The sequence below is a fragment of the Oryzomonas japonica genome (assembly GCF_008802365.1).
GTDB classification, from domain to species: domain Bacteria; phylum Desulfobacterota; class Desulfuromonadia; order Geobacterales; family Pseudopelobacteraceae; genus Oryzomonas; species Oryzomonas japonica.
The window spans coordinates 113040-170710 of record NZ_VZQZ01000010.1 but is presented as its reverse complement, the minus strand read 5'-3'; the positions used below and the strand labels follow the sequence as shown (position 1 = coordinate 170710).

The 57671-nt window shown below is 61.8% G+C and carries 50 protein-coding genes and 1 tRNA gene (1 of these 51 only partly in view); 18 read left to right on the top strand and 33 right to left on the bottom strand.

What is annotated here, in order from left to right; genetic code table 11:
* From F6V25_RS14965 to F6V25_RS14950, 4 genes are all read right to left on the bottom strand, one after another.
* On the bottom strand, positions 1 to 1124 hold the 5' end (the start) of the coding sequence (locus F6V25_RS14965) for a transporter substrate-binding domain-containing protein (protein WP_246167064.1). Its footprint begins 1303 nt before the window's first position; 1124 of the gene's 2427 nt are visible here — the first part of the coding sequence; it begins with the start codon at positions 1122 to 1124; its stop codon lies beyond the left edge, outside the window.
* 83 nt (positions 1125 to 1207) lie between these two features.
* Positions 1208 to 2014, bottom strand: a complete 807-nt coding sequence (locus tag F6V25_RS14960) for a hypothetical protein (RefSeq protein ID WP_151129418.1) — start codon at positions 2012 to 2014, stop codon at positions 1208 to 1210.
* Positions 2015 to 2236: 222 nt separating this feature from the next.
* Positions 2237 to 3478: a DUF1015 domain-containing protein gene (locus F6V25_RS14955; protein ID WP_151129417.1), complete on the bottom strand. Its 1242-nt coding sequence runs from the start codon at positions 3476 to 3478 to the stop codon at positions 2237 to 2239.
* A 261-nt stretch (positions 3479 to 3739) separates the two neighbouring features.
* Entirely contained in the window at positions 3740 to 4609 is an 870-nt protein-coding gene (locus F6V25_RS14950) for an NlpC/P60 family protein (RefSeq protein WP_151129416.1), read from the bottom strand.
* Positions 4610 to 4873: 264 nt separating this feature from the next.
* On the opposite strand from F6V25_RS14950, the gene F6V25_RS14945 reads away from it, so the two are divergent.
* On the top strand, positions 4874 to 5272 hold the full coding sequence (locus F6V25_RS14945; protein ID WP_151129415.1) for a hypothetical protein: 399 nt from the start codon (positions 4874 to 4876) through the stop codon (positions 5270 to 5272).
* A gap of 85 nt (positions 5273 to 5357) precedes the next feature.
* On the opposite strand, the gene prfB is transcribed toward F6V25_RS14945, so the two are convergent.
* The 9 genes from prfB to F6V25_RS14900 form a co-directional block, all read right to left on the bottom strand.
* Positions 5358 to 6477, bottom strand: a protein-coding gene (gene prfB / locus F6V25_RS14940) for a peptide chain release factor 2 (RefSeq protein WP_151129414.1) whose coding sequence is annotated in 2 segments (ribosomal slippage) — positions 5358 to 6407 and positions 6409 to 6477 — 1119 coding nt in all. Because the reading frame shifts where the segments join, the coding sequence is not laid out codon by codon here.
* Positions 6478 to 6654: 177 nt separating this feature from the next.
* Complete coding sequence (gene lnt, locus F6V25_RS14935; RefSeq protein WP_151129413.1) at positions 6655 to 8226, bottom strand: apolipoprotein N-acyltransferase; 1572 nt, start codon at positions 8224 to 8226, stop codon at positions 6655 to 6657.
* Positions 8223 to 9080: a hemolysin family protein gene (locus F6V25_RS14930; protein ID WP_151129412.1), complete on the bottom strand. Its 858-nt coding sequence runs from the start codon at positions 9078 to 9080 to the stop codon at positions 8223 to 8225. Before F6V25_RS14930 ends, lnt begins: the two co-directional genes overlap by 4 nt.
* 14 nt (positions 9081 to 9094) lie before the next feature.
* Positions 9095 to 9766: a diacylglycerol kinase gene (locus tag F6V25_RS14925; protein WP_338045604.1), complete on the bottom strand. Its 672-nt coding sequence runs from the start codon at positions 9764 to 9766 to the stop codon at positions 9095 to 9097.
* Between the two features lie 35 nt (positions 9767 to 9801).
* Positions 9802 to 10176: an rRNA maturation RNase YbeY gene (gene ybeY, locus F6V25_RS14920; RefSeq protein ID WP_246167062.1), complete on the bottom strand. Its 375-nt coding sequence runs from the start codon at positions 10174 to 10176 to the stop codon at positions 9802 to 9804.
* Positions 10163 to 12619: an HD family phosphohydrolase gene (locus F6V25_RS14915; protein ID WP_246167061.1), complete on the bottom strand. Its 2457-nt coding sequence runs from the start codon at positions 12617 to 12619 to the stop codon at positions 10163 to 10165. The genes ybeY and F6V25_RS14915 overlap by 14 nt, the downstream gene beginning before the upstream one ends.
* A 131-nt stretch (positions 12620 to 12750) precedes the next feature.
* Positions 12751 to 13032, bottom strand: a complete 282-nt coding sequence (locus F6V25_RS14910; protein ID WP_151129409.1) for a DUF503 domain-containing protein — start codon at positions 13030 to 13032, stop codon at positions 12751 to 12753.
* 10 nt (positions 13033 to 13042) lie between these two features.
* Positions 13043 to 13330, bottom strand: a complete 288-nt coding sequence (locus F6V25_RS14905; protein ID WP_151129408.1) for a hypothetical protein — start codon at positions 13328 to 13330, stop codon at positions 13043 to 13045.
* 178 nt (positions 13331 to 13508) lie between these two features.
* Entirely contained in the window at positions 13509 to 13913 is a 405-nt protein-coding gene (locus tag F6V25_RS14900) for a hypothetical protein (protein WP_151129407.1), read from the bottom strand.
* Between the two features lie 681 nt (positions 13914 to 14594).
* Between F6V25_RS14900 and F6V25_RS14895 the strand changes: the two genes are divergently transcribed.
* The 4 genes from F6V25_RS14895 (at position 14595) to metH (ending at position 24722) form a co-directional block, all read left to right on the top strand.
* Entirely contained in the window at positions 14595 to 16241 is a 1647-nt protein-coding gene (locus F6V25_RS14895; protein ID WP_151129406.1) for a methyl-accepting chemotaxis protein, read from the top strand.
* 634 nt (positions 16242 to 16875) lie between these two features.
* A complete protein-coding gene (locus tag F6V25_RS14890; RefSeq protein ID WP_151129405.1) occupies positions 16876 to 18438 on the top strand; it encodes a site-specific DNA-methyltransferase in 1563 nt (520 codons plus the stop codon).
* A 2-nt stretch (positions 18439 to 18440) separates the two neighbouring features.
* Positions 18441 to 21131, top strand: a complete 2691-nt coding sequence (locus tag F6V25_RS14885; protein ID WP_151129404.1) for a DEAD/DEAH box helicase — start codon at positions 18441 to 18443, stop codon at positions 21129 to 21131.
* A 129-nt stretch (positions 21132 to 21260) separates the two neighbouring features.
* On the top strand, positions 21261 to 24722 hold the full coding sequence (gene metH / locus F6V25_RS14880; RefSeq protein ID WP_151129403.1) for a methionine synthase: 3462 nt from the start codon (positions 21261 to 21263) through the stop codon (positions 24720 to 24722).
* Between the two features lie 88 nt (positions 24723 to 24810).
* Here the strand turns inward: metH and F6V25_RS14875 are convergent, their stop codons facing one another.
* Entirely contained in the window at positions 24811 to 25461 is a 651-nt protein-coding gene (locus tag F6V25_RS14875; protein ID WP_151129402.1) for an outer membrane protein, read from the bottom strand.
* A gap of 34 nt (positions 25462 to 25495) precedes the next feature.
* Positions 25496 to 27220, bottom strand: coding sequence for an Ig-like domain-containing protein (locus tag F6V25_RS14870; RefSeq protein ID WP_191966220.1), 1725 nt, complete (start codon positions 27218 to 27220; stop codon positions 25496 to 25498).
* A gap of 365 nt (positions 27221 to 27585) precedes the next feature.
* Between F6V25_RS14870 and F6V25_RS14865 the strand changes: the two genes are divergently transcribed.
* Entirely contained in the window at positions 27586 to 28377 is a 792-nt protein-coding gene (locus F6V25_RS14865; protein ID WP_191966219.1) for a formylglycine-generating enzyme family protein, read from the top strand.
* 178 nt (positions 28378 to 28555) lie between these two features.
* On the opposite strand, the gene F6V25_RS14860 is transcribed toward F6V25_RS14865, so the two are convergent.
* The 6 genes from F6V25_RS14860 to F6V25_RS14835 all read right to left on the bottom strand — a co-directional run bounded on the left by F6V25_RS14860 (position 28556) and on the right by F6V25_RS14835 (position 33500).
* Positions 28556 to 30043, bottom strand: coding sequence for a sensor domain-containing diguanylate cyclase (locus F6V25_RS14860; RefSeq protein WP_191966218.1), 1488 nt, complete (start codon positions 30041 to 30043; stop codon positions 28556 to 28558).
* Positions 30044 to 30399: 356 nt separating this feature from the next.
* Positions 30400 to 30759, bottom strand: a complete 360-nt coding sequence (locus F6V25_RS14855; protein ID WP_151129398.1) for a nitroreductase — start codon at positions 30757 to 30759, stop codon at positions 30400 to 30402.
* Between the two features lie 73 nt (positions 30760 to 30832).
* Positions 30833 to 31792: an arsenosugar biosynthesis radical SAM (seleno)protein ArsS gene (gene arsS, locus F6V25_RS14850; RefSeq protein WP_246167060.1), complete on the bottom strand. Its 960-nt coding sequence runs from the start codon at positions 31790 to 31792 to the stop codon at positions 30833 to 30835.
* A 316-nt stretch (positions 31793 to 32108) separates the two neighbouring features.
* A complete protein-coding gene (locus tag F6V25_RS14845) occupies positions 32109 to 32585 on the bottom strand; it encodes a DUF4124 domain-containing protein (protein ID WP_151129397.1) in 477 nt (158 codons plus the stop codon).
* Positions 32586 to 32726: 141 nt separating this feature from the next.
* Complete coding sequence (locus tag F6V25_RS14840) at positions 32727 to 33164, bottom strand: bacteriohemerythrin (protein WP_151129396.1); 438 nt, start codon at positions 33162 to 33164, stop codon at positions 32727 to 32729.
* A 135-nt stretch (positions 33165 to 33299) separates the two neighbouring features.
* A complete protein-coding gene (locus tag F6V25_RS14835; RefSeq protein ID WP_151129395.1) occupies positions 33300 to 33500 on the bottom strand; it encodes a hypothetical protein in 201 nt (66 codons plus the stop codon).
* 390 nt (positions 33501 to 33890) lie between these two features.
* Between F6V25_RS14835 and F6V25_RS14830 the strand changes: the two genes are divergently transcribed.
* Complete coding sequence (locus F6V25_RS14830) at positions 33891 to 35318, top strand: putative bifunctional diguanylate cyclase/phosphodiesterase (protein ID WP_151129394.1); 1428 nt, start codon at positions 33891 to 33893, stop codon at positions 35316 to 35318.
* Positions 35319 to 35494: 176 nt separating this feature from the next.
* Positions 35495 to 36448 (top strand): GSU2403 family nucleotidyltransferase fold protein, encoded by a 954-nt coding sequence (locus tag F6V25_RS14825; RefSeq protein WP_151129393.1) that lies wholly within the window; start codon positions 35495 to 35497, stop codon positions 36446 to 36448.
* Between the two features lie 141 nt (positions 36449 to 36589).
* On the opposite strand, the gene F6V25_RS14820 is transcribed toward F6V25_RS14825, so the two are convergent.
* Positions 36590 to 36781, bottom strand: coding sequence for a hypothetical protein (locus F6V25_RS14820; RefSeq protein WP_151129392.1), 192 nt, complete (start codon positions 36779 to 36781; stop codon positions 36590 to 36592).
* A gap of 21 nt (positions 36782 to 36802) precedes the next feature.
* On the opposite strand from F6V25_RS14820, the gene F6V25_RS17085 reads away from it, so the two are divergent.
* Positions 36803 to 36958 carry a hypothetical protein gene (locus F6V25_RS17085; RefSeq protein WP_191966216.1) on the top strand — a complete coding sequence of 52 codons (156 nt, stop codon included), beginning with the start codon at positions 36803 to 36805 and terminating at the stop codon, positions 36956 to 36958.
* 101 nt (positions 36959 to 37059) lie between these two features.
* On the opposite strand, the gene F6V25_RS14815 is transcribed toward F6V25_RS17085, so the two are convergent.
* The 4 genes from F6V25_RS14815 to F6V25_RS14800 all read right to left on the bottom strand — a co-directional run bounded on the left by F6V25_RS14815 (position 37060) and on the right by F6V25_RS14800 (position 42473).
* Positions 37060 to 38688: a methyl-accepting chemotaxis protein gene (locus F6V25_RS14815; protein ID WP_151129391.1), complete on the bottom strand. Its 1629-nt coding sequence runs from the start codon at positions 38686 to 38688 to the stop codon at positions 37060 to 37062.
* A 692-nt stretch (positions 38689 to 39380) separates the two neighbouring features.
* Positions 39381 to 41075 (bottom strand): DUF6178 family protein, encoded by a 1695-nt coding sequence (locus tag F6V25_RS14810; protein ID WP_151129390.1) that lies wholly within the window; start codon positions 41073 to 41075, stop codon positions 39381 to 39383.
* Between the two features lie 173 nt (positions 41076 to 41248).
* On the bottom strand, positions 41249 to 42211 hold the full coding sequence (locus F6V25_RS14805; protein ID WP_151129389.1) for a Tim44 domain-containing protein: 963 nt from the start codon (positions 42209 to 42211) through the stop codon (positions 41249 to 41251).
* Between the two features lie 28 nt (positions 42212 to 42239).
* Positions 42240 to 42473 (bottom strand): DUF6290 family protein, encoded by a 234-nt coding sequence (locus tag F6V25_RS14800; RefSeq protein ID WP_151129388.1) that lies wholly within the window; start codon positions 42471 to 42473, stop codon positions 42240 to 42242.
* A 61-nt stretch (positions 42474 to 42534) separates the two neighbouring features.
* Between F6V25_RS14800 and F6V25_RS17080 the strand changes: the two genes are divergently transcribed.
* The gene (locus F6V25_RS17080; protein ID WP_191966215.1) at positions 42535 to 42741 is read left to right on the top strand and encodes a hypothetical protein; all 207 of its coding nucleotides are present in this window, start codon (positions 42535 to 42537) and stop codon (positions 42739 to 42741) included.
* Between the two features lie 320 nt (positions 42742 to 43061).
* On the opposite strand, the gene F6V25_RS14795 is transcribed toward F6V25_RS17080, so the two are convergent.
* Positions 43062 to 43544, bottom strand: a complete 483-nt coding sequence (locus tag F6V25_RS14795) for a cohesin domain-containing protein (protein ID WP_191966214.1) — start codon at positions 43542 to 43544, stop codon at positions 43062 to 43064.
* A gap of 319 nt (positions 43545 to 43863) precedes the next feature.
* Between F6V25_RS14795 and F6V25_RS14790 the strand changes: the two genes are divergently transcribed.
* From F6V25_RS14790 to F6V25_RS14775, 4 genes are all read left to right on the top strand, one after another.
* Positions 43864 to 45270 carry a ParA family protein gene (locus tag F6V25_RS14790; RefSeq protein ID WP_151129386.1) on the top strand — a complete coding sequence of 469 codons (1407 nt, stop codon included), beginning with the start codon at positions 43864 to 43866 and terminating at the stop codon, positions 45268 to 45270.
* Positions 45271 to 45356: 86 nt separating this feature from the next.
* Complete coding sequence (locus F6V25_RS14785; RefSeq protein WP_151129385.1) at positions 45357 to 45647, top strand: ArsR/SmtB family transcription factor; 291 nt, start codon at positions 45357 to 45359, stop codon at positions 45645 to 45647.
* Between the two features lie 137 nt (positions 45648 to 45784).
* Positions 45785 to 46645 carry an SDR family oxidoreductase gene (locus F6V25_RS14780; protein WP_151129384.1) on the top strand — a complete coding sequence of 287 codons (861 nt, stop codon included), beginning with the start codon at positions 45785 to 45787 and terminating at the stop codon, positions 46643 to 46645.
* 180 nt (positions 46646 to 46825) lie between these two features.
* A complete protein-coding gene (locus F6V25_RS14775) occupies positions 46826 to 47500 on the top strand; it encodes a Rossmann-fold NAD(P)-binding domain-containing protein (protein ID WP_218043556.1) in 675 nt (224 codons plus the stop codon).
* Between the two features lie 46 nt (positions 47501 to 47546).
* Here F6V25_RS14775 and F6V25_RS14770 read toward each other — a convergent pair whose 3' ends face one another.
* Together F6V25_RS14770 and F6V25_RS14765 are read right to left on the bottom strand one after the other, a co-directional pair.
* The gene (locus F6V25_RS14770; protein ID WP_151129383.1) at positions 47547 to 48053 is read right to left on the bottom strand and encodes a hypothetical protein; all 507 of its coding nucleotides are present in this window, start codon (positions 48051 to 48053) and stop codon (positions 47547 to 47549) included.
* 145 nt (positions 48054 to 48198) lie between these two features.
* Positions 48199 to 48390: a putative signal transducing protein gene (locus tag F6V25_RS14765; protein ID WP_149308554.1), complete on the bottom strand. Its 192-nt coding sequence runs from the start codon at positions 48388 to 48390 to the stop codon at positions 48199 to 48201.
* A gap of 512 nt (positions 48391 to 48902) precedes the next feature.
* Here F6V25_RS14765 and F6V25_RS14760 point away from each other — a divergent pair.
* From F6V25_RS14760 to F6V25_RS14745, 4 genes are all read left to right on the top strand, one after another.
* Positions 48903 to 48977, top strand: a tRNA-Glu gene (locus tag F6V25_RS14760).
* Positions 48978 to 49232: 255 nt separating this feature from the next.
* Positions 49233 to 50741: a carboxypeptidase-like regulatory domain-containing protein gene (locus F6V25_RS14755; protein WP_151129382.1), complete on the top strand. Its 1509-nt coding sequence runs from the start codon at positions 49233 to 49235 to the stop codon at positions 50739 to 50741.
* A 222-nt stretch (positions 50742 to 50963) separates the two neighbouring features.
* Positions 50964 to 52832 (top strand): sensor histidine kinase, encoded by a 1869-nt coding sequence (locus tag F6V25_RS14750; protein WP_151129381.1) that lies wholly within the window; start codon positions 50964 to 50966, stop codon positions 52830 to 52832.
* 83 nt (positions 52833 to 52915) lie between these two features.
* Complete coding sequence (locus F6V25_RS14745) at positions 52916 to 53347, top strand: FKBP-type peptidyl-prolyl cis-trans isomerase (RefSeq protein ID WP_151129380.1); 432 nt, start codon at positions 52916 to 52918, stop codon at positions 53345 to 53347.
* 90 nt (positions 53348 to 53437) lie between these two features.
* Here the strand turns inward: F6V25_RS14745 and F6V25_RS14740 are convergent, their stop codons facing one another.
* The 4 genes from F6V25_RS14740 to F6V25_RS14725 form a co-directional block, all read right to left on the bottom strand.
* Positions 53438 to 54190 carry an SDR family NAD(P)-dependent oxidoreductase gene (locus tag F6V25_RS14740; protein ID WP_151129379.1) on the bottom strand — a complete coding sequence of 251 codons (753 nt, stop codon included), beginning with the start codon at positions 54188 to 54190 and terminating at the stop codon, positions 53438 to 53440.
* Between the two features lie 221 nt (positions 54191 to 54411).
* On the bottom strand, positions 54412 to 54690 hold the full coding sequence (locus tag F6V25_RS14735) for a hypothetical protein (RefSeq protein WP_151129378.1): 279 nt from the start codon (positions 54688 to 54690) through the stop codon (positions 54412 to 54414).
* 379 nt (positions 54691 to 55069) lie between these two features.
* Positions 55070 to 56716, bottom strand: a complete 1647-nt coding sequence (locus F6V25_RS14730; protein ID WP_151129377.1) for a hybrid sensor histidine kinase/response regulator — start codon at positions 56714 to 56716, stop codon at positions 55070 to 55072.
* The gene (locus tag F6V25_RS14725) at positions 56709 to 57551 is read right to left on the bottom strand and encodes a substrate-binding domain-containing protein (protein WP_151129376.1); all 843 of its coding nucleotides are present in this window, start codon (positions 57549 to 57551) and stop codon (positions 56709 to 56711) included. The genes F6V25_RS14730 and F6V25_RS14725 overlap by 8 nt, the downstream gene beginning before the upstream one ends.
* Positions 57552 to 57671 lie beyond the last annotated feature (120 nt).

Below are 57671 nucleotides of genomic sequence, written 5' to 3'. Positions count from 1 at the left end.
GCGATCTTTTCCGGGTTTTTCAGGAGTTCCTTGAAGACGCGATCGACGCGCTCCCGGTCTTCCGGGTGGGCGAGGTCAAGGGGCGTGAGCCCCAACATCTCGTCTTGAGCATACCCGTGAATTCGCTCGGCCGACGGCGAGTTGTATTCAAAGGCTCCATCTTTACCGATAATGCTGATGATGTCGGGTGACAGGGACATAATACTGCGGAAGCGCTCCTCGCTCCCCGAGAGTTCCCGGGTTTTCCTGGAAACGGCTCTCTTCAGCAACCGTAACCACACCAGCAGCCCGGCCACGAGGGCGGCAATCACCAGGGCCGAATAGCCCACATATCGGACATACGGCGAAGCGCTTATGGGTATCCCCAGCCATTTTTTATCGATGGCGCGGTATTCGGCAGGCGTGATGTCGGCAAAACCTTTCTCGACCATGGCCAGCAGATCGTTCCGGCCCTTGGGCACCGCACGGCGAAATTCGCCGTTGTAAAGCGGTGCCGTCTCCCGAAACTGATCCTGAATCCCCATTTTGTTCAAATGATATAAAGCCGGCGGGCGGTCGACGGTAAATACCTTCACCTTGCCGTCATGGGCCGCCTCAATGATCTTCTCGTAACTGGGGTATTCCACGATGTTGGTGACGCCATGTTTCCTGAGAACGTCAAGGACATTGCCGCCGGCCTTGGCGGCAACCATGAATCCCCTGGCGTCATCGGGCCCGCTGATGCCGGAGATATCTTTGTGGAAAAACAGCGGTACGGGGATAACCGCGTAGGGTTTGGTAAAGTCATATCTTTTCTCGCGCTTCTCGTTGCGGAAGATCGTATCGATCACATCGAACTCGCCCGCGTCCATTCTGCGTTGGGCATCGCTCCAGTCGGTTCCGGTCAGTTCGACACGGATTCCGGTTCTCTTCTCCCAAAGGTTCCACTGGTCAACGGTAATGCCTTTCAATTGCCCCTGGTCGCCTTTAAAGACATACGGCGGGTAATTGTTGTCCATGACAACGCGGATTGTTGTGGGGGCGGCGGAGTTCCCCGGGGAGGAGGCAATGCTGGTGGAAGCGGCGAGCAAAAAGGTCGATAATGCAAAGAACCGCAGAACGCAAGACGCAATGGGGATGATCATGGGGTTCACACGCCTCCTGGAGAATGTCGTTGCATGGCATGACGCAGGGCTTTTGTGCTCAACACGCGCCATATCTCCCGCTATCAGCGCTGGACGAATGCGAAGCTGCCCCCCAGGGCGGTATAGGCGTCCATCATCCTGCCCAGTCCCTTCTTCTCCGCATCCGTAATCGCCCGCACCCGCTCGCCCGACTTCCCGATACAGGTGAGCGTCGCCTTGCGTGCCTTGATCAGGGCGCGCATGGCGTCGTAGGAGAGTTGGTCCACCGGGGCGTCGAAATACTCGGCCACCTTGCCGGGGGACTTCTCCTGCTTGACGGCCGTGGCCGGTATGGTGAAGGTCTTGGCGTCCGCCTTGATCCTGAAGGCGGTTATGTCCAGGGCCCGTTTGCCCACGGACTGGATGCAGAACTTGGGCCAGACGCTCCCGGACACCTCCACCAGGTAGAGGAAAAGCCCTTCGCTGAACCTGTCCCGGGGGGTCGATTCATCCAAATAGCGCAAGGGGCTTTGTGTCGTGTCCGCCTCTTTCCTGATGCCGGGCAGTTTGCGGGCGCGGGGGTTGGAGGCCAGCAGCTTTCGCAACTCCTCGTATTCCGCCGAGTTCTTGGGCGCCTTGCTCAGTTGCAGGTGCGCCGTGGAGTAGTCCCCCTGGCTCACCGCATCGCGGACGGTATCCGCGACCGATTTTGAGGTGGCCTTGGATATGATGTCCGCCTTTTCCGACTCGGAGACGATGACCGCAGGTTCTTTCTTCTTGTCGGACTGGAGCGTCGAAGAGTCGCCTTTGAAAAAATGGTTGAGGGCGAAGAACAGGAGGGGGGACAGGAGTACGATGCCGACAAAGATGATCGTGTAGCGGGTTTCCTCGGGCAGCGGTTTCTTGAACATTACCGGTTCCTTCTTTGCGGAAGATGTCACACGCTCAATCGGTTATACGCTTAATGGAAAAAATATCCAGAGGAATGGGGGAGGGGCGGGGCGGCCCCGGCAGGCTCAAGGATCTTCTCCGATTTGCGGAGGGCCTCGGTGGCCGACCCCCCCAGCCTTCGGCCGGGGGGTGTTCGAATGCTCGGGATGGGGGCAGCCTTCTCGAAAGGGATGCCCCGTCCGTCAGGAGAGCAGGTGCACGAAGAGGCCGCTCCGCAGTTTGGGCTCGAACCAGGTGGATTTTGGGGGCATGATCCGGTCCTGGTCGGCCAGTTCGATCAGTTCGCGGATCGAGGTCGGGTAGAGGGAGAAGGCCACGGCGTACTCGCCCGAATCCACCAGCTTCACCAGCTCGTCGTTCCCCCTGATGCCGCCGACAAAATGGATGCGCTTGTCGGTGCGGGGATTGCCGATGCCCAGGATGGGGTCGAGCAGGCGGTCCTGGAGAATCGACACGTCCAGGCGGCCGACCGTGTCCGACTCGTCCACGATGGTGTCGCGGGCATGGAGTTGGTACCAGCGGCCATCCAGGTACATGCCGAACTGATGGCGCTCGCACGGCATGACCGGCACCGGGGACGGGAGGAGCGTGAAGGCCTCCTCCACCTGGGCCAGGAATTCGGCCGCGGTCCGGCCGTTCAGGTCCTTGACGGCACGGTTGTAGGGCATGATGTTGAGCTGGGTTTCGGGGAAGATGACGGTGAGGAAGACGTTGTACTCCTCCCGGCCGGTGTGGCCCGGATTCTTCTCCCGGCGCAGTTCGCGCACCCGGCCGGCAGCGGCGCTGCGGTGATGGCCGTCGGCCACGTACAGGCGGGGGATGGCGGCGAACAGGCCGGTCAGCCGGCCGATGAGCGTCTGGTCGGCGACGATCCAGAGGGTGTGGCTCACGCCGTCGTCGGTGGTGAAATCGTATTCGGGGGGCGCGGCCGTGATCCCCGAGATAATGGTCTCGATCTCTGCGCTGGAGCGGGAGAGGTAGAAGACCGGCTCGTCGTTGGCGTCCAGATAATCGATGTGCTTGACCCGGTCATCCTCCTTGTCGGCCCTGGTGAGCTCGTGCTTCTTGATCACGCCGGACTGATAGTCGTCCACGCTGGTGCAGACCACCAGGCCGGTCTGGGTGATCTCCCCCATGCGCTGGCGGTAGACGTAGAAGCATTCCCGGTCGTCCTGAACCAGGATGCCGCGCCGGATGAATTCCGCCAGGTTTTTCCTTCCCTGCACATAGACCGGCTCGTCATGGGGGGCGGTCCCGGCGGCGAGGTCGATCTCGGGCCGGGAGACGTGCAGGAAGCTGGCGGGGTTGCCGGCCGCCATCTGGCGGGCCTCTGCCACGTTCATCACGTCATAGGGGAGGGCCGCTACCTTGTCGGCCAGATCTTTGGGTGGGCGCAACGCCCGGAACGGTTTGATAAATGCCATGGTAAAACCTCGTGGTTGTAGTCTGAATCCGATGATCCCGTCACGGATTCCATCGGAAGCTGAATCCGTGACGCCCGAACGGTTCCTCTCGCTTGGCATGCCTCAGTCCCGGCGCTGTGGGCCGGGGCTCCGTCGTGGCGGAGTACCCGCGACACGTGCGGCATGATACTTCCGGGCGGCGTTGGACTCCGGCATGACGCTCGCTCCGCCGTTCAGACGTCACGAATTCAAGGGCGTGGGACTTGTTCGTAATTGTTATTGTTATTGAAAATACCTGCGTGCGCCGATAAAGTGCCGCTCGAAATAACTTTCGTCAACAGCGGATACCTTGATGTCCTCGCCGCGGCGGGGGGCGTGCACGAACCTGCCGCTCCCCACGTAGATGCCCACGTGGCTGATGCTGTCGGCCGATGAACCGAAAAAGAGCAAATCCCCATCCCGCAGGTCATCCTTCGCTACCTGGTCGCCGGCCTTGAACTGGTCCCGGGAGGTCCGGGGAATGCTGAGGCCGCACAGGTTGTAGACCGCCCGCACAAAGCCGCTGCAATCCATGCCGTCCACCACGTTCTCCCCGCCCCAGCGGTAGGGGATGCCCACGAAACGCTCGGCGGTGCGGGCGGCGATGGCCCCCATGTCCCGGTCGCCCCGCGCCGGTCTCGGCTGGACGCTCTCCGCGATCTTGCCGGTCCGGGGCGTGCCCTTGTCCCGCGCCGTTTTGGAGCCGGCGCTTAAACGGGGTGAGGTGATCTCTTCCCCGGCCGATTTCTGCCACCCCGCTTCCCGGGGGCGGGCAAAGACGATCTCGTTGGGAGGGGCGATATAGTAGCCGCCGATCAGCCGGTCCGCCACCAGCCGTTTGGCCGCGGCGCGGGCCTTGTCCTTGGTGGCGAAGTCGCCGAAACGCACGGCATAGATGCCGTTGTCCTTGCGGAAGTAAAAGGCCTCGATCCCCTTTTTCTGGAGGGTGTCGGTAAAGCGCTCCGCATTCTTGACCTCGGCGAAGGCGCCCATCTGGATGGCGTAGCCCAAGCGGTTGAGCCCCGATGGGGAGGCCGCGTGCCCGCAACCCGGGCTGGAAAGGAGTGAGATGGCGAATAAGGCGATGATGGCTGGTTTGCAGGTAGAGAACATGGCTCGAAGATGATCTTTGTTGTGACGTGATGAAAAGGGTCGAATGGAACTAGTATCCATAATTGACCACGGGGAGTAAAGAACTTTTTGTCCCGGTCGCCCGGCTGGCTCGTCCCGATGCGGGAGACTCCACCGCATGGTCCTGCAATTGGTCGCTTTGGGGAAAAAATAATTGCAGTTGCAAATCACCTGAAATATCATATAATAATAAACATTGGACAAAAGCTTGTTTATGTGCCCTTGCCCTGAAGAGGGGGAAACACCATGACGACATATCCGATAACAACAGGGGGGACGGCGGCGACAACGGACACGGCGATGGTTGTGAACCCGGTGCCCGGCGGCACCGAAGCGGCCAATTCGATGCCGGATAGCCTGGCGGTCACCTCGGAGGCGAAAGCCGCCGCGGCTGATACGGTAACCCTGCTGGGCAAGGACCGGTCCCAAGCCCAAGCCGCCAGGAAAGACACCTCGTGGGGCAAGAGCGACAAGATCGGCAGCCGGATCGGAGCGGTACTCTTTACCTACAACTCGAAAGGCGACCTGCGCATCAGGTTCATGGACAGCACCAACACCCTGGTGTACCAGACGCCGCCGGTGATGATGGCGCGCATGATGGACCTCATGATGCACACCGATTCATCGGTAAGCGCCCTGGTCTAGACCCTGCCTGTCAGATAGAGTACCAAAAAAGCCGTTCTCCGGTCACCCCGGTGGAACGGCTTTTTTGTGTCGGCGGGCCGGCGTGCTAGTCCACATCGGCCGTCTGGCGGCGCACCCCCATGAGGTAGGCCACCACGAAATCGTCCAGGGCCCCGTCCAGCACCGCGTCCGGGTTGCCCGATTCCACGCCGGTCCGCAGGTCCTTGACCATCTTGTAGGGGTGCAGCACGTAGGAGCGGATCTGGCTCCCCCAGCCGATCTCCTTCTTCTCCGCGGCGATCTCCGAGGCTTTGGCGTTCCGCTCCTCCACCTCACGCTCGTACAGTTTGGCCCGCAGCACCTTCATGGCCGTGGCCCGGTTGAGGATCTGGCTCCGCTCGCTCTGGCAGGCGACCACGATGCCGGTGGCCAGGTGGGTGATACGCACGGCCGAGTCGGTGGTGTTGACGTGCTGGCCGCCGGAACCGCTGGAGCGGTAGGTGTCCACCCGCAGGTCCGAGTCGGAGATCTTGATGCTGATATCCTCCTCCTCGATCTCGGGAAAGGCGTAGACCGAGGCAAAGGAGGTGTGGCGGCGGGCGTTGCTGTCGAAGGGGGAGATGCGCACCAGGCGGTGGATGCCCGCCTCGGCCTTGAGATGGCCGTAGGCGTACTCGCCGCTGACGCTGAAAGTGACGGATTTGATGCCCGCCTCGTCCCCGGCCTGGTAGTCGGTGATGGCGGTCTTCCATCCCCTCTTCTCGCAGTAGCGCAGGTACATGCGCAGCAGCATCTCGGCCCAGTCCTGGGATTCCGTCCCCCCGGCCCCGGGGTTGATGGAGATGAAACAGGAGTTGCGGTCGTGGGGGCCGGAGAGCATGCGCTGAAACTCGGCCGCCTCGACACCCTGCTGGAGGAGGTTGTTCATCTCCCTGACCTCGGCAAGGGTCGCCTCGTCCTGGGCCTCTTCGCCCAACTCGATCATTACCCGCACGTCTTCCAACTGCCGGGCGAGGGTATCCCAGCTCTGAAGGAGCTTTTCCAGGGCGGTGCGCTTGCGGAGAACCGCTTGGGATTTATCCACCGCATCCCAGAAATCGGGTGCCGCAATCTGCGCCTCGATCTCCTGAAGCGCTTCCCGCTTGTCATCTATGTCAAAGAGACCCCCGAAGTTTGGCGATCCGTTCCTCAAAGTCCTGCATTTTTGCTATTTCTTCACGAAACATGTTTTCGTACTCCTTGATGGTTATTATAAGCACACCTGCCACGGAGACACAGAGACACAGAGAAAAACAGGAGTAAGACAAGCAAAAAAACAACGATCCCCGACGATGGTTTTACCCTGAAAACGCCTTTTGCTTTTCTCTGTGAACCTCTGTGTCTCCGTGTCTCTGTGGCAGATGTCAGTCTTTCCGCTCTAACCGCTTCTCTCGCCTGAACCGGGCCAACAGGACCACGCCCAGGGTCAGCATAGCACAGAACCAGGCCGGCGCGTCGCCTATTTTCAGATAGAGAGAGTCGCCGCTCCCCGGCTGTATCTCGCCGGTGCACACCTCCTCCTGGAAGATGGTGCTCATGGCGCGGATGTGGCCGTTCTGGTCGATAATGGCGCTGATGCCGGTGTTGGCGGCCCGGATCAGCGGCGTGCGGGTCTCCACGGCGCGGAACACCGCGATGGAAAAGTGCTGGTAGGGAGCCGATGACCGGCCGTACCAGGCATCGTTGGTGATGTTCACCAGGATGCGGGCGCCGTTATTCACGTATTCCCGGGCCAACTCGGGAAAGATCCCCTCGTAACAGACCAGGAGGCCCGCCCGGGTCCGGCCCACATCCAACGGAGCGGCGTGTTCGCCGGGGGAGAAGTCGCCGATCCCCACCACCAGCTTGCTGACGAAGGGGAGCAGACGTTTGAGCGGCACGTATTCCCCAAAGGGGACCAGGTGCATCTTGTCACCCCTGGCGCCGGTTTCGCCGTTGGGGGCAACGACGAAGGCGCTGTTGAGAAAGGTGCGGGTGCCGTTACGCAACTCGTGGGCCGGGCTGCCGAAGAGCACGTAGGCGTTGATCTCACGCGCCAGGGAGCGGATTCGCTCCGCCTGCCGGAATTCGTCCTGGAAGAAAAACGGTGCGGCGCTTTCCGGCCAGACCACCAGATCGACCCCCCCATGGGCCGCCTCGCGGGTGAGCCGCTCGTAGATGTCCATGGTCTGCCCCTGAAAGGCCGGGCTCCATTTCACATCCTGATCGATGTTCCCCTGGATCAGGGCCACCCTGAGGGGCGGGGCAGTGCTCTTTTCCTCACCGTTCAGACGGTTGAAGCCATAGAAGAGGGTGGCGGTGAACAGGAGCAGGAGCAACAGGGCGCTCTTGGCGGGGTAGGGGACGTTCGCCCCGGAAACCGCCCGCAGCACCCGGTACAGGACCACATTGGTCAGCACGATCAACAGGGTGATGCCGTAGACGCCGCTTAGGTCCGCAATCTGTATCAGCGGCAGGATGCGGTACTGGGAGTGCCCCAGCATGGCCCAGGGAAAACCGGTGAGCAGAAAGGAGCGGAGAAAATCCAGAGCTACCCAGGCCACCGGCAGGGTGAATACCAGTTTGATCCTCCCCTGTTCCCCATAGCGGGCGATCAGGGTGGCCAGACCGTAGAACAGGGCCAGCCAGGCCGCCAGGGCGAGGTAGAGCGGGATGCTGACCGCCCAGGGGAGATGGCCGAAGTGGGTGACGACGATATTGATCCAGTAGAGGATGAGGATGTAGGCGGCCAGGCCGCAGGTAAAGCCCAGGCGAAAGGCCTGGCGCAGGGTCGTCCCCTCCAGGGAGATCAACAGCGGTATCAGGGCGATCCAGGCCAGGAAGGAAAATCCGGCCGTGGGAAAGGAGAGGGCGATCAGGACCCCGGAGGCGATGGCAAAGAGCCCCGGCCGGTCGAGGACCGCTGCCAGTTGGGTTCGCAGGGATGAAGGTTTCACTCGTCACCCTGCGCTTTACCGGCGATCGTCGCCAGGCGTGCGATGCGGACCTGTTTTACCTTGCGCTCGTCGGCGTCCAGAATGGTCAGGTGCAGGCCGGACCCCTCCATGGTATCGCCGACGGCGGGGATCTTGCCGGTCAGGTGGAAGATCAGGCCGCCCACGGTGTCGAACTTGTCCCGTTCGATCTCCACGTCGAAGTGGTCTTCCAGATCCTCCACCGGCATGCGGGCGTCGGCGGTGATGGAGCCGTCGCTGTTGGCGGTGAAGAGCGCCTCTTCCCGGTCGTACTCGTCCTGGATGTCGCCCACGATCTGTTCCAGCAGGTCTTCGATGGTGATCAGCCCCGAGGTGCCGCCGTATTCGTCGATGACGATGGCCAGGTGGACCCGTTTACGCTTGAATTCCTGGAGCAGTTGTTCCAGGTCCTTGGTCTCGGGGATAAAGTAGGGGGGGCGGATGATGGTGCGCACCTGGAGCTGCTCCTGGCCGTTACCCCAGAATTTCAGCAGGTCCTTGGCGTAGAGCAGGCCGATGATATTGTCGGTGGTGTTCTCGTAGACCGGGATGCGGGAGTGGCCGCAGGCGATGATGGTTTCCAGCATCTCGGGGATGCCGTCTTCAATGTTGACGCAGGCCATGTCGGTACGGGGGACCATGATCTCGCGCACCACCGTCGTGCGCAGTGAGAAGATGGAGCGGATCATCTCGCTCTCCTCCTCGTTGACCAGCCCCTCTTCCTCGGTGGCCTCGATAAAATCGTGGATCTCCTCTTCGGTGATCTTTTTGCGTCCGGTCACGAACCGGCTCACCAATTCGATAAAACCGGACCTTTTACTGCCGCCCTCTTCCAATGCTCTTTCCTCCTTTATGATCCAAGAAACTTAAATACGTAGAGAACGATAAACGTGAGCCCCGCCCCGAGGCATGAACCCGCCACCACCTCGCCCATGGTGTGGATGCGCATGAACAGCCGCGAGTGGCTGACCATCAGCGCCAACGCGACGGACAAGAGGGACGTCAGCGGGTCCCGGGAGTTGAGCGATGCCGCCGTGGCGATGGAGAAGGCGATGGCCGCATGGCCGCTGGGGGCCCCGCCGTGCAGGGGACTCCCCTTGCCGAGCATGCCCTTGAGCATGATCACGACGATCGTGACGATCAGGATCGAGACCATGGTACCGATATCCGAGGGTGCGCCGAACATTGCAAGGACCTCCCCGTAGAGCGGCAGGATGTATTTGGCCAGGATCAGGTAGCCCATGATGGCGGCCCCGCAGGCGGCGACCAGGACCGCTCCGGCCGCGGTATCCTTTGCTATTTTTGCCAGATGGTTGTAGCCGGGCGAAACCAGGTCCACCACCGCCTCCACCGCCGTGTTGATCAGTTCCGCGAAGAGCACGAACAGGATCGACAGCGCCAGCAGGGCGAATTCCAGGGGATTCACCTTGAGGAACAGCGCCACAAGGAGCACCACCCCGGCGGAGATGAAGTGGTTGCGCATGTGCTTTTCAGTGCGGGCCGCGTGGATGATGCCCGCGATGGCGCAGTTGACCGAATCGATGAACCGGTCGGGTTTTACGGGTTCAGGAACCCTTCCTTCTTCAGAAGATTGAATAATTCACTCTCCTTTTTTTCCATCCTTGCCGCTTCGGCCTCGCCGCTCCGTTCGTGGTCATAGCCGCGCAGGTGCAGGATGCCGTGCAACAGCAGAAAGCAGATCCGATCGAAGGTTTCCATCTCCGCTTCCTCTGCCTCCCGGGCAGCGGTATCCGCCGAGATGACCACATCCCCCAGGGCGTGGGGTGAGATGCCGGCGTATTCCCCCTCCTGGAGGGAGAAGGAGATGACGTTGGTCGGGCGGTCCTTAGCCAGGTATTCCCGGTTGATGATGCGGATGGCGCGGTCGCCGACGATGGATATGGACAGTTCGGTCCCGTCAGGACATGCCAAGGCGCTTAAGATCCTCTCCGCCACCTTTCTTAGGCGGGTTGCCATGATCCGGTGTCGTCTCTGGCGGTTGTTCAGCTGTATCAGCACTCGCGTGGTCTCCGTTTCCCGGCTTGCCATGCTCGCCGGAGATGGTTTTATGCTCGGCCTTCTTCTGGCCGCTGTTTCCGCCCTTGTAGACCGGTTCGGGATAATCGATCCGGTGGTGGAAGATGCCGTTCAGGATGCGGTTGAAGCTTTTGGCGATCTCGTGGAGGTTCTTGAGGGTCAGTTCGCACTCCTCAAGCTGGCCGTCCATGAAGATATTGTTGATAATCTTCTGCACCATTCCCTGGATGCGGTCCGGGGTGGGATTGACGAGGGTGCGGGAGGCCGCCTCCACGCAATCGGCCAGCATGACGATGCCGGCTTCCCGTGTCTGGGGTTTGGGGCCGGGGTAGCGGAAATCCTTGTCCTCCACCGTCTGGCCGTTTGCCTCTGCCTGGGTCTTGGCCCGGTCGTAGAAAAATTTGATCAACCCGGTGCCGTGGTGCTGGCGGATGATGTCGGTGATCGGCTGCCCCAGGTGCCGTTCCCGGGCCAGCTCGGCCCCCTCCTTGATATGGGAGATCAGGATCAGGGCGCTCATGCTGGGGGTCAGTTTGTCGTGGCGATTCTCTTCGCTCCCCAGGTTCTCGATGAAATAGAGCGGCTTGGAGATCTTGCCGATGTCGTGGTAATAGGCGGCCACCCGTGCCAGCAGGGGATTGGCGCCGATGGATTCGGCGGCGGACTCCACCAGATTGCCCACCACCACGCTGTGGTGATAGGTGCCCGGGGCCCGCACCATCAGATCCCGCAGGAGTGGGGAATTGAGGTTGGCCAGTTCCAGGAGCTTGATGTCGGTGGTGTAATGGAACAGCGTCTCGATGAGCGGGATGAAGCCGGAAACGAGGCCGGCGCTCAATACGCCGCTCACCAGGGCGAAAAAAACCACATAGATCGTCTGCATGCTGAACAGGGTGGCGCTGGAGGTCTGAAAGGACAGGGCCATGGCCAGGTTGACCACCGACACCTTCAGGCCGGCGGTGTAGATGGTGCTCCGGTCCGAGCACTGGCGCACCCCGTGGGCCCCCACGATGCTCCCCAGCATGGTATAGATCACCACCGTCATGTTGCTGTCGAACATGATCCCCAGGAGGGGGGCCAGGATGGCGCAATAGACCAGGGCCACCTCGGAGTTGATGAAGATGCGCACGATCATGGGGCCGGCGGCAAAGGGGAACAGGTAGAAGAAGGAGGCGGTGTCGATGTCCGGGAAGACCGGGCCGATATTGTGGGTTATCAGGATCGCGATCTTAAAGAGCAGGAAGCTGCCGATAATCAAGAGCGATATGGTCAGGACGTCCTTATTGGTCGGATTGAACTTGCGGATATTTTTCAAGGCAAAACGGTAGGGGAAATAGAACAGCACCACGATCAGGGCGAAGATGCCGATGGCCGAATAGATACGGCTGCCGCCCCGGTTTTCCTGGAAGATCGTTTGCAGCTTATGGGCCTGTTCGGGGCTGATCCGCTCCCCGACCCGCACGATCATCTCCCCCTTCTGGACCTTGAAGAGCACCGGCCTGACCGATTCCGTGGCCGTCTTGGCCCGGGCCTCCGACGCCTCGCGGTTGTAGAACAGGTTCGGCAGGAGGATGCGGGCGATCACGCGGGCAATGGCGCTCCCGTCGGTACGGTCGTTCTGGCCGGAGAACTGCCAGGAAGTCACCAGCCTGCGGGCCTCCCGGATCTCGGTGTACTCCAGGGCCACGTCGCTGTCCTCGACGAGTTGGCCGTTGTCGTTGATCAGCTCCAAGCCCCTTCTGGTGTCGGTCTGAAAGGCCTTGCCGTCGAGGACGATCCGGCGGCGGTACAGTTCGTTCACCATGCGGGCGGCGTCCGCCAGAAAAACCTTGTCCGAGGCGATATGGGTGAAGGCGTGGATATCCGCTGCGCTCAGTTCCGTGTCCAAAAGCGGCGTCAGCAGGGTCCGCCATTCGTGCGTACTCTTCTGGCTCTTGGCCGCACGCTCCTTGCGGACCGCGCCCACCACCTGCTCGAGTTTGCCGATGATGTAGGAGGGAACGCGGTCGCTTACGTTGTAGACCACCGGCGCGCTGTTGCCCGCCTCTTTGCGGCGCTGCTCGGTCAGGGCGCGGTCTTCCACCAGGTAGTCCTGGGGGGCGCGGATATCGGAGGTGGCGATATCGCCCGGCTTGAATTCGGCCGAGTGGAACCGCTGGCCGGGGAGCAGGATGAGGGTCAGCAGGATGGCGGTCGTAACAAGGAGGATAAACCTGTTCCGACGGGCTGTCAGGGGGTTGGAGAACCTTTTTACGACCACGTCCAGGAGGTTCGATCCCAGTTTGCTCAGGTAGGTCAGCGTATGTTGGCCCTGATTATCGGCAGGTTGGTCAGGCATAGGGGGTCATTGGTCCGGCTGGCCCCACTCTGGGGTCCATGCAATATAAGTATTTGAAATAAGATTTAAATATACCCTGCATGGGCCACAGTGTCAATATAGCTCTTATTATAGGGGCATCGGACCGATTTTTACACCTCGCTGATGTCGGATGCCACGATCTCCACATCCGGCCATCCCTGGTAGACCCACTCCTCGATCCGCTCCAGCACCTGCCGGGCAATGACCTTGTTCGGGCTGACCGTTACGAAGGCCAGCACCGCCGCTCCGGGCGCGTCCTGGCGGTCAACCTCGGCGCAGGCCGCATTGAAACGGTTGCGGCAACGCCCCAGGATGCTCTTGACGATGCCCCGCTTCTCCTTGAGGGAGCGGGCGGGCAGGTCCAGGTGGAGTTCGAGACAAAAGATGAACATTGGGCTGGGTTCAGTCCTCCTTCAGCATCGCCCGGCACTTGGGGCAGCGGCGCAGGGTGAACCATGAAGAATAGAACGACTGGGCCAAGGTCGCCTCGCATTGGGGACAGCGGAAAACATTCCGGGCAACGAGGATGATCACGGCCAGGGAGGCGAACTTCAGCAGGTTGGATCGATTGGCGTTATGGTCGCCCGGCACGGCGGTCAGGCGAAAGACGATGGCGAGGACGACCATGGCCGCCATCAGCACGAGGTAGAGGGTCTTTCTTTTTTTGTACTTGCTTTGTATCTCATCCATTGGGGCGTATCTCCATCTCCGTTACCTGTCAAACCACTGTGCATCTATCTAGCAGACTTCGATGCGCCTGCAAATGTTTTTGTCACAACGTGGTTGAAACGGATAGAAAGACGGAGGCCGCCGGTTGGATACAATCGTGGCGCCGGCCGGAGTCTCACGCCAAGCGGCATGAGGGACATTACCGTTTATAGACAATGATCTCGTGCCAGTTGTCCCGGTTGAGCTCGACCAGAATGGTCTTGCCGCCGGCGTATTCGGGGGAATCGATCTCTATGGTGTAGTCGTCGCGGGAAAACGGCCCCGCCAGGCTGAAATTGCCGATATGGTCCGTGTCGGCAGTTGATACCACCGACGCTTGCGTTTTTTTCTTGAGTACGACACGCACGCCGCTTATGGGGGTAACGCGGTCCTCCCGCAAGACCGTGCCGCTTACGAGGGTCGGCTTGCTTTCCGCTGCCGTCGCATTGCTTGCGGGGCTGTGGGGGCCGTTCCGCCTGAGGGCGTCGTCGCCCTTGCCGATGCAGCCGCTCAACGATATGCAGAAAATGCCGAAAAGTATGGTGATAATGAATCTTCCGAACATAATGCTTCCCCTTGTTTTCCGGCCGGATTCGTCTCTTTCCGGATGCACACGCACGTATGCAGCATGGCCCTCTCCTGCGTCACTTTCCTTGATGCTTAAAGCCCATCCGGCGATGTGTCCGGGAATTCCGCAATTCGATGACGCGGCTGCGTGCAGAAGGATGGGGGGGCCTGCTGGGATCTCTATCTTTATTAGAAGATATACCCCTGCCGTTCCGAGGTAAAGCATATTTTAATAGCAATTTCAGTATGTTAAAAATATTAACACTTTTAGCGATGTGTTAAAAAAAATAACACTCCCGGGCAAATTTTAAAACTTGCCGTTATCACAGGATAAAATTATATTATGGCCCCTCCGGGTCTCCCTGTTTGTGTCATTTTGACGCACTGCCGCAGGAGGGGGGCTCTGTGTGGGCCGGATAACGATGGCCAACCCCTGCGACATTTTTTGCAGGTGAGTACATTAGTTGACTCCAATAATATGTGCAATTTCCATGTGTTGGCTATCTGGCGGGCAAAATGGGGCAACATCAGTCGCAGGCGTATACAAAGCGCTTATTGCATAACATGCCATAATTACTTGTTAAAATAATTATGGCATGTTGGCGCGCGGATTGCTCATCGCAGTGGGCACCAAAGGACTAATAGCGTCGTAATTATCATAAAACTGCGGGAGGTCGAGATGAGCGTGTGGACGGATATGAAGGTGAAGGCGAAGATCATGACGCTGGTGCTGGCGAGCTGTGCCGCGCTGCTGCTGGTGGGGGGCTTCGGGGTGGTCAACATGTCCCGCATGAACGGCGACGAGGCGGCGCTCAAGGACGGCATGCAGCAGACCGCGTTGCTGCAGGACCTGAAAAACTGCTTCCTGGCCATGCGCCTGGATGTGGTCTATATGCTGGCGCTCAAGGACGCGGACCAGATCGCCGAAAGGGGCAAGGACTTCTCCGCCCAGATCGAGAACGTCCGGACCAAGCTGGGAACGTATGAGAAGAGTTCTATCACTGCCAAGGAAAAGGAAGAGATCGGGGCGTTCCGCCAGGGTTTCGATGCCTATGCCGAGGCGGGTGGCAAACTGGTCGCGATGGCCAAAGCGGCCCACGCCTCGGGTGATGCGGCGGCCATCGAGGCGGCCCTGGCTTTTGCCACCGGCAAGGTGGCTCCCCTGTACGCCAAGCCGGCCCAGATCATCGCCGATATGGTGACGACCAACGTCAAGGAGGGCGAAGATACCTACCAGCACAGCAGCGACACCTTCCGCCGTATCCGGCTGGTGCTCCTGGCGGTGGTGGCCCTGGTGGCGGCGGTCTCCCTCCTGGGGGGCAACCTGATCGCCAACTCCGTATCCAGCCCGCTCCAGGCGGTCCTGGGCACCCTCCAGGAGGTGGCCGGTGGCAACCTGATCGTCCGCTCCCCCATCGCCAGCAAGGACGAGATGGGGTTGCTGGCCCGGGAGGTGAACGCCACCGCCGAGAAGCTGCACACGATCATCTCCAAGGTGGCGGGGAACAGCACCCAGGTGGCTTCCGCTGCGGCCGAGCTGCACGCCACCGCCGCCGAGATGGCCACCGGGGCCGAGGAGATGGCGGCCCAGGCCGGCACCGTGGCCACGGCCAGCGAGGAGATGTCGGCCACCAGCGGCGACATCGCCCAGAACTGCCACCATGCGGCTACCGGGGCGCTCCACTCCAGCCAGGCCGCCGAGAGCGGCGCGGGCGTCGTGGAGAACACCGTCCAGGTCATGGGGCGCATCGCCAGCCGGGTGATGAGCACGGCCAAGACCGTGGAGAGCCTGGGGGCGCGCAGCGACCAGATCGGCGAGATCGTGGGGACCATCGAGGACATCGCGGACCAGACCAACCTTTTGGCCCTGAACGCGGCCATCGAGGCGGCCCGTGCCGGCGAGCAGGGGCGCGGCTTCGCCGTGGTCGCCGACGAGGTGCGGGCGCTGGCGGAGCGGACCACCAAGGCGACCAAGGAGATCGGCGTGATGATCAAGGCCATCCAGGGTGAGACCAAGGGCGCGGTGGGAGCCATGGAAGAGGGGGTCAAGGAGGTGGAGAGCGGCACCGGCGAGGCGGCCAAGTCGGGCGCGGCGTTGCAGGCGATCCTGGAGCAGATCAACGCGGTGAACATGCAGGTGAGCCAGATCGCCACGGCGGCCGAGGAACAGACGGCCACCACGAGCGAGATCAGCAGCAACATCCAGCAGATCAACGAGGTGGTGCAGCATACCGCCCGGGGGGCCAGCGAGTCGGTCATCGCGGCCAACCAGCTTTCCACCCTGGCCGAGGAGTTGCAGCGGCTGGTGGGGCAGTTCAAACTGTAAAGAGGTCGCAAGGCACGGAAGGTATAAATGGGACGTATAGGTCGTAGGAGACTTATACGTCCCATTTGTGTTAGAGGAGGAAGCTCGTACTCCCCCTCCTAGTTTAGGAGGGGGCAGGGGGGTGGTAGAAGGTTTATGGTTAACCGGCTACCACCCCCTTGCGGAGCCTCTGGGGCCTCAAAGGTGGAGAGGGCTTTTGCAAGAGGCCCATTCTGCCGCCTCGCAAAATATCGGAATGGACGGGTGAATTACCGCGTGGTATGATCGTCGCGAAATCGGAATAGAGTGTTGAATGCTTTGTTAAGGGCTCCCTATGGATCGTGCCGCTGAAGACCTTCTAAAAGAATTACGAACAGTAGATGAGTCTGTGCAGAGAGATCAAGAGAGTGTTCCGGGAGCTGCTTTCGGGAATTCCCGCCAGCTATCGGCGCATACCTGCCACCCCCCTGAAAATACCCGACACCCCCAATCGGAATGCACGCCGCCTCTGGCGGATATACCTGAAGAGATGCGGCAACGAATCTCCGAAGCGGGCACGAACCCCCGCAAGGTACGTGGTGCGGGGCATTGTGGCACGATACAGCCTTAACCACCCCGACCAACGGTATGTGACGACAACAGGAGACGAAAAACAATGCCATTTCTTGATTGGGTCAATAAAGCCCAAGCTATCAATAATTCAGCAGAAGTGCCTTATCACCTGCTACAATTTCAATCGGTTCATGGCGAGCCGGACTCGGAAAACCTCTTGATACAAGGCGATAATCTCAAGGCCTTGAAAGCCTTGCTCCCCTTCTATCGCGGGCAGGTGAAGTGCATCTTCATTGACCCTCCCTACAATACTCAGTCTGCCTTTTCTCACTATGACGACAAGCTGGAACATTCCCAGTGGCTGACCATGATGTATCCACGACTCGTGCTGATGCGTGAGTTATTGGCAGAGAATGGCAGTCTTTGGGTTTCAATAGACGATAACGAAGCTCATTATTTCAAAGTTCTTGCAGACGAGATTTTTGGAAGACCCAACTTTATTGCGGATATTGCCTGGAAGCGCCGCGATGGTGCCCCTAATGACCGGAAGATAGGTTCGACATATGATCATATTCTGGTCTATGCAAAATCAAGTGGCGGGTCTTCTAAAAAAACGTTGGCAGAAGAATCATTCAATTTGATGCAGCGAACTGAGAAAGCTAATGCCCAATACAGGGTATTTGCTGAACCCGACGGTCCTGATTCACGAGGGGCTTTCAGGAAAATTGATACAACAGCGAATGGCAAGGGTGGCAGGTTTGTTGAAAGCTTGTTCTACGCTATTGTTAACCCGTACACACAGGAAGAAGTTTGGCCCAGGAAAGGGACTTGTTGGCGGCATAACAAAGAAGAAATGCAAAAATTACAGGATGACAAGCGTTTGTATTGGGGGGTCAAAGGAACTGCTACCACTCCAATGCGAAAGCTTTTCAGCTTTGAGGCAAAGGATGGCATGGCCGCTCCTTCAATTTGGGATGATGTTGGATTTAATCAGCATGCTTCTCGCGAGATTGAGGTCCTTTTTGGAGAAAAGGCGTCATTCGAGACCCCTAAACCGGAAGGGCTGATGAAGCGAATTTTGGAGATTGCAACTAACCCCGGCGATCTGGTTATTGACTCTTTCCTTGGATCTGGCACAACCACCGCTGTAGCGCATAAAATGGGCCGCCGGTACATCGGCATTGAAATGGGCGACCATGCAGTGACACACTGCCTGCCGCGTTTGGAAAAAGTAATCGCCGGCGAGCAGGGAGGGATTTCTACTGCGGTTGAATGGCGTGGCGGGGGCGGTTTTCGTTTCTACACGTTGGGAAATCCGGTCTTCGATGCCGATGGCGGCATCAATAGTGTTGTAAAGTTCCCGTCTTTGGCGGCATACCTCTGGCATTTCGAGACAGGAGCGCCAGCACGTCATACCTTCACGACTCCTTTTCTCGGTGTTCACAACGGCACGGCCTATTATCTGCTTTACAACGGCATCCTTGGAGACCGTAGGCCTCAGGGCGGCAACGTGCTTACTTCCGCAATCCTGACTCATTTGGACGAGGCATATCCTCACCAGGGCCCCCGTATAATCTACGGAGAAAACACCCGCCTGGGTGAATCGCGGCTCCGGGAATCCCATATTACATTCAAACAAATCCCCTATGACATAAAGGCGCGCTGATCATGTTCGATCTCAAGGATTATCAGGGTAAGGCTCTTACGACGCTGACCAATTTTTTTCGTCTTCTGCGCATGTCCGGGCTGGAAGAGGCGTGGCGCCAGTGCGCTCCAAAGTCCGAAAAGAACGGGCAAGCATGGCAAGCTCCCTACAACCCGGAAGCCCTGGGCGATACTCCCGCAGTCTGTATCAGAATCCCGACGGGTGGAGGCAAAACCTACCTGGCCGCCCATGCCGTGGCCCATATCGGGAAGGCATACAAAGATACCGACGCCCCGGTTGCGTTGTGGCTCGTGCCGTCCGATGCCATCCGCAGCCAAACCCTCGCCGCGATGTCCACGCTCAATAACCCCTGCCGCGAGGCCCTGGCCACATACTTCGGAGACCGCATCCGCGTGTGTTCTCTGGACGACTTGGCGACGGTAGGTCCTCAGGAAGTCGGGCAATCGGCCATCATCGTTGTGGCGACAATTCAGTCTTTCAATGTTAAAGAGAAGACCCTGCGCAACGTCTATTCTTTCGATGAAAGTTTTGCGCGCCACTTTCAGGGGCTCGCCCCGCAGCAGGAAGCGCTGCTCGACCGGGTGACGGAAGCCGATATTGCCGCACAACCCTACCTTACTGTTTCCGACCTGGGGCGGGTGAAGTCCTCGCTTGCCAACTGGATTACCCTTGCAAACCCAATCGTCATTGTGGATGAAGCCCACAACAACCGCACGGATCAGGCGTTTCGGACGTTGAACAATCTCCACCCATCCTGCGTTATCGAGTTGACGGCCACCCCGGCCGACGATAGCAATGTGCTCTATCATGTGGGGGCGAGCGCTCTCCAGCGGGAGGATATGATCAAGCTCCCTATTGTGCTGATGGAACACCCTACGGGCTGGAAGGACGCCGTACGCGACGCAATCCTTACCCGAGACAGGCTTGAGACGCTGGCGGCGCGGGAATCCGATTACATTCGGCCGATCCTCTTATTTCAGGCCGAGCCTAAAAACGGCGAAGTCACGGTGGAAAAGTTGCTTGAACACCTGACCAGCCCCGACGGCGAGAAGATAGACCGTGACCAGATTGCATTGGCAACCGGGACGTATAAGGAATTGGCCGACATCAATTTGTCTTTGCCGGGGCCGAAGCGGTTTATAATCACTGTTGAAGCCTTGAAAGAAGGGTGGGATTGCCCCTTCGCCTATGTCCTCTGTAGCTTGCAGGACGCCAAGAGCGCCAAGGATGTTGAGCAGTTGCTGGGACGAGTCCTGCGCATGCCGTATGCGAAGCCCAGGCAACAGGCAGAACTCGCAAAAGCCTACGCTCACATAGTCGCCCAGGGATTCGCGCGGGTTGCCGACCAACTGGCCGATAGGCTTGTAAATAATATGGGATTTGAGGCCTACGAGGCCGCTCAGGCGATTGCGCCGGTGCAGAGCATACTTCCCCTGCTGGGTGAGGGAGACCGCCCAAGGCCGAGGCCGGCGGAAGCCGTTATCCCCCTGCCTGCGGCTCCGCCGGTTTCCATACCTGATTCATTACGAGAGAGCATCGAGATTCGGCCGACATCTTCCGGCGCAGCCGCTATCATCCGAGGAGAGCTGACGGAAGAGGTGGAAGAGTTTTTGCTGACAGCTTGCAATGCCAAGCAGCAGCAAAAAGTGAGGGACACGATCGACAATGAAAGGGCAAGGCAGGCAGCCCTTTTGGCCCCTTCGGCACGCGGCGAACGCTTTGCCCCGCTGCCACAGCTTTGCCTCACCTGGGAAGGTGATCTGCAACCGGTGGAAAACCGTCTTCTCTCGGAATTGGGGGAGTTTGATCTTTTTACCGATCCAGCGGCGCTTGCGGGATTCTCCATTACAGAAAACGGCCCGGTATTCGAGATCGATCTGGACGGCGGCCGGATAGTGTATGGAGAGACTGATAGTGGGCAGCTCCATCTGAACGAGGTAGCCGCGCATGCTTCCGAACACGATCTGGTGCGTTGGCTGGATCGTGAGTGCCGTCAGAAAGATATCGGGCAACCAACCCTTATTAAATGGCTGACGGTAGTGGTGAGGCATCTCCAAAGCGACCGGCGCTTAACCTTGACCGCGCTGGTGCGGGCAAAATATCCGCTTGCGGAGGCCATCCGCCGTGAAATCGGCAGACGCAGGGCCAATGCGGTTAATAAAGGTTTTCAGAGGGCTTTGCCTGATTTCTTCGCCGCCCCGCAGTTTGAAGACAGCTTTCGGTACTCCTTTACCTTTCATCCGACCCATTACCCGGCCAGGCCACCTTATTATTCGGGGAGATTTCGCTTAGACAAGCATTATTACCCGGTTATCCACGACCTCAAGGAAAAGCGCGCGGATGGAAAGTTCGCTGAGGAATTCTTATGCGCTCGGGCAATCAACTCCCATCACGCGGTAAAGTCCTGGATCAGAAATGTCGAGAAGGAGCCGCGTTTCTCTTTCTGGCTCCCGACGGCGACGGATTATTTCTACCCTGATTTTGTTTGCGAGTTGGCAGATGGGCGGGTGTTGGTGATCGAGTACAAGGGCGAGCCATACAAGACCAACGACGATTCGCGGGAAAAGGCGCAAATTGGCTACCAGTGGCAGCAATCCAGCGGCGGCCGGTGTTTGTTCTTATTCGCGGTCCTTGAAGATGAGTATGGCCGCAATGTGTCCCAGCAGATAGATAATGCCGTAAAAGGGATGTAACGGTGTTGTCGTGAGACTGAGAGTTACCGGCTACCACCCCCGGCCCCTCCTGAACCAGGAGGGGAGAATTCGGGCTTTTGCACGAGCCTCGTTCTCTACGTTTATACCGATAGCCTCAAGGAGCCCCGCATGTCCCACCCGATCATCTCCGCCCTTGCCGAACGCATCCTGGTCCTGGACGGCGCCATGGGCACCCAGCTTCAGGAACGGAACCTCACGGCCGACGATTTCGGCGGCCCCGCCTATGAGGGGTGCAACGAGCATCTGACGTTCACCCGCCCCGACGTGATCAGCGCCATCCACCGGGATTACCTGGCGGCCGGGGCCGATATCGTGGAGACCAATACCTTCGGCGCCACCGGCATCGTCCTGGCCGACTACGGGCTGGAGGGGCAGGTCTTCGAACTGAACCGCCGGGCCGCCCAGCTGGCCCGGGCCGCCTGCGACGCCGCGGCCACGGCCGCGAAGCCGCGCTGGGTGGCCGGTTCCATGGGGCCCACCACCCGCACCATCTCCGTCACCGGCGGGGTGACCTTTGCGCAGCTGGTGGAGGCCTTCCGCGTGCAGGCCCTGGGGCTGCTGGCCGGAGGCGTCGACCTGCTGCTTCTGGAAACCGCCCAGGACACCCTCAACATCAAGGCGGGGGCCGAGGGGATACGCCGGGCGTTCGGGGAGCAGGGGCGCCGGGTGCCGCTGATGATCTCCGGCACCATCGAGGCCAGCGGGACCATGCTGGCCGGCCAGGGGGCCGAGGCGCTCTACGCCAGCCTGGCCCACCTGGAGGATCACCTGGGCATGATCAGCATCGGGCTGAACTGCGCCACCGGCCCGGAGTTCATGGCCGACCACCTGCGGGCCCTGTCCGAACTGGCCGCCTGCCACGTGTCGGTCTATCCCAACGCCGGGCTGCCGGACGAGCATGGCCGGTACGCCGAGACCCCCGCGTCCCTGGCCCACAAGCTGGCCCGGTTCGTGGACGAGGGGTGGCTCAATCTGGTGGGTGGCTGCTGCGGCACCACCCCGGCCCATATCGCGGCCATCGCCCGGATGGTGGAGGGCAAGGCGCCCCGCCGCCCCGGGCAGGGGCGCAGCCGGGTCATCGCCGGGATCGAGCCGCTGTTCGTGGAGGATGACGTGCGGCCGGTGCTGGTGGGGGAGCGGACCAACGTCATCGGTTCGCGCCGGTTCAAGAACCTGATCGTCGCCGAACAGTTCGAGGAGGGGAGCGAGATCGCCCGGGCCCAGGTCAAGGGGGGCGCCCAGGTGATCGACGTCTGCGTGGCCAACCCGGACCGGGACGAGGCGGCCGACCTGGAACGCCTGCTCCGCTTCCTCCCCCGCAAGGTGCGGGCGCCGATCATGATCGACAGCACCGACGCCCGGGTGATGGAGCTGGCCCTGCAACGCCTCCAGGGGAAATCCATCCTCAACTCCATCAACCTGGAGGAGGGGGAGGAACGGTTCGCCCGGGTCGCGCCGCTCCTGCAGCGCTACGGCGGCGCCGTGGTGGTGGGGTGCATCGACGAAGACCCGCAGCACGGCATGGCGGTCACGAGCACACGCAAGCTGGAGATCGCCCGCCGCTCCCACGACCTGCTGGTGGAGCGCTACGGCCTGCGTCCCGAGGACCTGATCTTCGACCCCCTGGTCTTCCCGGTGGGGACCGGCGACGTGAACTACATCGGCTCGGCCCGGGAGACCATCGAGGGGGTGCGCCTGATCACCGCGGCCTTTCCCCGGTGCGGCACCATCCTGGGAATCTCCAACGTCTCCTTCGGCCTCCCCCCGGCCGGGCGCGAGGTGCTGAACTCGGTCTTCCTGCACCACTGCGTCAAGGCGGGCCTGACCTATGCCATCGTCAACACCGAGAAGCTGGAGCGCTACGCCGGCATCCCCCCCGAGGAGCTGGCGTTGGCGGAAGACCTACTCTTCTGGCGCGGCAGCGACCCGGTGGCCGCCTTTGCCGCCCATTTCCGCCAGCGGGTAGCCCAGCCCCGGACAGCGGCCGCGGCCCTGCCGTTGGACGAGCGGCTCCCCCGCTATATCGTGGAGGGGAGCAAGGACGGCCTGGCAACGGATCTGGATGAGGCCCTGGGCCGGGGCGACAAGCCGCTGGACATCATCAACGGGCCGCTCATGGCCGGCATGGCCGAGGTGGGGCGGCTGTTCAACGACAACCAGATGATCGTGGCGGAGGTGCTCCAGTCGGCGGAATCCATGAAGAGCGCGGTGGCGCATCTGGAGCCGCATCTGGAAAAGGGGGCGAGCGCCGCCAAGGGGAAACTGCTTTTGGCCACGGTCAAGGGGGACGTGCACGACATCGGCAAGAATCTGGTGGAGATCATCCTGGGCAACAACGGCTTTCAGGTGGTCAACCTGGGGATCAAGGTGCCGCCGGAGGAGCTGATCGTCGCGGCGCGGCGGGAAAACCCCGATTTCATCGGCCTCTCGGGACTCTTGGTCAAGAGCGCCCAGCAGATGGCCGTCACGGCCGCCGACCTGAAAGCGGCCGGCATCGACGCCCCCCTGCTGGTGGGTGGGGCGGCCCTGTCCCGCCGCTTTGCCGACAACCGCATCGCCGCGGAGTACGGCGGCCCGGTGCTCTACGCCAAGGACGCCATGCAGGGGCTGGACATCGCCAACCGGCTGAGCGACCCGGCCCTGCGTCCCGCGTTGTTCCAGGAGCTGGGGCAGCGCCAGGAGGAATCGCGCCGGGATGCCGCGGCCCGGCCGGTGACCGCACCATCGGCCCCGTCCACCCTCCGCTCGGCCACGGCCGTGGATTGCCCGCTCCCGGCGGTCCCGGATTATCAGGAGCACATCCTCCGGGAGATCCCCCTGGACCACGTGCTCCCCTACATCAACCGCCAGATGCTCTACAGCAAACACCTGGGACTGATCGGCGTCTTGGAAAAACTTCTGGCCGATAAGGACGAGAAGGCGCTCAAGCTGCACGCCGAGGTGCAGGAGGCCATCGACCTGGTCCGGGAACAGGGGCTGATTCGCCCCCACGCCCTGTACCGCTTCTACCCGGCCGCCGGGGAGGGGAACGACCTGATCCTCTACGACCCGGCAGGCTCGGGGGTCGAGGTCATGCGCTTCACCTTTCCCCGCCAGCCGGGGGAGGAGCACCTCTGTCTGGCCGACTACGTGCGCCCCGTTGCCAGCGGGGAAAAGGACAGCGTGGCCCTGTTCGTCACCACCGCCGGCGATGGGGTCCGCCGGCAGGCCGAGATCTGGAAGGGGGAGGGGTTGTACCTGAAGTCGCACCTGGTGCAGGCGCTGGCGCTGGAGATGGCCGAATGCACGGCCGAGTTCGTCCACCGGCGCATCCGGGACGCCTGGGGGATCAGCGACGACCCGGCCCTGTCCGTCGCCCAAATCATGGACGGGGGCTACCGCGGCATCCGGGTCTCCCCCGGCTACGCCTCGTGTCCCGAGATGGCCGACCAAGAGAAGATCTTCGCCCTGCTCCGCCCCGAGCGGATCGGCATGCAGTTAACCGAGGGGCACATGATAGACCCGGAGGCGAGTGTCTCGGCCCTGGTGTTTCACCATCCCCAGGCGCGGTATTTCACCATCGGGCGGTGAAGCGGGGGGGAAATCGGATAGGACTTATGGGAATTATAAGACTTATAGGTTCCATAAGTCCCATAAGTCCTATTTCAAACCTCTTCCCTCAAAACCCAACCCTCAACCCCAGCACCACGCTGTGGCTGTAATAATCCATCCTGAAATCCGTCCCGTCGGCTTCCCGGAACTTGGGGCGGATAGCGCCGAAAAAACGATACCCCAGATCCAGATTCAACCGGTCGGTCAGCGCGAAATCGACCCCCAGCCCTGCCTGGTAGGCAAAGACGAAGGCCGAGTCGTCGCTCAGGGGGCCGCCGGTCACCCGCAGGTCCGAGGCCTCGATGCGGGCTGCCCCCAGGCCGAGCCCCAGGTAGGGTGACCAGAACCGGTCGCCGAACAGGATGCCGTAGAAGTTGACCAGCAGGCTGTCCGCCGTGACGCTGCCGCTCGCCGGCACGCTCCCTTCGGCAAATTTGGCCTTGTCGAGGCGATTGCCGCGGTGGCTGTATTCCAGCTCGATGCGCCCCTCGCCCGCGCTGTTGCCCGGCTCGAAGTCCCACCCCAGGACGGCGCTGCCCATGAGGCGCGGGTCGAATTTGAGGCTGAAGTCCCCCTGGCTGTCGGAGCCCTTGGCGGACATCAGGGCGTTGCCCCCCAGGAAGGCCCCCGCATAGGGGCCCGCGTGCTGCGCCCAGGCCGGGCCGCACACCAGCAGCGGCAGGCCCAGGGCGATGATCATCCGGCAGATTCGTTTCATACTATCCCTTCCTCATATGTGCAGGTATCGGACACTAGGGCACCTTGACCGTCACGGTCGGGGCGGTAATGCCGCCGAAGGTGGCGGTGAGGGTCGCTGTGCCGCTATCGACCCCCATGACCTGGCCCGGCAGTTGCTGGCTGTCGGCCAGGACGGCCACGTTGGCGTCGGAGATCGTCCAGACCGTGTCCTTGGTCACGTCCGCGGTGGTGTTGTCGCTGTAGGTGACCGTGGCGGTAAAGGGGGTGGCGGAGCCGACAGCCACCGCGTTCGTCGTGCCGCTCGGGCTGATGTCCAGCCGCTTGGGGGTCTTGGCCGTGACCGTGACGGTCGCCGTGATGGTCGTGCCGCCGTAGGCGGCGGTGATGGTGGCGGTGGTGCCGGCGGCCACGGCGGTGACCTGGCCGCTGGCCAGGCCGGTGGTGCCGACCGTGGCGACGGAGGTGGTGTTGGAACTCCAGGTGGTGGGGCTGCCGGCGCTGCTGCTGTCGGTTACGACCTGGGACGTGCCGTCGTTAAAGATTGCGGTCAGGGCGAAGCGGCCGGTGGACCCTTTGGTCAGGCTGAGGCTGGTCGGGGAAATTTCAAGGTGATTGAGCGACGGGGCGGTGACCGTCACGGTGGCCGTCTTGCGCAGGGAGGCGGAGTCGGCCGTGATGGTGACGGCTCCGCTCGCCAGGGCGCTGACCCACATCACATTGCCCGACGGCTCAGTCAGCGTGGCGCGGTTCGGGAAATCGACCGTCCAGGCGAGCGCCCCGGTGATGTCCCGGGAGGTGCCGTCGCTGAAGACGCCGGTGGCGCTGATGCGCCCCATGGTCCCCTTGACGAGGGTCCGGCTGTTCGGGGAGATGCTGAAGCTCGTCAGGGTGCCCCCCGTCACCTTGAGGGTTGTGGAACCGCCGACGCTGCCCAGGGTGGCGCTGATGGTGGTGGTGCCGGGGGCGGAGGTGACGGTGGTCCCGGCGGCGGGGGCCGGCGCCGCGTTGGTGTTGGACGAGGCCCAGGTGACCTGGCTGGTGATGTCGCCGGTCGTTCCGTCCGAATAGGTGCCGGTGGCCGTAAAGGCCGTTTTGGTCAGGGAGAGGACCGAGGGTTTGGCCGGCGAGACCGCAATGGATTGCAGCGTCGGGGCCGTGGCGGTGAGGATCGCCGTGCCGCTGATGCCGCCGAAGGTGGCGCTGATGGTCGTGGTGCCGGCGGCCAGGGCGGTGGCCAGCCCCTTGGTGTCGTCGGCCGCGTCGCTGACGGACGCCACCGTGGCGTCGCTGGAGGCCCAGGCAGCATCGAAGGTCAGGACCTGGGTGCTTCCGTCCGAGAAGGTGCCGGTGGCCGCGAACTGCGTGGTCAACCCCTTGGCCAGGGTCGGGGCGGCGGGGGTGACCGTCACGGCGGTGGGTGTGGCCGTACTGACCTTCATGGCATAGGTGGCCGACACGCTCCCCAGGGTCGCGGTCAGGACGGCGCTGCCCGCCCCCTTGCCGGTCACCCGGTTCGGGTTGGCCGTGGTCGCGAAGGCGGCCACGGTGGGCGTATCGCTGGTCCAGGTCACCTTATCGCTGATGTCGCGGGTGAACAGGCCCGAGTAATTGCCCGTGGCCTTGAGCTTGACGGAGGTGTTCAGGGCGATGGTGGAGTAATCCGCCGTGATCGTAATGGCGGTGAGGGGGGTGATGTCGTTATTCCGGGTTGCGGTCCCATCCCAACCGCAGCCGGAGAGCAGCACCATAAGAACACCTGACCAGAGCAGGTTACGCATATACTTCCTCCCAAAATAGGTGTGAACCGTGTGATCGATGGAACTCATCTCCCGGCCTGACCGGGACGGAGGGAACAGATTATGCCGAAATCGCCGGTTTGGCAATGGCGGTGTGCGTAATCCGCCGCCACGGGCTGTTGTGGCGCTGTTTGGCCGGTAACGGTCGCTGCCCGCGCCCCGGTTGCGCCCTTGGGAGTAGTCACCGGCTTGCGTGGATGAAGAGTACCAGGCCCGCTTCACGCCTCTGGACGGTTACCCGCACCGTAATCCGTGATTTTTCATTTGAAATCGGGTGGTTTCGCGGTATATTTCAAACCGGGTTGGCTGCAAACAATGTCGAATATCGTCTGTCCGGGAGGATACGCATGAAGATAGTGAGCTTGGTGTTGTTTTTGTTTTGTTCCGGCTGTGCCGCCATGGATGCCGGTTTGCAGCCTGCAAGCGGCGGTTCGGGCGTTCCCGGCCGGGCTGCATATATCGACACCGTTACCGGCATGGAGTTTACGGCGGTTCCCGGCGGCTGCTTTTTGATGGGGGATGTGCTGGATATCGGCGATAGCTACGAGCGGCCGGTTCACGAGGTCTGCCTGAGCGAGCTCAGGATCGGCACCTATGAGGTTACCCAGGCCCAGTGGCAGCGCGTGATGGGGGACAACCCTTCCCGGTTCAAGTCGTGCGGCCAGTACTGCCCGGTAGAAAATGTCAGCTATTCCGACGTGCAGGGTTTCATCGAGAAACTCAACGCCCAAAGCGGCCGGAACTACCGTCTGCCCACCGAAGCGGAATGGGAATACGCCTGCCGTGGCGGAGGGAAACCGCAAAAATTCTGTGGCGGCGAAGATGTCGAAGACGTGGCCTGGTATGCCGCCAATTCCTTTTCATCGCCCCAGCCGGTGGGCCAGAAGCGCCCCAATGGCCTTGGCATTTACGATATGAGCGGCAATGTGTCGGAGTGGGTGCAGGATTACATGTATAACTACCTGCCGAACAAAGCGGACAACCCCACCGGGCCGTCGGCGGGCACCTTCCACATCGTGCGCGGCGGCGCCTGGGATGTCACCGCCGATGCTACACGCAGCTCGTATCGCAACTATGTCGCCTCGGAGAGCCGCAAATCCGATCTGGGGTTCCGCTTGGTGGCTCCCCTGGCCCCGTAGCCGGCACCCTGACCCTGCACCGCCATTGCTGCGGCAAGCCGTTCATGATCAGCGCGGTCGCGGAGATGGAAGAGCCGTACCGGGATGAGGTGAACCGAACGCCGCAGGCCGGGCAATAAAAAGGGGCGGTCCGTGTCTGGGACCGCCCCTTTTTCATCGACTGGGCGCACCGCGCGGCCTACGCCACGTGGACGCGGTTCTTGCCGGTTTTCTTGGCCATATACAGGGCCGCGTCCGCCTTGTTGAAGATGACCCTCTTGTCCCAATCCCCATGGTCGGAGCTGTAGCTGGTCACGCCGACGCTGATGGTGGCGGTGATATTCCCGGCCGAAGCCTCTATGGAGCGCCTGATCTGCTCGGCAACGATGCCTGCCTTGGAAGCGTCCGTTTCCGGCAGGATGATGCCGAATTCGTCGCCCCCCAGGCGGGCGAAGATATCGGTGGCCCGCACCTTTTTCTGCACCAGCCTGCTGACGTTGACCAACACCTGGCTCCCCACGAGATGCCCGTGGGTGTCGTTTATCTCCTTGAGCTGATCCAGGTCGAACAGGACAAGGGAAAATTCCCGGCCGTAGCGCTGGGACCTGCTGATCTCCTGCCCCAGGGCCTCCTGGAAGAAACGGTAGTTGTACGCCTGGGTCAGGTCGTCCTTGTAGGCCATCTCCCGGTGCCGTTCGTTGCTCTCATGGAGCTCTTGGGCCAGGGCCTCGGCCTTTTCCCGCGCCTGCTTCAATTCCAGCATCATCAACTCGTAGGAATGGTACATTGCGCCCAGTTCCTCGTTGGCTTCCTGCAGGATCTGGGAGAGCGGCTTCATGGTCGCGCCGTTGATGCCGAAGGCGACGAACATCTCCCCGCTCTTGCGGGCCACCTCCTCGATCAGGCTGTCGGCGGCATGCTGCTCGAAGCCCAGGCCCGCGGTGAGCAGGTGTTTGGCCTGGGTAATCTTGGCGACGTCGTGGCTGTCGTTGTAGAAGCACGAAAGGACGTTGGCGGCCTCCAGTATGTCGATGGCCAGGCGATACTGTTGCGGCGCGTCGTCGCCGCAATGGTGATACCGTATGGGGAGGCAGATCGCTTCGGGGAAGTTCCAGCTCTTGAAGAGTTCCGCGCCCGCCGTCTGATGGTCGAATCCGAAGAAGTCGCGCTCCAGGTGATGCAGCGGGGCGCGCCCGTTCAGGGCGGTCCGGGAGAGCTGCCGGTAGTCCGTGGGCCGCCAGTTGCGCATGAGCAGGGCTCCTATGTCCTGGAGCAGGGCGATGAGGAACAGGTTGCCGCCCGAACCGGTAAGGGCGGTGGCGATCTGTTCGGCAGCCACGGCCGAGGTCAGGGAGCGCCGCCAGAAGAGGTCGATGTCGAAGGAGCCGTCCTCCTCCACCTGGAACTCGCTGTACACGACAAAGGAGAGGGCGATGATCTTGACGATGTTCACCCCCAGGATGGCGACCGCCTTCTCGATACTGGTAACCGAACCGGAGAGGTTGTAGTAGGGGGTATTGGCAACCTTCAGGAGTTTGGCGGTCAGGGAGGGGTCCGCGCCGATGACCTGGGCCAGGTCCTGAAACGTGAAATCGTCCTCGCGCACCAGATCGAGAATATTGATGCAAATCAAGGGGGGCGAAGGAAGTCTGGTCTTTCCCGTGATCACGGTTTGAATCGAATCCAATCTCTTGTTCCTCGTTTTCTGCAAAGGGGATGGCGCTGTTCGTCCGATGGGCAACCGCCGCGATTCGTTCCCGGCAGCCCTCTCTGAATGGCGAACGCCTCGACCATCTCCTCCGCTGTAACAGCACCCGTTCCCGTCATCACATCGCTGCTTTGCTTCCGTTCCCTGGAATGCGCCTCCGCCTGGGGATACGTGCCGGCGAGAGTCCCGCCTCGTCACGGCCCGTACAACCGCATCGGTAAATCCGTTATACATAGCAAAAAGATCGCGGGGCTGTCCATCAATTTCGGGGATACCGGACCGTAATTCTTCAGGGGGGTACCGTGCCGTGATCGCGCCGCGGCGACGGTGCCGTCCTATTCCCGGGGCCTTGGTGCCATCATCTCCGTGGCGCGGCGCTTGGCTTCGTCCAGTTCCGCACGCGTGAGCATGGCGTTGCGCATGGCGCCGAAGCGCGGGCCGATGCGGTCATTGAGAAAACGGAACAGGGGCGACTTCTCCTCCAGTTCCGCCTTCATGAAGCGGACGCAGCCGTGGCATTCGGGGTTGTTCACCACGTGCCTGCGGGCGTCGATCCCGTGGCGGAGGGACAAGAGGCGCATGCCCCACACCAACGGCTCCCGGACCAGGCGGAACCACCAATGCTTTCCATAGCAGCGCCGGACGAGGAGGAGTGCGCAGTTCTTGCAGACAACGGGGGATGGTTCCTGGGGCATGATCGTATCTTCTCTCTTGGTCGCGTCGGTGCAGGGCGGTGCCCTTGGGGGCCGCCCCGCAAGCCGGGCGGCGCTAGGCGCTCAGGCTCCCCTGGCAACTGCTGCCCGCCCCGGCGGTGCAGGCGAAGCAGTGCTCCCCCGACGCGATGGCGGTGCCGATCAGGTCGTCGGCGCGCACATTCCCGATGTAGCCGTCGGCCACATCCAGGCGGAGCCGCAGGACATGGTTGAAATCGCAGTCATATACCTGCCCCTGCCAATCCACGCTGACCATGTTCCGGCACATCACCCTGGCCAGGTTGTCGGGGTTGAAGCTCGCCGCCAGCAGGTCCAGGTAGGGCTGCAACTGCCCGTGCCGCTCCAGGTCGCTGCGGAAGCGGCCGATGGGCATATTGGTGATGGTGTACAGGCTGGTGAACGTAATGCCGAACCGCTCGCCCAGATGCTCCTTGTAGGCGGCCTCCAGGGCCGGTTGCGGGCCGGGCAGGAAATCCCCCCCCGGGTTGTAGACCAGGTGCAGGCCGGGGCCCGTGGTGCCGTAGCCGATGCGGTTCAACTCCTGCAAGACCGTGATGTTGGCCTCGTAAACGCCGGGGCCGCGCTGGGCCGTCACGTTTTCCTTCAGGTAGCAGGGCATGGAGGCAACGATCTCCACGTTGTTTTCCGCCAGGAAGGAGGGCAGGTCGGCATAGTCCGCCTCGGCCAGGATGCTGAGATTGCTCCGGAGCAGGATCTTTTCCAGGGAGCCGATCATGCGCAGCCGCTTGATCAGGTAGCGCAGATGGGGATTCATTTCCGGCGCCCCGCCCGTGAGGTCCACCACGTTGACCGCCCCCTGCTCCACGAAGCGGAGACAGTGCTCCATCACCTGCTGGCTCATCTCTTCCGTGCGGTGAGGACCCGCTCCCACGTGGCAGTGGCTGCAACTCAGGTTGCAGGCATACCCCAGATTCATCTGCAGGCACGCCACGGAATCCCGTGTCAATACCTGTCCGCTCTTCTCCATATAGTTGTCGAACGTCGCAGTTTCCAAACGATTGCCTCCCGGGCAGGGACCCGCTTCGCGCTGCCCTGCCGTATGATGGCCGGTACTGTACCATGTTGACGATTGCGCATGCAACTATGCTGAATCAGTCGGCACTGGCGATGACTGGCTGAAATGAGAGGGATCGCATGCCCGGGAATCGGGGCGATCTAGTATTGTTTCGATAATCGGTGATCCAGGTGAAAGCGAAAGGGGCGGGAGGGATGCCGTAATTGCCGGAGGGGGCAAGGAAACAGCCGGCAGGTGATCCTGGAACAGCATGCGCCACGGTCCAGGGGGCCCGGGGGAAACCCGGGGAGGCGGGCTACTTCGTCCCCCCCTGTTGTATCCGCTTCTCGATCTGCTGCACCCGGGGATTGGCGAGCAGCTTCATGAACGCCGGGTTGTTCATCAGGGCGCCGTAATCCCCGGCCTGGACCGCGCGCAGCACCGTCGGGTCGCTCAACAACGCCTGAATCTGCGGATCGTCTTGCAGTTGGCGGATGAGCGCCATGCTCCCTTCGTCATTCTGCAACCGCCCCTTCACCTCATCCAGCCGGGCGGCGACGGAGCCGCTCTCCGGAGTGCTCCGCCGGGTGGCGGGGGAGGAGCCGGCCGCGGGGCCGCTCCCGCTTCCGGTGGTAACGTCGATCCCCAGGGGGGTGGCGCTCTTCCGGTAGGGCGCCGGGATCTCGGCGCGGGATTCGGAAAAGTGGACGGTCCCTTCCCCGTCGGTCCATTGGTAGGTTTCCGCCTGGGCGACGGACGCCGCCAGCAGCAAAATCATAAGGAGTTTTTTCATGTCGGTTCCTGTCGTCTGCGGATGCCTCGCGTCCCGGCAACGGCGGGGGAGGCAAACAGGTATACCCTCCGGGCGGTCGGCATACCCCTTGTCGGTGCGTTTGTGAAGGAGTCGGTACCGGCGGTCCCGCAAAAGGTTTCGTCACACGCTGTCTTGGGAGGGGAGGGGGGCCGGGGCGGCCGGAACGTTGGCGGCGAGATAGCCGGCCAGTTCCCGGTCCGTCACGAGGATGTGCTGCATCAGCCACTCCTTCAGAAAGACCACGATTTCAAGGTTGTGCAGCGGCTCGCGTGCGTGCAGCCGGCTCTGCAAGTCGCTGATATGGCGAAAGAAGTGGCCGTGCTGTTCCAGGTGGGAGGCCTGGGACGGATAGCCGCACTGGCGCATCAGGTCCGCTTCGGTCCTGAAATGGTAGGTGGCGTAATCGAGAAGTTCGCCCACGATCCGCACCATGCCGTGGCTGTCGTTCAACTGAATGGCGTCGTAGGCCGCGTTGATGAGGCTCACCAGCTGCTGATGGTGTTCGTTCATAACCCCTGATTCAAGGTTGAAACTGGTTTCCCAGGTGCAAAGGGGCATAGGCTTCCGTTCCGTTTCGTTTGGCGTCACAGGCAATGTGTTGAATTATAATAGCAGTGCCCGGATATTTCAACCGAATACCCGATAGGGGCATATATCGGGACGGATGCGGTGACCATCTCCTCATTCCGTGTCTCATTGTCCCGGGAGCGGCGATTCCCCCTGGGGCGCCGCATGGGTTCCGTACCCCGCTTCCCCACTATCCCGTTGCCCCTCGTTCTTCCGCTTTTCCAAGGCGGCCTGTCCCATCTTCCAATAGAATACGAACAGGACGCAAACCATCGCCACCCCTATGACCGCAAGTTCCAACCCCGATTTGAGCGTGATAATATCCACGGTGCGCCTCCTTTTTGGGTTTTCGCCCGGTTGCCTGAGCGTGGGGGGAAGCTTATACCCGGAATGTTCCGGCACTGTCCTGGCCCGGTTACAATGGGGCAAAAAGTCGGCCTGCACCCAAGAAAAGCGGGGGCGAGGACTCCGGAGAGCATGCTTCTGGTCGCTGGTGGGCGCCAAGGCCGGATCGACGCGGAACCCGTCGACGCTGTTTGCTTTTTTCTTGCACATTTCAGCCTCTCTTATCCCTTGTAATTATTAAAAAAAGGGTATAGAGAGTATACATATCCGGGTATGTGTGTTGTTTGCCGGATCGATGCGGCCAGTCAGTAGCACCCTTCCGGCGTTGGATGTTCGACTTTCGTTTGTCATCATGACGGCACGGGACTCCTAATGCACGATGCGAGCAGGACGCGGCGGCAGCTTCAAAGAGAGATAGACGCCTTGCGCGGCCGGGTTGTTCTCCTGGAAGAAACGGTGACGCAGATGCGCCACCGGGGCGAAAGCCGCGGCGCGGCGTCGTTGACGGACCGTCTGACCGGTTTGCCGAACCGGGCCATGTTCTACGATACCCTGAATTACGTCCTTTCCTCAGCCAAAGAGAGCGGCGGCAAGCTTGCCGTCATCTTCTTTGCCCTCGATCGTTTCAAGCTCATCAACGATACCCTCGGCCAGTTCGTGGGGGACGCGCTCCTGCGGGAGACGGCCGTCCGCCTCGACGCCTGCCTCGCGCCCCGCGACACCCTCTGCCGGCCGGGGCGGAACGAGTTCTTGCTGCTCCTGCCCGGCATGGGCGGCCGGGACGACGCCCAGCAGGTCGTGGAGACCATTTTCGACGCCATGGCGGATTCCTTCCTGTTGGCGGACCAGGAGCTTGTCGTCAATTCCAACATGGGGATCTGTCTCTACCCGGAAGGGGGGGGCAGCGCCGACGCCCTGATCAGAAACGCCTATGCCGCCCTCTTGAAGGCAAAGGATTTCGGGAAAAACACCCACCGCTTCTTTTCCCCGCAAAGTTACGAATCGGAATTCGGCCGGCTCCTGTTGGAGAACGACCTGCGCCGGGCCGTCAATCGCCAGGATTTTTCCCTGCACTACCAGCCCCAGGTGGACCTGCAGGGGGGCAGGGTCGTGGGGGTGGAGGCCCTGGTGCGCTGGGAGCACCAGACCCTGGGGAACATCTCCCCGGACCAGTTCATCCCGCTCGCCGAGGATATCGGCGTGATGGCGCCCCTGGGGGAATGGGTGCTCCGAACCGCCTGCGAGCACCATCTCGCCTGCAACAGTTCCGGCTGCCAGCCGGTCAGGTATGCGGTCAACCTCTCCCCCACCCAACTCCACTCCGGCAACCTGGTGCCCTGGATCTTCTCGGTCCTGGAAGAGACCGGCCTGGACCCGAATTTTCTGGAGCTGGAGATAACGGAAGGCGCCCTCCTGAAGAACAGCAAGGCCACGGTGGCGGCCTTCAACACCCTGCACGCCGAGGGGGTGCGGATCGCCATCGACGATTTCGGCACCGGCTACTCCAGCCTTGCCTACCTGAGCCAGTTCCCCATCAGCAAGCTGAAGATCGACAAGACCTTCACCAGCGCGGTCACCACGGACGAGAAGTCCGCCGCCATCTCCCAGGCGATCATCTCCCTGGCCCACAGCCTCGACATGCGGGTCATGGCCGAAGGGGTCGAGACCCGGGAGCAGTTGGACTACCTGCGGGACCTGGAATGCGACGAGATCCAGGGATACCTGGTATCGTGCCCGCTGCCCGCCGACGAGACCAGGCAGTTCCTGGCACGGCACTCCCTGTCCGAATTCCCCCTGTAGCTACGGCCGCAACCTCCCGCTTGGAAAAACCGGGTATCCGCAATACGTGATTGTTGAGCAGATATTTCCTCAACTGAGTTACATAGTCTACCCCTCTGCTGCTGACAATCATCCGGATCAATCACAAATTATATATCTAATTGACTCATAACGCTTTCCCGTATAAAATTCAAAATATGAATAATATACGGGAAAGCTATTTTATTGAACTCGACGAGGATGCCCAGAGGCAGTACATCGACGCAAGGGCCGTTTTCACTGCCTGGGAGGACGCCCGTAGAGCAGCTGACGAAGTACGCGGCGGTATGTACTGGCAGACAAAGCATGCACAAGATTACCTCATCAGGACATCAGCCTCCAACTCGCAAAAAAGTCTGGGCCCCCGCTCCCCTGATAACGAAGAAATTTATCGACGCTTCATGGAGCGCAAGCAACTGTCGGATAAACGCGTAGCTGACCTGAAAAAAGAGCTCGCCAAACATCAACGGCTCAACAAGGTCCATCGCGTTGGACGCGCGCCCAACATACTTGTAGAAATCCTCAACAAACTTTACAAATCAGGTATTGCCGAATATTTCACCGTGGTCGGCACCCATGCATTGTATGCTTATGAGGCTGAGGCCGGCTTACGCATCTTGGGGACGGCCGCACTGGCCACCAGAGATGTTGACCTGCTGTGGGACATCCAGAGGAGGTTAAGCTTCGTCACCAAGATGCATAATCTGGACACCTCGTTTCTCAGCCTGCTCAAGAAGGTAGACCCTACATTCACACGCCGAGATGACCAACATCACACGGCATATAACAGCAAAGGGTTCGAAGTTGACCTTATTAGACGGCTGCATAAGGATGGAGACCCGCACCCGGTACAGATCACTGATGATGAAGGCGACTTTTATGTCGTAGAGGCCGAGAGTGCAGCATCGCTTCAGGGTGCCGCCCAATTCCAGACCATAATAGTTTCAACCTCAGGGCAGATGGCCAGGATGAAAACTGTGCCACCAGTGGTCTTCGCCAAGACAAAACGGTGGCTCTCAGAGTTGGAATCTCGTGAGGCCGTTAAGCGTCAACGTGACAAGATGCAGGCAGAGATTGTCGAAAAATTGTTGGCAGATCATCTTTTGCCGTAAGTAGGTCAGATATGCAGAAACCAGAGTTGTGACCGGCAATAATTTCACTATATCGAGTACTCTGTTTATCCCCTTCATCCTTGTAAATAGGCTTTTGACGTTCTCACTGCGCTGCGCACCTGTCCTTCCATGGGAGGCGGATCAGGAGGGCTCGACGTCCCGCAGTTCAACCCGCAGGGGGGCCGAATCCCAGGTAACCTGAGGGTAGAGGGATTTGTCGAGGCGGAGGTAGGTCCCGTCGAGCCCCGAAGGGGCCCACCAGCATTCCTTGCCCCGTTTGGGCAGTTCGTAGAAGAGGTACAGGTCGTTATTCTGGTCTCTGGCGATGTACATGGCAGTTCTCCCGGTTGCGTCATGATGGCGTGCCCCCCGACAGTAGCAAGCTTTGACCCGATGCTCAAGGAAAAGCGCCACGGGGACCGTCGCCCCGGCCGTCGTTTCATGGGGTGGCGGCTGCCGGTCTGCCGCTTTCCGGGGCCGGGACGAAACGAGCCCACCAGAAGGATCTGATGGGCTCTGCAGTCTGCAAGCGGTCGTGTTCTTTTGTCCTGTCGCTTCCGCCCGAGGGGGGAAACGGCCGGCATCGAGCATGGGGGCGACTCCCCCGGCCGTTATGCCAGCTTGAAATGCCTGACCAGGGTTTCCAGGTCCCGGGCGTCGCCGGACAGGGCGGAGGCCGCCCCGGCCGTTTCCTCGGCGCCCCGGGCCGTCTGGCCGATGACCACCGTGATCTGCTGCACGTTCACGGTGGCCTCGTTGGTCGTGGCGGTCTGCTCTTCGGCGGCGGTAGCGATCTGGCTGACCTGCATGGATACGACGCCGATGCGGTCGAGGATATCCTGGAGGGCCGCGCCGGACCGCTCCGACGAGGAGGCCCCTTTCTCCACCTCGCGCACCCCTTCGTCCATGGCCTTGATCGCCTCGCGGGTCTCGTTCTGGATCGCCTTGATCATCTCCCCGATCTCCCGGGTCGCCGTGGTGGTCCGCTCGGCAAGGGCCCTGACCTCGTCGGCCACGACCGCAAAACCGCGCCCCTGCTCGCCGGCCCGGGCCGCCTCGATGGCCGCGTTCAGCGCCAGCAGGTTGGTCTGGTCGGCGATATCCTCGATGGTGCCGATGATGGCGCCGATCTGCTCCGAACGCCCCCCCAGGGCCTCGATGGTCCGGGAGGTATCCCGGACCCGCTCGGCGATCACGTGCATGCCGTTGATGGTCTCATGGACGATGGCCGCGCCGTCGCTGGCCGCTTCCGTGGACTGGCGGGAGGCCTCGGCGGCCATGCCGCAACTGCGTGCGATATCGTTGCTGGTGGCGGACATCTCCTCGCTGGCGGTCGCCACGGTCTCCGCCTGGGCCGCCACCTCTTCGGCGCCGGTCGCGATCTGGGTCGAGGCGGAATGGAGTTGGCTGGAGTCGGAGGCCAGACTGGAGGAAATCGCCGCGATGCGTTCGACCATGGCCCGCAACTCCTCGACCATATTGCCCATGGCGGCCATCAACTGGCCGGTCTCGTCCCGCGACGAGGCCGCGATGCTGACGGTAAGATCGCCGCCGGCAATCCGGTTGGCGGCGTCAACCACCCGACTCAGGGGGCGGGTGATGGAGCGGGCGATATACAGGCCGAGGCCGATGGATAAGAGGACGCTGGCCACGATCATGGCGAGCATGTAACGGGTGTTTGCCGCGGCATCCGCCCGGTCCGCCGCGGTGGAAACCTGGGCCTGTTTTTGCTTGGCCTCGATCATCCGGTCTATGGCGTTTTGCAGGTCCTTGGCCGCCTTCTTGGTGTCACTGGAATAGAAATAGGCCGCGGCTGCGGCCTTGTCGCCGCTCTTGTCCAGTTCGAGCACCTTTTTGATACAGTCGCCATAGGCCTTGTTCGCCTCTTTGAATTCGGCGAAAAGCTTTTTGGTCTCCTCGTTATAAATCTTCTTTTCAAAACTATCGGCCCACTGGTTTATGCTGGCGCGCAACTGGGTGCGTTCCTCGATCAGGGCCTGCTGCTGCCGGGGGTCGGTCGCCTCCATGGCCTCGCGCATGATCAGGCGCGCCTGCTGGAACTTGGTGGCGGTTGCGGAGATTTCTCCCAACGGCACCAGCATGTTGTCGTACATCTTGTCGGCGCTCGAAGACATGTGGCGTATGTTCTTGATGCCGATGAAGCCCAATGTGGCGGCGATCAGGGCTCCGACCATGAATGCGGCTATCAGCCTCGTGCCAATGCCAAGGTTTTCAAACATCTGCTTTTCTCCTTTTATCGTGTGGGCGGTGTGCGTTTCACGTGTGTGCGGCCGGGCTCTTCCCCGGGACGCGTCGGCGCGTCTGGATGGCTCATTATCGCTTTTGATCTCGCACCATGATCCTTCGGTAATCCGGCAGGTTCCGGAAAGGGCGTGTATCAATACTCATACCAAAAATAAATCCTGATTAATGTGCATGTATTATGAACTTTACGGGGTGGGATGGTGCGGTATGGGAGAGGGAGGAGATGATTCAGGGGGAGTGATGTGGTAATTTTTTTAACATTTATGGGTATTGTGGTTATAAATAAGGGTGTTGCGACTACGTGCAGAAGTGGTAATTTTTTTAACACTTATAATTATTACCAACAAATATAATCAGTTATCTTGTGTTTTTAAGTGTTAATTTTTTTAACATGCCCCTGTGAGACGATGTTTTTGAGGACAGGATGATACAACGAACCGGCCCCGGTCAGTCTGCGCCGGCCGGTGGCATGGTTTGCCGGAAGCTGACGTTTCGTCGCCGTCCCTGGGGTCTCCCGGTCCCGTCCTCAGCCGGCCATGACCTCGGCCCGCCGCTGTTCCCCCTCCGCCCCTTCGAACATCCGGGCCGCCTGCGCATCTGCGGCGTCAAAGCGTACGCCCCATTCCTCCACCAATTATTGGGGTGCCATGCTCCGTTTCCTCCCGATTTACGGCAGGTCGCCCCGGAACCGTTCCTGCAGGGCGGCGGCGAAAGCGTGGATGCGCTCGATCTGTTCTTTCCGGGAAATGAACTCGTCGTCGCGGCTCGTCTCCTCGTCCTGGCCGGCGGCGAGGGGGGGCAGGGAGGGGCACTCGTCCAGCAGCGTCTGCAGGGCATGGATGGTCGGCTGGTCGAAGACGCACTCCAGAACCGTCAGCTTCTTGCGCGAGTTCCAGGGCCTGTCCTGGGCAAGGTCCTGCTCCAGCTGCCTGCACAGCCCCGCGACGGCCTTTGCGGCCCGGGCCGTGCGGGCAGGCGGGGCCGGGGCGTGCAGCCAGAGGTGCAGGGCGGCGGTCAGGGCCGTGCCGGCCTTGAGCGTAACCTCGCGGTAGAGGATATTCCAGCCGATCTTGAAGAGCTTGACAATGTCGTGGTCCGCCAGTACCGGGCCGGGGAGGGGACCCCCAGGGGCTGCGGGGCGCACGGACAGCAGGTATTCCAGGCCCAGGTTCCCGGTCGCCAGAACGATCTCGGCCGCTTCGCTCTGCCGGAGGCTGCGGGAATGGTAGCCGCAGCCGGAGATGAGGATGTTCGCCAGGTAGTTCAGTTCGTGCATGCGCAACGAGTAGAGCTTCCCGTCCGCCTCCCGCAGTTCGAACATGGCATCCCTGATGAGGCGGTTTTCCCGCCCCTGGCGGCCGGTTCTGGATTCCTCCAAAAGCTGCGTCTTTTCCGGGGCGGGTATGGCATCGATCTCGCCGAGCAGTTGTATGAACTGGGCCATCTTCTCCGTCGGGGTGGCGTCGGCCCCGCCCGGCGCCCCGGGCGCGGGTTGGTTGCCGGCGGCGGCCAGGCTGTCGTTGGCCCACGCCTCGTTGATCGTGCGGAAGTATGATTTGGTTATGGCGTCCACGGTCCCGGATTCCATAAGCTCGTCCATTTCGGCCCGGCGCGCCAGGTTCAGGAAGCCCAGGGCCGCCGTTGGCGGCACGAACCCCGCCTGTTCCCGCCTCTCTTCCCGGTCGGCGGCGACATCGGAGGAGAGTTGTTCGCTAGTGGTGAGGACGTTGTAGAGCCCGCCGTTATCCTCGATATACTCGAAGGAAAGATGGCAGCAGCGCTCCAGGATGCGCATGAGGTAGCTGTGGTGATGCGCATCCAGGCTGGCCATGGCCCGGACGATGGCATCCCATGAGTCGAGGCTCTTGGAGATCACCAGGTATTTGCCGAACTCGCAGTTGAGGCTGCCCTCGAGGGCCGTTTCCAGAAACCGGTCATCGAACGGCTCGTCTTCGGTTCTGTTCAGCATCCGCAGGGTCAACTCGTCCAGGTCCACGACCAGGGTCTGTTGGGACAGCGCCATGGTGACGAAATCCTCGTCCATCCCGGCCAGGGTCCGGGCGACGAAATCCGGGCCGGTCTCCTGCATGATCTCGAGCCACAGGGCGAAGCGGCGGGAATCGAACGTCTCCTCGTCGCCGGGGTGGGCGCCGCGCCACAGGTCTTCGTCGAACACCTGCTCCAACTGGCCGGTGGTGGCCAGGGCGATGATCTCCCCGCAATCTTCGATGCCGATGTGGTGAATGAGTTTGTTGAGGGCGCGGCCGTTCAGCTTCTGAATGACGGCGATGAACTGGGGCTCTTCCAGGATTCGGTTGAGCAGCCGGTTGGAAGGTATGCTCGTAACTAATTTGCCGGTCATGACGTACCTGTCCTTGGAGGGGGCAGAGGAGCGGGGCCGCCCCCTCTGCTTCCCGTATCGTTGTGTCTATCGAATGATTATAGAACGAGTGCCCCCCGGGGTCCATTCATTATGTTTCGGCACGCCCCCCTCCCGTGGCGGGAAGGGGGACGTGCCCGATTGCCGCAAGCCGGCTATGCCTGGTTGATCGCCGACAACCGCCACGGGTTGGCGCCCACCGCCCGGGTGAAGGTCCAGAATTCCTCGAATTTGACCGGCTCCGCCTTGCTGCCGGACACCACCGCGCCGGTCGTCTCGTCGGTGGTATAGTCGAGCAGATTCGCATAGATCGAAGCGGTGATATAGTCCTGTCCCGCCTCCTGCCACGCCTCAGCGATCTTCACCTCCCTGACGGCGATATTCTCCAGCCGGTTGATCTGCTTGTCCCGCAGCAGCCGGTCCAGGTCCGTCTGGAAGATCCCCCGCATCTCGTCGGTCAAAAGCCCCGCCACCGGCGACAGGCCGCGATTCATCCACGCCCCCTGGATCTTGAAGAAGGTATCCATGGCCGCATCGGTGAAGCGGTTCTCGTCGAACGAAGGGTCCATCCGGCGAATATGGGACAGGCCGGCCCCCACATCGTCCGTTGCCGGCTGAGTGCCCAGCTGCGCAGTGGGCAGGGGGATCACCGTTCCGCCCCCATACCCCCCCTGCCCGGAGAAGGTGCCTGCGCTATCGGCCCGCTTTTTTTTAATATAGCGGTAGATGAGATAGCCGACCCCTGCCAGGAGGACGATCTGCACCAGGCCCATGCCTCCGCCGCCCATGCCGCCGACGCCCGATCCCGCCCCGGCAAAGCTGCTGAACAACATGCTGCCCAGCATCCCCCCGGCGAGGCCGCCGGCCATGCTCCGCAGGAACCCGCCCCCCTGCGGTTGCTGGAAGGCGCCGGGCGCGGGCGCGGGCGCGGCCTGCTGCCGCGACGGGCCGTAGGTGGATGAGGGGGAAGGGCTGGCGGAGCGGGAATAGCTGCGCGAACCGCCGCCGAAAGAGCGGCCGCCGCCGGCCCTGGCGTCGGCGTTGAATTCGAATGCGGTGACACTGAGGAATACTATGGCCGCCATAATGGCGCCCGCCTTGATAAGGTGGTTCTTCATTCGGTTCTCCTTGTGGTTTGTGGTACGGTCAATCCAGGCACAGCTTGCGCCGGTTCTGGCTCCACTGGGCAATTGCCTCTCGCATGATCTCGGAGATGCTCTTGGACGTGGACTTCGTCAGCTTTTCCAAAGCCCGTTTCTCGTCGTCGTTGATGCGCAGTGAAATGATATTCTGCAGTTGGTCCATCCGTTCCTTTTTCTTTTTCAGACTCTTTTGGGATGGTTTCGGCTCCCTGGTAACGGCACTCCTTGGGTATGACATGGTTTTCTCCTTTGCTGGGGCGTTCCCGCTGGGGAGGCCCCGGGTGGAAACGAGAGCAGGTGTGTCAATGGGTTCGGGTTACCGGCGATTCGATGTGTGCGATACGCGCCTCCATGGGGTGACGGGTGAGAAAAAGCGGCATCGGGCCGCCGCCGGCCGGTGGGGCGGGGGCGCCGGACATCGGGCGTTCCCGGCGGGAAACCGGCATGGTTGGCAGTTCGTGATGATCGATACCGTGTCGGGATGGGACAGTGAAGGGTGGTTGTGAACAGGGTGCAGGTGCATGGTACCTCCGGCGATTCCTTCTGCGCCGGGGTAAATAAAAAAGACCTTTACCCACGGCATGAAAACACAGTGGATAAAGGTCTTGCTGGCGATATATATCGTTCCCGGTCCGAGCCTTGCGGCTGTGTTGACGACCCCGGGATCAACCATGTCTCCGGTTGATAGCTACTCCCCTTTATGAGGAGCGGAGTGTACGGGCGCTGCCGTTCCGTGTCAAGCTATTTTTATCTGGCGCTGTTTTGGGGGGGCGGCGGAGCGGGGGGCGCGCCGTGCCGTTCCACGTGATTGAACTCGCGGGTCCTGTCAGGGCACCACCACGCCATTGCTGTCGATCAATTCCACCGAGGTCAGGGAGGCGTTTCCTATCCCGTTGACCGTTGCAAAGGATACGGCGGCGATCTCGCCGTTGCCCGCCAGTGCCGTATTGCTCACGATGGCCAGCTTTATGGTCCCGGCGTACAGGGTGTTGGTCGCCATGACCGAACCCGCAACAAGCCCCCCCTGGGTTACGGTGGGGGCCGCCAGCACCGAACTGTCGTACGTGATGGTCAGGGCTATGCCGGCAACCCCGTTCATGTTGTTCCCCTGGATGATCATCCCGCCGTCGCCGGAGGGGACCAGGGACACGAATGCGTTCTTGCTGGCGGCGGTGCTGGATTGGGAGGCGCTGCTGGTGGCCGTCGATGCCGCATCCCCGCCGTTTCCGCACCCCCACAACACGGCCGCCATGCCCAGCAGCACCCCGATCCGAAGCCAGTTTCCCCTTTTGTTGCCTCTACCTCTCATGTCCATTGTTCCGATTCTTTCCTTTCTGTCGTGTGCCGGATTGCTGCCGTACCTGCAATCCGGACACTATAGCGAATTGCGTTAAAAGATGTAAAGGAGTTTATTTGTCATGTTTGTGATGCGGATCACCGAATGCCGGTAAACGGGTATCGGTTGCAGGGCCATGAGCGGGTTTATTTTGTGAAAATAATGTGGAATTTGCCCTGGGATTGAAAACGGGCATAGCATTCGATTTACCCGCTGCGGTATACTGCGGATAAGAAACAGCAGGCATCGAAAAACCGTATGTCGTCAGCGGCAAGGAGTTTGGACGCGCCCCATGCAGCCATACCCCTACGTCATAACCATCTCCTCGGAAAAGGGAGGGGTCGGCAAGACCACCCTGGCCTGCAACCTGGCCGTGTACCTGCGCGCCCTGCGGGAGAGCCTGCCGGTCACCATCTTCTCCTTCGACAATCACTTCACCATCGACCGCATGTTCGCGCTGGAGGGGCAGAAGCTGCACGGCACGGTCCGCGAGATGCTGGAGGGGCAGCCGGCAGGCACCCTGGCGCACACCGGCCAGTACGGGGTCGGCTATATCCCCTCCTCCACCGCCGAACGGCTCACCCACCTGCTGGAACGCTTCCGGGACCCCCGGACCCTGGCCGGCCTCCTGGGCGAATCCGGGCTGCCCGGCGTCGTGATCATCGATACGCGCCCCGACCTGAACGCCCTGACCAGAAACGCCCTCTTCGCCGCCGATCAGGTGCTGGTGCCGGTCAAGGATATGGCCAGCATGGAGAACTGCAAGAACATCATCGCCCTGGCCAAGCAGCGGGGCATGGAGCGGAACGCCCTGGCCCTGATCCCCTGCCTGGTGGACGAGCGCATCAAGTACAACGGGGAGTTCCGGGATCAGAAGAGCCTGCTGCGGAGCTTCGCCGCCGAGCGGGGCTACCGCTGCCTGGATACCTTCATCTCCAAGAGCCCCAAGGTGGAGAGCCTCACCACCAACCCGGACGGCAAGATCTACCCGATCCTGACCCACGCCCGGGGCACGGAGGTGTACGGCCAGTTCCGGGAGATCGCCCTGGACCTGCTCCGGGTGCTGGACGCCGTTCCCGCGCCCCGCGCCTCGTTCCTGTACCTGCCCCGGGCGGAGGAACGGGAGCCGCCCAAGATGGCGGACTCCCCGGCGCGCCGGGAGGGGCTGGCGGATCACTGCCTGATCTGCGGCGCGCTCCTGGCCGAGCATGCCGAGGGGTGCGGCTTCTATTACGAGACCTCGGACCGGGCCCGGCGCGGCTTCCTCCACACCTCCTGTTTCGTGGACCTGCTCTGCGCCGCCCTGTACGGCATGACCAGGGATTCCCAGGGGTACGGCATCGCCCGCGTGGTGGCGAGCGACAAGGCGCGCAAGCTGGTCACGGTGATCAGCCCGGCCATGGTCAACGGCTCCCACCGGGTGGATTTCCGCCAGTTCGACGCCGGGGGGGAGCTGGTGTTCCACAAGGAGGTGGACATGGATAAGGGTGGGGAGGACGACGGGGAGGGGAACAACGATCGCCTGGTCCTGCTCCTGAACGAGGCCCTGCCGGTCCAGGGGGCGGGGGCGGTCAATGGTCCCTGGCTGGCGGTGCATCCGGTCGATCCCGAACACCCCGAAGCGGTCCTGGAGGAAGAGCGCTACCGCGCCGTACACCATGTGCAGAGCCTCATCCACGGGCTGGCCGGGCAGTTCTGAACGTCGTCGGGCAGGAAAAATAATCCTTGACCAGGGCGATCATCCAGGCTAACATTTCGACAGTTATCGAAGTTTATGGGGCAGGCATGGACATCAAACAGGCGGCAAAGATATTCAAGGCCCTTTCCCATCCCAACCGGCTGGAGATCTATCTCAGCATCGTCAAGGGTGAGCAGGGGAGTTTCAAGACCGAGGCGTGCGAATGCGGCGTGGCGGAGTTGATCGCGACGCTGAAGATCGGCGCGCCCACGGTCTCCCATCACCTGAAGGAGTTGGCCAATGCGGGGCTCATCACCACCGAGCGCCAGGGAAAGTTCCTGGTGGCCCGCCCCCTGCCGGAGACCTGGGCAGAGGTGAAGAGGCTCCTGCCGGAGTAGGGGCCGCGCGTTTGCACGAGGGTCGGGAGCCTGGCAACGGGCTTTTTATTTCGTTGATAAATTCGATAGATGTGAAATTGTATAAGTATGGAATAATTGTGGGAGACGTCACCACAGCGCAGGCGAGGAGGCCAGACATGCAGAACACCATCTTGATCACCGGATGCTCGTCCGGTTTCGGCAGGGCCACCGCCCGCCTGTTCGCCTGGGAGGGGTGGAACGTGATCGCCACCATGCGCCGCCCGGAGGAGGAACGGGACCTGGCCGCGCTCCCCAACGTGCTGGTCACGCGGCTGGACGTGCGGGACCCCGCGACCATCGCGTCTGCCATCGAGGCCGGGATCGCCCGCTTCGGCCGCATCGACGCCCTGGTCAACAACGCCGGCTTCGGCCTCTTCGGCCTGTTCGAGGCGACCCCCCCGGAAAAGATCGCCGAGCAGTTCGACGTGAACGTCTTCGGGGTGATGGCGGTCACCCGCGCCATCCTCCCCCACTTTCGCGCCAACAAGGGGGGGCTGATCCTCAACGTCAGCTCGGGGGCCGGGGTGTTCACCCTGCCCATGCTCTCCCTGTACTGCGCCAGCAAGTTCGCCCTGGAGGGGTTCAGCGAGGCGCTCTCCTATGAGCTGGCCTCCCAGCGCATCGTGGTGAAGATCGTCGAGCCGGGGGGAGTCCTCAGCACCAACTTCGGCCGGCGCAGCGGCGCCGAGGCCGCCTGCAACGCCGCGCTGCCCGACTATGCCCCCTTTGTCGCCCGGACCCAGGAGGCCTTCGCCGGCTTGCGCGCCGCGCGGCTGGCCACTGAGGATCACGTGGCCCAGGTCATCTTCGATGCCGCGACCGACGGCACGGACCGGTTGCGCTACGTGGCCACCGAGGATATCGAGACCCTGGTCACGGCCCGGCGGGAGACCGGCGAGCGGTCGTACATGGCCCTCATGCGGCGCCGCTTCGGGGACGGGGCAGTGCCGTGCGGGAAGGGCCTGGAGGACTGCTGAATCTTTGAACGATAGTTGTGCCAAAACCGAGAACCTGCCACAGAGACACAGAGACACGGAGAACATCAAAGTCACAGGCTGTTTTTTACATGGTTGTTTCTTTGTTTTTGACGTTCTCTGTGTCTCTGGGGCAGATGTTCTTGTGTTGTGAAGAGTTATCATAACGATGGGAGAAATGGGATGGGCGGTATGAGGGTGCTGATGTTCGGCGCCACCGGCATGGTGGGGCAGGGGGTGCTGCGGGAATGCCTCCTGGATAGCGGGGTGGCCTTCGTGCAGACCGTGGGGAGAACGCCAACCGGTCTGGCGAACGCGAAGCTGCGGGACCTGATCCACCCGGACCTGTGGCACTACGGGGCGATCGAGGGGGACCTGACCGGCTTCGACGCCTGCTTCTTCTGCCTGGGCACGCCGTCGGCCGGCAAGGGGGAGGAGGAGTATACCCGCGTCACCTACGACCTGACCATGGCCGCCGCCCAAGCCCTGGTGCGGCTCAACCCGCACATGACCTTCGTCTATGTCTCCGGCGCCGGGGCCGACGGTTCGGAACAGGGGCGGGTCATGTGGGCGCGGGTGCGGGGGAGGCTCGAAAACGCCCTCCAGCGCCTCCCCTTCCGCAGGGTCTACATCTTCCGCCCCGGCGTGATCCAGCCGTTGCACGGCATCCAATCCAAGACGAAGTCCTACCGCCTCCTCTACCGCCTGTTGTGGCCGGTGCTGCCGCTGTTGCGCCGGGCCTTCCCCGGCCGCATCACCACCACCGAACGGATCGGGCGCGCCATGCTCCGGGTCGCGCGCTACGGGGCGGACAAGCAGATCCTGGAATCCCGTGACCTGGAGGAGCTGTCGGCCTGAGCGCGCCCTTCGCTCCGGGGCTCCGGGCGGAACCGGCCGTCGGGGTTCACATCTTCCTGCTGTCGTAGGCCCAGTGGAGCAGCGCCTGGCGCTGCTTTCTCCGGCAGGCCAGGTGCCCCTCGGGGCAGTTCTTGCGCAACTGGGCGATATGCCGCGCCATCGCCCGCCACCGCTTGATCTGCCGCGGGTCGTCGGTGCACCGCCTCCCCAGGTAATAGCGGCAGTACCACTGGAACCACCCCCGCGGGTCGTCGCTGTGAATCCACCCCTTTTCCCGCCAATAGGAGAGCGGCTTCGAGGCGTTGACGCCGAAGAAGTTCAACTCGGGCACATGGCGCTCGTGGCAGAGCCGGGCGTTGGCGAACCACTCCTCGGGGAACTCGCCCCGGCAGTCGGTCAGGTATTTTCCCCCGAAGACCCCCAGTTCCAGCATCTCCCGCGGGGTCAATTCGGGCCGGAAGTCGGGGTGGAAGTTCTCCCCCGCCGGCTCCGTCAGGTAATAGACGTAATCCGTCTGCATCAGGTCGTTGACGCATATGCGTATCTTTTTCATAGGGTCACCGGGAGGCCGCTTCGGTTGTCCGGCGGCCTTGCGAGGCTACCGGTTTCCTGAACATGCACTATCACACGAAAAAGGGCACCCGGATCATCTCCGGGTGCCCTCCTGTTACGTTACTGCGCGAACATCACCGGTCCCGCTACGCCTCCCCGCGGGTGGGGCTGCACAAGATCCGTTCCGCGGCTTCCAGATCCTCCGCGGCTACCATGATTTCCCTCTGGTGCGACCCTTCCGGCGGAATCCCCTGGGGATATGCAATGCCCCTCTCTTTCAAAAGGTCCACCATCCGGTTTGCCTCTGCGTTGCCCATGGAGTCGAAAAAGCGTGCCATATACTACCCCCGTTTCCCATGATCCCTCATGAACGTTACCTGCACGCCTCGTGTCCGCACCTCTTTTCGTCCCTGAATCGGCACAGCGCCCCACCAGCGGCCCCGCGCCATCTTCTTTGAACCTCCGATCCTTCTGCGGCCCGGGCAGATGGGCACCATAGCCTGATCTGATCCGGAAGGCAACCCCCTTCCGTGTTGCGGTGTTACGCATGGAATTCATTAATAAAATACCTGTCTACTTGTACCCCATAACGGCACTATTTGCAATCGCAATTCTTTTTTTGACAGGTCGGCATTCTGGCCGAAATTGTGTGGTGCCGCCTTTTGCCTTCGGCGTCTCGCTGCCCCTGCGGCACACGCTTTCCCCCGGTTCACTGCCGCCGCCCGAAATTCCCCGAGGCGTTTTCTGGCCTTGATGCATCCCGCGGCGGCGCTTTTCATTGACTTTGTGGGGAAGCTGCTGTACAAAGAATTGCAACGGCAATGAACACGCTTGCCGCCAGTACCCGGACAATCCCATCGTCTAGTGGTTAGGACGCTGGCCTCTCACGCCGGTAACAGGGGTTCAAATCCCCTTGGGATTACCATTTTCACCACACAGTCGTCTTCTTGTCGATACTTCAAAGGCTTACGGATTTTTCCGTAAGCCTTTTTTGTTTTTCGCCTCCGGTGTAGTTTCGGAGGCCCGCTCCCGGAAGGCAGGTTGCGGCGGAACAGTCCGCCTCCCCGGCAAGGCGCTACCCCGCCATCCGCGGTTTGTCCCGTCGCGTTTGACACCACCTGGGCGGGTGCTAGACTTGTAACGTCTCGTAAACCTTCATTACGCCTGGAGAGGTCGAATCATGGGAAAATGCATTGCAATGGCAGCAGGGAAGATAGTACTCGTTCTCTGTATGGTCGTGCTGGCGGCCTGCAGCGACGGGGGCGGGACGGCGGCAACCGGTACCGTCACGGGAACGGTAAAGGACAGCGTCACCGGGGCCCCCCTTGCGGGCGTCACCGTTGGCGACGGCAACGCATCCGCCGTCACCAACGCCAGCGGCGTTTTCACCCTGACCCGACCGGGGGGGAACTATACCTTCACCGTTGCGGCGGCCGGTTACGAGAGCGCTTCGCGGGTCTGCGCGGTGACCGCCGGCGCAATCACCACCCTTGACTGGCCCCTCACTCCGGCCCACGCGGCGTACGTGGACTACGCCACCATCACGCCGTCGGCGCAGATCCCGGCCGCCGGCATGAACTACGTCATTTTGGCCTGGAACGACCTGGGGATGCACTGCGCTCAGGACGACTACTCCTCTTTCCTGATCCTGCCGCCGTTCAACACCCTGCACGCCCAGGTCTTTCAACGGGGCGGCGGCGTGGTGACGGACGGCATCACGGTGAGCTACGCCTTTCCCAAGAAGACCAATTCCGCGCTCCATACCAATTTCTGGAACTATTCCAGTAAGTACCAATATCGCACCAGATATGGCTGGAACGTCGCCACCAATGTGGGCATTACCGGCACCCCCCTGGCGGGGACGATGGCCCCTGACGCCAAAGGCGTCGGCTTCGTGGCCACCGGGATACCCATCACCCCCTACGACGACGACGGAACCTGGGACCCCTATGGCACTGCCACGATCACGGCCACCGACACCGCCACCGGAGCCGTCCTCGCCACCACCAGCGTCGTGGCGCCCGTTTCAACCGAGCTGAATTGCAGTAACTGCCACGGTGCGACGGATACCTTCCTCAACATCCTTCAGGCCCACGACAAGAACAGCGGTACGACTCTGGTAGCCGACCGGGCGAGCGGCACCCTCCACCTCTGCGCCGAATGCCACGCCGACAATGCCCTGGGCCTGGCAGGCAAGGCGGGGGTAAAGAACCTCTCCCTGGCCATGCACGGCTTCCACAAGGACAAGGTCAATGTGAGCGCCGACCCCAGGAGTCCCGACTGCTACAACTGTCACCCCGGCCCCCGGACCAATTGCCTGCGGGGCCAGATGTTCCACGCCGGCCAGGAGTGCAAGGATTGCCACGGCGATATGAACGGCATGGCGAAGGCACTCCTCGCCGGTCGCAGCCCCTGGCTTCAGGAACCCCGGTGCAGTGATTGCCACAGTGCCAAACACCAGGAAAATCCCGGCGTCCTGTACCGCAACTCGCTCCTCGTCAATGCGCCTGACGGGAAGATGAACGGCGTGATCTACTGCGAAGCGTGCCATAACAGCACCCATGCGGAATACAGCTCCACCAATCCGGCGGACAACACGATCCCGCAACAGCTCCAGGGGGACAATTACTGGATCTGGAATTGCTACGTCTGCCACACCGATTACATGCCGATGACGGCTCACCAATAGCCCCGGAAGACATGAGGCCGGTCCCTTTTTGCTCTTCTCTATGACAATGCAACGCTCCAGGTCGATCTGTGTGATTGCCGGTGCCATAATCCCTTGACAGTGGCCAACTATTAGGTAAATTTAAAAGAATACCCTGGGCCGTGGGGCGTTGTTCGCCCTCTCCGCGGGGGGAGCCCGAATAATCCCTCCGGCAGGGGCCGGCCAACCATAAGGACGCGCTTGATGTTTACCCGATCCCACTCCACAATCCGTTACCAGTTGACGCGCCTGGTGGCCACCTGCGTCGTGCCGGTCTGGCTGGCCGCCGGTTTGCTGGTGTTTTACGCCTACTCGGCAAAGCGCGACCACCTGAACGGCACCATGCTGGAAACCGCGCGGGCCATGACCATGGGTGTCGACCGCGAATTGGCCAGCGTCGAGGCCGCCCTCAGGGGGCTGGCCACGTCCCCCGCCTTTAGCGCCGGCGATTTTGCGGCCATCCATCGCCAGACCCGGGAGTTGGTGGCCGCCTATCCCGGCGCCGACATCATCGTGGCCGATGCCACCGGGCAGCAGTTGGTCAATTCCTACCGCCCCTACGGCACCCCCTTGCCCAGGCGCCAGAACTCCGAAACCGTGGCCCGTATCTTTCAATCCGGGAAGCCGCTGGTGAGCGACCTGTTCTACGGCGCCGTCACCAGGCGGCCGCTCATCGGGATCGACGTCCCGGTGTTCCGGGACGGCAGGGTCGTCTACGACCTGGCCATGACCTTTCCCTCGGACCGCCTGGCGTCGATCCTGACGACCCTGAAGCTGCCCCCGGAGTGGTACGGCTCGATCCTGGACAGCAAGCTGGTGGTGGCCACCAGGACGCAGAACCCGGAGCGGGGCGTCGGGACCCGCGTGACCCCGGCCCTGAACCGGGCCATGGCACGGGCCATGGAGGGCACCGCGGAGATCGTCAATCTGGAGGGGAAGCCGGCATTCGCCACCTTCTGCCGGTCGGCCATGTCCAACTGGACCGTGGTGATAGCGGTGCCCAAAGCGGCCGTCATGACGGAACTCTACCGCTGGACCGCCTGGGCGGTGGGCGGCGCGACCCTTATCTCGCTCATGGGCATCATTTTCGGCCTGGGCATGGCCCGGAGAATCGCCCAAAATATCCAGGCCCTGGTGGACCCCGCCCTGGCCATCGGCCGCGGCGAGCTCGTGCCCGCCATCGAAGGCCTTTCCGTCAAGGAGACCGGGGACGTGGCCGCGGCCCTGGTGCAGGCCTCGGAACTGCTCCAGCGCCGGGCGCGGGAGCGGGACGAGGCGGAGCACCTCCTGTCCCAAACCATGGAACTCCTGCACCAGGAAACCGCGGAGCGCCTGCGGGCCACGGAGGAACTCCTGGAGAAGGAGCGGATGCTCATCCAGCAGAGCCGCCAGGCGGCCATGGGGGAGATGATCGGCAATATCGCCCACCAGTGGCGCCAGCCGCTCAACACACTCGGGCTCACGATCCAGCAGTTGCAACTGTCCTACGACCTGGGAGAATTCTCGCGGGAACTGTTGAGCCATAACGTCAAAAGTTCCATGGAACTGATCCTGCACATGTCCCGGACCATCGACGATTTCAGGGACTACTTCAGGCCGGAGAAGGAAAAGGCCCCGTTCAACGTGCGCGAGGCGATCGACACCACCTTGTCGCTCCTGGAGGGGAGCCTGCTCTACCCCCACATCGACATCGACATCGTCGCAGAGGACGACGCCGTCATCTACGGCTATTGGAACGAGTTCGCCCAGGTGTTCCTCAATATCCTGACCAACGCCCGGGACGTCATGATGGAACGGGAGATCGCCAACCCCAGGGTCACGATCACCATCCGCAACGCAAACGGCGCCACGGTGGTCACCATCGCCGACAACGGGGGGGGCGTGCCCGAGGAGATCATGGCACGGATCTTCGACCCCTACTTCACCACCAAGGAGCCGCACCAGGGGACCGGGGTCGGCCTGTTCATGTCCCGGTCGATCATCGAGAAGAATATGGGGGGGGAACTGACCGTGCGCAACACCGGCAGCGGCGCGGAGTTCACGATCGAGGTCCCTGGCGGGGCCCCTGCCTGAGCCGCCCGGCGTTGACGGAAGGGCGTGGGGGATGGTAGGATGCGGCCAGTGCATCCCCCATCACACCAACGTAAGGAGCAGAGATGAAACGACTGATCAGTGCAGCGATTGCCACCATGCTTGCGGTTCCGGCCTTTGCCGGGGCCAACGATGCTATCGACAGGGCCGCCCGGGAGAAGGGCGCCGTGAAGACCGCCTCGGGCATGGTCTACCGCTCCCTCAGGGATGGCAAGGGCGCGTCGCCCCAGGCCTCCAGCACCGTCGAGGTCAACTACCGCGGCACCCTGACCAACGGCAAGGAGTTCGATAGTTCCTACAAACGCAACCAGTCCATCAGCTTCCCCCTCAACGGGGTCATTCCCTGCTGGACCGAAGGGGTGCAGAAGATGAAGGTGGGCGGCAAGGCCAAGCTGGTGTGCCCCCCCGAACTGGCCTACGGCTCCCGCGGGGCCGGCAGCGCCGTCCCCCCCAACGCCACCCTGATCTTCGAGGTGGAACTGCTCAACATCAGGTAGGTTGTTTCTTCCTACAGGTCCCATTGGTCCTATAGGTCCTAGGACTTATGGGACCCATGGGACTTATAACCGGCTTCTTTTTTCCTCTCCTCAGAGATAAATCCCCCCCGAGACCTCCACCCGCTGGCCGTTGATCCAGCGGCAATCGTCGGACACGAGCGCCGCCACCGCGCCGCCGATGTCGTCCGGCTGGCCGACCCGCCCCAGGGCGGTTTGGGAGGCGATCATCCGGTTGGCGTCGGCGTTGTCCCGCACCATGCCGCCGCCGAAATCGGTTTCGATGGCGCCAGGGGCGACCGTGTTCACGGCGATCCCGCGCGGCCCCAACTCCTGGGCCTGGTAGCGGGTCAGCACCTCGACGGCACCCTTCATGGCGGCGTAGGCGGCAAAGCCGGGGAGCGCGAACCGGGCCAGCCCCGACGAGACGTTCACGATCCGGCCGCCGTCCTTGATGAGCGGCAGGAGCCGCTGGGTCAGGAAGAAGGCCCCCTTGAAATGGATGTTCATCAGCAGGTCGAACTGCTCCTCGGTCGTCTCGGCAAAGGGGGCGTTGATGCCGATGCCGGCGTTATTGACCAGGACGTCGAAGTCGGGGCGCCCCCACGTTTCCGCCAGGGCCGCCCCGACCCGTTCCCCAAAGCCGGGAAAGCTCTTGTGGTCCGCCACATCCAGGGGCAGGGCCACGGCCTTGCGGCCGGTTCCCTCTATCCGGGCGACGACCTCTGCGGCCTCCGTTTTCTTGCTGTTGTAGGTGATGATGACGTCATGCCCCTTGGCGGCCAGGTGCAGGGAGATGCTCTTGCCCAGGCCGCGGCTGGCGCCGGTTATCAGTGCGATGCTCATGGTCGGTTCCTTTCTGCTGGTAGAGGTTGCACGTCCCCTGGGACGTGTGGCCACAGGGGGGCTTCCAAGTCCTTTGGGGTATGTCATAGTATACTACAACCCTGCCGAAATGCAGAAAATCGGATCAAAGCACACCATGGGTGGGCCCCGATCCGATTTTCCGTCATGGCGGCGGCAGACTGCCCGGAATTACGAGTATGAACTAACCGCACGGGACACGACTAGTAGCCCAGGGTGTTCAATACGGTCCTGCAGGCATCCACCTTGGCCTCGAGCTGTTGCACTTCGTCCTTCGTGTAGGGTACCGGCTTTTTCCCCAACTCCTTTTGCAGCATGGCAATCCGCTCGTAGACGTTGTCGTTCTTGATGGCGTCATCGCACCCTTTGGTGTTCAACAGGGCGAGGTCCTTGCCCTCGCCGCTCCTGGTGTCGTCCGCTGCCGCTGCCGCCATGGGGAGTGCCAGGGCCGCCGCGACGAACAGCATGATGATCCTATTCATATTCGTTCTCCTTGTCCTTGATGGGTTGTTGTGTTTACCCTTTCATGGTCAAGGTTGCCACAATCGTGCCAATAATTATTACCAGTTATATCAATAGTTTACTGTTTTAAGACGAGTCGTGATAGCAATATGTTGTTACGCTGTTTGTCGTATGTTGCGAATATTGCTGAAATGGCAACATATTGCGATATCGGGTGCAGAGAATTCGAGGCGTACCGGAAGGAGGAGCGGATGGTCAACAGGGACGAGCTTTTCGGGAGGTGACGAGCAGGTCTGGCGGCGGCCGCTCGGGGAGAGGATGACACAGGTCCCATACGTCCTCTTGGTCATATGATCCCAGGACGTAGGGGCCCCCTGGGAGTTATGAAAACCCCGCCCCTCAGGGGGGTGCGAGGGGCGGTTCCCCCTGTGGGGCGCGCTTTTCGAGCACGGCGGTGAACCAGAAGGTCGAACCCTGCCCCTCGACGCTCTCGACACCCATGGTTCCGCCCATCATCTCCGCAAACTGCCGGGAGAGGGCCAGCCCCAGGCCGGTGCCGCCGTATCTGCGGGTGGTGGAGCTGTCCACCTGGGTGAAGGGCTCGAAGATCAGGTTCAGCTTGTCGGCCGGTATGCCGATGCCGCTGTCGCGCACCAGGAAGCGGAGGGTGACGCTGCGCCGGTCTTCCGTATCCTTGGAGATGTGCAGGGAGACGGAGCCGTGGTGCGTGAACTTGACGGCGTTGCCCACCAGGTTGGTGATGATCTGGCGCAGACGGCCCGGGTCCCCCTTCAGCGGCAACGGGACATCCGGGTCGATCTCAGCGGCGAGTTTCAGCCCCTTGGTGCGCGCTTCCACGGCAAGGAGGTCCATGGTCCCGGCCACGGTCGCCCGGAGGTCGAACTCCTCGGTTTTCAGTTCGATCTTGCGGGCCTCGATCTTGGAGAGATCGAGCACGTCGTTGACCATGGTGAGGAGGCAGAGGCCCGATTCCCTGACCACCTCGGCATACTCCCGCTGTTCCGGGTCGAGCTTCGTGTCCAGCAGCATGCCGGTGACGCCGATGATGCCGTTCATGGGGGTGCGGATCTCGTGGCTCATGTTGGCGAGGAACTGTCCCTTTGCCAGGCTGGCGGCCTCGGCCGCCTTCTTTGCCTGCCGCAGAAATTCCTCCGCCTGTTTGCGCTCGGTGATGTCCCGGATTCTCATGATGGTCCTGACGACACCCGCCGAGTCGCTGAAACGGCTCAGGGAAACGTCGCCGGGGAAGCGGCTCCCGTCCCTTCTGGTGAAGTTCAGCTCGCCGTTGAACTGCCCGGTATGGGCCTTGACCGCGAGGGCCTCCCTGTTGGGCCCGTCCCCGGGGTCCATGATGGCGTCCCTGCCGACGGCCAGGAATTCCTCCCGGGTCATGCCGAAAAGGTCGCACGCCGCCGGGTTCGCGGAGATGACGGCCCCATCGGGCATGGTCACCACCAGGGCGTCCCGGCTCTGCTCGAACAGGAGCCGGTGCCGCTCTTCGCTCTCGGCCAGGGCCAGGCTGGCTTTGTGCAGGGTTTGCAGGGGATAGGTGCGCAGCAGGTAGAACACCACCAGGGCAAAGACCGTGGAAGCGGCGGCGAGGAAGAGGGTGGCGCACCAGAGGGGGACCAGGGAGCGGGAGGTGGTGAGGCGGGCCACGACCGTTCCGGCATCGTAGATGTCATGGACGCCGGAGAGGCGCGGCGGCGGTACGGTTATGGCGTTCCGGGCGATGACCTCGCCCCTGGTGTCGGTGATGACCCGCTCTTCGTCCATGCCATGGTCCAGGCGGCGGTCGAGCATCTCCGAGAGCCGGAGTTCCTCGAAGCGCCACATGGTCGGGTTCTTTTTCACGATGTCCGTCACGGCGTTGGCGTTCAGCTCGTTCTGGGCATCGATGGTGCCGCGCAGGTACTGGTATGAAATGGCGAAATAGGCGACCGGCACCAGCAGCGCGATGAGGAGCGAGACGGCCGCGGCCGTCACAAGGGAGATGTGCCGTATGGAGAGGTCGATCCTATTCATACGCCGCTGGTCGGGCCGTGACCAGAACGCCGGCCTTCTTGGCAATGGCCCGCCCCTGGGGGGAATGGACGAAATTCAGAAATCTCCGCACGGCGGGCGGCGGGTCGGGGCGGGTGACGAAGTTGATCTCCTTGGCAAGGGGGTAGGTGCCGCTGGCTACCGTCCGGGGTGACGGTTTGACCCCGTTCAGGGAGAGGGCGACGAGGGGGAGCCGGTTCACCAGGACGCTGGTCAGCCCGGTCACCCCAAGGGCTCCGGGGGTTTTTACGACGGTCTGGTACGCATCCGCGTCGGTGACCGCGACGAGCATCCCCGGCCGTGCCAGGGCCGCGCTCATGGCGCTCTCCATGCCGGGGGAAAGGGTGCGCATGATCCGGGTGTCGATATCCTCGCGGGGGCGGAGCACCAGCCGGATGGCTTCGCCGTTGCGCCACCTGTAGGTCTTGCCGGCATAGATCTGTTCCAACTCCCTGGTGGTGATGGTGGTAACGGGGCACTCCTTCTCCGCGACGATGGCCAGGGGGGTCCTGCCGTAGGGCGTTGCCCGCGCCCCTTTCGCCGCTTCCTCCGGCTTGAGCGGCCTGGCGCTCACCGCCAGATCCAGGGAACCGGCCAGGAGCGCCTTGATGGCGCCGGAACTCCCCAGCGGGGGGGCCATCTCGATGCGGACATCGTGGTCGATCTTCCCGTACGCCTGGACGAGCGGCTTCATCATGTCGAGGCAACTGCCGGATCCGTTGACGCGTATGGTCTCGCCGGCCGGGCAGGTGTGTGCCCCGGCACCGGAGGCCACGAGAAAACAGAGACACGAAATGAGTGTTTTGATCCACTGCATAGGCCGAACTCCTCGGCTCGCAGGTTACGGACGGCTGCTGCGCCGATCCCCGCGCGGTTCCTTGAGCGTAGATAACGGCAGTGGAAAATTTTAATTAAGTATATCACGACACGGTATCGC

Bases quoted from the DNA above. Each gene is read 5' to 3' on its own strand.
- F6V25_RS14795 (WP_191966214.1), bottom strand. From the start codon at position 43,544: ATGAGAGGTAGAGGCAACAAAAGGGGAAACTGGCTTCGGATCGGGGTG.
- F6V25_RS14825 (WP_151129393.1), top strand. From the start codon at position 35,495: ATGAATAATATACGGGAAAGCTATTTTATTGAACTCGACGAGGATGCC.
- F6V25_RS14740 (WP_151129379.1), bottom strand. From the start codon at position 54,190: ATGAGCATCGCACTGATAACCGGCGCCAGCCGCGGCCTGGGCAAGAGC.
- F6V25_RS14785 (WP_151129385.1), top strand. From the start codon at position 45,357: ATGGACATCAAACAGGCGGCAAAGATATTCAAGGCCCTTTCCCATCCC.
- F6V25_RS14775 (WP_218043556.1), top strand. From the start codon at position 46,826: ATGGGCGGTATGAGGGTGCTGATGTTCGGCGCCACCGGCATGGTGGGG.
- F6V25_RS17085 (WP_191966216.1), top strand. From the start codon at position 36,803: ATGATGGCGTGCCCCCCGACAGTAGCAAGCTTTGACCCGATGCTCAAG.
- F6V25_RS14950 (WP_151129416.1), bottom strand. From the start codon at position 4,609: ATGTTCTCTACCTGCAAACCAGCCATCATCGCCTTATTCGCCATCTCA.
- F6V25_RS14895 (WP_151129406.1), top strand. From the start codon at position 14,595: ATGAGCGTGTGGACGGATATGAAGGTGAAGGCGAAGATCATGACGCTG.
- F6V25_RS14815 (WP_151129391.1), bottom strand. From the start codon at position 38,688: ATGTTTGAAAACCTTGGCATTGGCACGAGGCTGATAGCCGCATTCATG.
- F6V25_RS14805 (WP_151129389.1), bottom strand. From the start codon at position 42,211: ATGAAGAACCACCTTATCAAGGCGGGCGCCATTATGGCGGCCATAGTA.
- F6V25_RS14865 (WP_191966219.1), top strand. From the start codon at position 27,586: ATGAAGATAGTGAGCTTGGTGTTGTTTTTGTTTTGTTCCGGCTGTGCC.
- F6V25_RS14810 (WP_151129390.1), bottom strand. From the start codon at position 41,075: ATGACCGGCAAATTAGTTACGAGCATACCTTCCAACCGGCTGCTCAAC.
- F6V25_RS14875 (WP_151129402.1), bottom strand. From the start codon at position 25,461: ATGAAACGAATCTGCCGGATGATCATCGCCCTGGGCCTGCCGCTGCTG.
- F6V25_RS14750 (WP_151129381.1), top strand. From the start codon at position 50,964: ATGTTTACCCGATCCCACTCCACAATCCGTTACCAGTTGACGCGCCTG.
- F6V25_RS14790 (WP_151129386.1), top strand. From the start codon at position 43,864: ATGCAGCCATACCCCTACGTCATAACCATCTCCTCGGAAAAGGGAGGG.
- F6V25_RS14885 (WP_151129404.1), top strand. From the start codon at position 18,441: ATGTTCGATCTCAAGGATTATCAGGGTAAGGCTCTTACGACGCTGACC.
- F6V25_RS14955 (WP_151129417.1), bottom strand. From the start codon at position 3,478: ATGGCATTTATCAAACCGTTCCGGGCGTTGCGCCCACCCAAAGATCTG.
- F6V25_RS14960 (WP_151129418.1), bottom strand. From the start codon at position 2,014: ATGTTCAAGAAACCGCTGCCCGAGGAAACCCGCTACACGATCATCTTT.
- F6V25_RS14770 (WP_151129383.1), bottom strand. From the start codon at position 48,053: ATGAAAAAGATACGCATATGCGTCAACGACCTGATGCAGACGGATTAC.
- F6V25_RS14780 (WP_151129384.1), top strand. From the start codon at position 45,785: ATGCAGAACACCATCTTGATCACCGGATGCTCGTCCGGTTTCGGCAGG.
- F6V25_RS14745 (WP_151129380.1), top strand. From the start codon at position 52,916: ATGAAACGACTGATCAGTGCAGCGATTGCCACCATGCTTGCGGTTCCG.
- F6V25_RS14900 (WP_151129407.1), bottom strand. From the start codon at position 13,913: ATGTTCGGAAGATTCATTATCACCATACTTTTCGGCATTTTCTGCATA.
- F6V25_RS14735 (WP_151129378.1), bottom strand. From the start codon at position 54,690: ATGAATAGGATCATCATGCTGTTCGTCGCGGCGGCCCTGGCACTCCCC.
- F6V25_RS14945 (WP_151129415.1), top strand. From the start codon at position 4,874: ATGACGACATATCCGATAACAACAGGGGGGACGGCGGCGACAACGGAC.
- F6V25_RS14820 (WP_151129392.1), bottom strand. From the start codon at position 36,781: ATGTACATCGCCAGAGACCAGAATAACGACCTGTACCTCTTCTACGAA.
- F6V25_RS14915 (WP_246167061.1), bottom strand. From the start codon at position 12,619: ATGCCTGACCAACCTGCCGATAATCAGGGCCAACATACGCTGACCTAC.
- F6V25_RS14905 (WP_151129408.1), bottom strand. From the start codon at position 13,330: ATGGATGAGATACAAAGCAAGTACAAAAAAAGAAAGACCCTCTACCTC.
- F6V25_RS14830 (WP_151129394.1), top strand. From the start codon at position 33,891: ATGCACGATGCGAGCAGGACGCGGCGGCAGCTTCAAAGAGAGATAGAC.
- F6V25_RS14725 (WP_151129376.1), bottom strand. From the start codon at position 57,551: ATGCAGTGGATCAAAACACTCATTTCGTGTCTCTGTTTTCTCGTGGCC.
- F6V25_RS14870 (WP_191966220.1), bottom strand. From the start codon at position 27,220: ATGCGTAACCTGCTCTGGTCAGGTGTTCTTATGGTGCTGCTCTCCGGC.
- F6V25_RS14845 (WP_151129397.1), bottom strand. From the start codon at position 32,585: ATGAAAAAACTCCTTATGATTTTGCTGCTGGCGGCGTCCGTCGCCCAG.
- F6V25_RS14730 (WP_151129377.1), bottom strand. From the start codon at position 56,716: ATGAATAGGATCGACCTCTCCATACGGCACATCTCCCTTGTGACGGCC.
- F6V25_RS14910 (WP_151129409.1), bottom strand. From the start codon at position 13,032: ATGTTCATCTTTTGTCTCGAACTCCACCTGGACCTGCCCGCCCGCTCC.
- F6V25_RS14755 (WP_151129382.1), top strand. From the start codon at position 49,233: ATGGGAAAATGCATTGCAATGGCAGCAGGGAAGATAGTACTCGTTCTC.
- metH (WP_151129403.1), top strand. From the start codon at position 21,261: ATGTCCCACCCGATCATCTCCGCCCTTGCCGAACGCATCCTGGTCCTG.
- F6V25_RS14840 (WP_151129396.1), bottom strand. From the start codon at position 33,164: ATGCCCCTTTGCACCTGGGAAACCAGTTTCAACCTTGAATCAGGGGTT.
- F6V25_RS14855 (WP_151129398.1), bottom strand. From the start codon at position 30,759: ATGCCCCAGGAACCATCCCCCGTTGTCTGCAAGAACTGCGCACTCCTC.
- F6V25_RS14765 (WP_149308554.1), bottom strand. From the start codon at position 48,390: ATGGCACGCTTTTTCGACTCCATGGGCAACGCAGAGGCAAACCGGATG.
- F6V25_RS14800 (WP_151129388.1), bottom strand. From the start codon at position 42,473: ATGTCATACCCAAGGAGTGCCGTTACCAGGGAGCCGAAACCATCCCAA.
- F6V25_RS14890 (WP_151129405.1), top strand. From the start codon at position 16,876: ATGCCATTTCTTGATTGGGTCAATAAAGCCCAAGCTATCAATAATTCA.